This is a genomic window from Pseudomonas sp. OV226, from assembly GCF_003148705.1.
GTDB lineage: Bacteria > Pseudomonadota > Gammaproteobacteria > Pseudomonadales > Pseudomonadaceae > Aquipseudomonas.
In genome coordinates, this window is record NZ_QGGS01000010.1 from 1 (window position 1) to 57,671 (window position 57,671).

The 57,671-nt window shown below is 59.4% G+C and carries 40 protein-coding genes; 29 read left to right on the forward strand and 11 right to left on the reverse strand.

What is annotated here, in order from left to right; all coding sequences use genetic code 11:
* Nucleotides 1-102: 102 nt before the first annotated feature.
* Both speB and C7534_RS17215 read right to left on the reverse strand, forming a co-directional pair.
* Nucleotides 103-1,062 (reverse strand): agmatinase, encoded by a 960-nt coding sequence (speB, locus tag C7534_RS17210; protein WP_109786458.1) that lies wholly within the window; start codon nucleotides 1,060-1,062, stop codon nucleotides 103-105.
* A gap of 16 nt (nucleotides 1,063-1,078) precedes the next feature.
* On the reverse strand, nucleotides 1,079-2,170 hold the full coding sequence (locus tag C7534_RS17215; RefSeq protein WP_109786459.1) for a polyamine ABC transporter substrate-binding protein: 1,092 nt from the start codon (nucleotides 2,168-2,170) through the stop codon (nucleotides 1,079-1,081).
* Between the two features lie 101 nt (nucleotides 2,171-2,271).
* On the opposite strand from C7534_RS17215, the gene C7534_RS17220 reads away from it, so the two are divergent.
* Together C7534_RS17220 and C7534_RS17225 are read left to right on the forward strand one after the other, a co-directional pair.
* Nucleotides 2,272-3,165, forward strand: coding sequence for a LysR family transcriptional regulator (locus tag C7534_RS17220; protein WP_077432111.1), 894 nt, complete (start codon nucleotides 2,272-2,274; stop codon nucleotides 3,163-3,165).
* Between the two features lie 149 nt (nucleotides 3,166-3,314).
* Complete coding sequence (locus tag C7534_RS17225; RefSeq protein WP_109786460.1) at nucleotides 3,315-4,742, forward strand: nucleobase:cation symporter-2 family protein; 1,428 nt, start codon at nucleotides 3,315-3,317, stop codon at nucleotides 4,740-4,742.
* On the opposite strand, the gene C7534_RS17230 is transcribed toward C7534_RS17225, so the two are convergent.
* Nucleotides 4,732-5,655, reverse strand: a complete 924-nt coding sequence (locus tag C7534_RS17230; RefSeq protein ID WP_109786461.1) for a carbon-nitrogen hydrolase family protein — start codon at nucleotides 5,653-5,655, stop codon at nucleotides 4,732-4,734. The genes C7534_RS17225 and C7534_RS17230 overlap by 11 nt on opposite strands.
* 84 nt (nucleotides 5,656-5,739) lie before the next feature.
* Here C7534_RS17230 and C7534_RS17235 point away from each other — a divergent pair, with 84 nt between their 5' ends.
* Nucleotides 5,740-6,648: a LysR family transcriptional regulator gene (locus tag C7534_RS17235; RefSeq protein WP_109786462.1), complete on the forward strand. Its 909-nt coding sequence runs from the start codon at nucleotides 5,740-5,742 to the stop codon at nucleotides 6,646-6,648.
* Nucleotides 6,649-6,657: 9 nt separating this feature from the next.
* Here the strand turns inward: C7534_RS17235 and C7534_RS17240 are convergent, their stop codons facing one another.
* A complete protein-coding gene (locus tag C7534_RS17240; RefSeq protein WP_109786463.1) occupies nucleotides 6,658-6,912 on the reverse strand; it encodes a hypothetical protein in 255 nt (84 codons plus the stop codon).
* A gap of 164 nt (nucleotides 6,913-7,076) precedes the next feature.
* Between C7534_RS17240 and C7534_RS17245 the strand changes: the two genes are divergently transcribed.
* Nucleotides 7,077-7,394 carry a DUF883 family protein gene (locus tag C7534_RS17245; RefSeq protein WP_046033073.1) on the forward strand — a complete coding sequence of 106 codons (318 nt, stop codon included), beginning with the start codon at nucleotides 7,077-7,079 and terminating at the stop codon, nucleotides 7,392-7,394.
* 220 nt (nucleotides 7,395-7,614) lie between these two features.
* On the opposite strand, the gene C7534_RS17250 is transcribed toward C7534_RS17245, so the two are convergent.
* The gene (locus C7534_RS17250) at nucleotides 7,615-8,652 is read right to left on the reverse strand and encodes an Ldh family oxidoreductase (RefSeq protein WP_109786464.1); all 1,038 of its coding nucleotides are present in this window, start codon (nucleotides 8,650-8,652) and stop codon (nucleotides 7,615-7,617) included.
* 231 nt (nucleotides 8,653-8,883) lie between these two features.
* On the opposite strand from C7534_RS17250, the gene C7534_RS17255 reads away from it, so the two are divergent.
* The 3 genes from C7534_RS17255 to C7534_RS17265 all read left to right on the forward strand — a co-directional run bounded on the left by C7534_RS17255 (nucleotide 8,884) and on the right by C7534_RS17265 (nucleotide 15,468).
* Nucleotides 8,884-13,731 (forward strand): dermonecrotic toxin domain-containing protein, encoded by a 4,848-nt coding sequence (locus tag C7534_RS17255; RefSeq protein ID WP_109786465.1) that lies wholly within the window; start codon nucleotides 8,884-8,886, stop codon nucleotides 13,729-13,731.
* A 68-nt stretch (nucleotides 13,732-13,799) separates the two neighbouring features.
* Nucleotides 13,800-14,801, forward strand: a complete 1,002-nt coding sequence (locus C7534_RS17260; RefSeq protein ID WP_109786466.1) for a FecR family protein — start codon at nucleotides 13,800-13,802, stop codon at nucleotides 14,799-14,801.
* A gap of 265 nt (nucleotides 14,802-15,066) precedes the next feature.
* Complete coding sequence (locus tag C7534_RS17265; protein ID WP_046033069.1) at nucleotides 15,067-15,468, forward strand: fe2+ zn2+ uptake regulation protein; 402 nt, start codon at nucleotides 15,067-15,069, stop codon at nucleotides 15,466-15,468.
* Here C7534_RS17265 and C7534_RS17270 read toward each other — a convergent pair.
* Nucleotides 15,458-15,646, reverse strand: a complete 189-nt coding sequence (locus C7534_RS17270) for a hypothetical protein (protein ID WP_109786467.1) — start codon at nucleotides 15,644-15,646, stop codon at nucleotides 15,458-15,460. The two genes, C7534_RS17265 and C7534_RS17270, sit on opposite strands and share 11 nt — an antisense overlap.
* Nucleotides 15,647-16,202: 556 nt before the next feature.
* Here C7534_RS17270 and C7534_RS17275 point away from each other — a divergent pair.
* The 5 genes from C7534_RS17275 to C7534_RS17295 all read left to right on the forward strand — a co-directional run bounded on the left by C7534_RS17275 (nucleotide 16,203) and on the right by C7534_RS17295 (nucleotide 23,289).
* Complete coding sequence (locus C7534_RS17275; protein WP_109786468.1) at nucleotides 16,203-17,444, forward strand: MdfA family multidrug efflux MFS transporter; 1,242 nt, start codon at nucleotides 16,203-16,205, stop codon at nucleotides 17,442-17,444.
* A gap of 21 nt (nucleotides 17,445-17,465) precedes the next feature.
* Entirely contained in the window at nucleotides 17,466-18,596 is a 1,131-nt protein-coding gene (locus C7534_RS17280; RefSeq protein WP_109786469.1) for a LuxE/PaaK family acyltransferase, read from the forward strand.
* A gap of 1 nt (nucleotide 18,597) precedes the next feature.
* Entirely contained in the window at nucleotides 18,598-21,000 is a 2,403-nt protein-coding gene (locus tag C7534_RS17285; RefSeq protein ID WP_109786470.1) for an acyl-CoA reductase, read from the forward strand.
* A gap of 64 nt (nucleotides 21,001-21,064) precedes the next feature.
* A complete protein-coding gene (locus tag C7534_RS17290; protein ID WP_109786471.1) occupies nucleotides 21,065-22,354 on the forward strand; it encodes an AMP-binding protein in 1,290 nt (429 codons plus the stop codon).
* Complete coding sequence (locus tag C7534_RS17295) at nucleotides 22,354-23,289, forward strand: GNAT family N-acetyltransferase (RefSeq protein ID WP_109786472.1); 936 nt, start codon at nucleotides 22,354-22,356, stop codon at nucleotides 23,287-23,289. The genes C7534_RS17290 and C7534_RS17295 overlap by 1 nt, the downstream gene beginning before the upstream one ends.
* On the opposite strand, the gene C7534_RS17300 is transcribed toward C7534_RS17295, so the two are convergent.
* Nucleotides 23,278-24,204, reverse strand: a complete 927-nt coding sequence (locus C7534_RS17300) for a LysR family transcriptional regulator (protein ID WP_109786473.1) — start codon at nucleotides 24,202-24,204, stop codon at nucleotides 23,278-23,280. The genes C7534_RS17295 and C7534_RS17300 overlap by 12 nt on opposite strands.
* A 118-nt stretch (nucleotides 24,205-24,322) precedes the next feature.
* On the opposite strand from C7534_RS17300, the gene C7534_RS17305 reads away from it, so the two are divergent.
* Nucleotides 24,323-25,318 (forward strand): aldo/keto reductase, encoded by a 996-nt coding sequence (locus tag C7534_RS17305; protein ID WP_109786474.1) that lies wholly within the window; start codon nucleotides 24,323-24,325, stop codon nucleotides 25,316-25,318.
* 45 nt (nucleotides 25,319-25,363) lie between these two features.
* Here the strand turns inward: C7534_RS17305 and C7534_RS17310 are convergent, their stop codons facing one another.
* Entirely contained in the window at nucleotides 25,364-25,897 is a 534-nt protein-coding gene (locus C7534_RS17310) for a hypothetical protein (RefSeq protein WP_046033059.1), read from the reverse strand.
* 393 nt (nucleotides 25,898-26,290) lie between these two features.
* Here C7534_RS17310 and C7534_RS17315 point away from each other — a divergent pair, with 393 nt between their 5' ends.
* The 15 genes from C7534_RS17315 (at nucleotide 26,291) to C7534_RS17390 (ending at nucleotide 49,265) form a co-directional block, all read left to right on the forward strand.
* Nucleotides 26,291-28,282 (forward strand): methyl-accepting chemotaxis protein, encoded by a 1,992-nt coding sequence (locus C7534_RS17315; RefSeq protein ID WP_109786475.1) that lies wholly within the window; start codon nucleotides 26,291-26,293, stop codon nucleotides 28,280-28,282.
* A 319-nt stretch (nucleotides 28,283-28,601) separates the two neighbouring features.
* Nucleotides 28,602-29,048 carry a DUF411 domain-containing protein gene (locus C7534_RS17325; protein ID WP_046032207.1) on the forward strand — a complete coding sequence of 149 codons (447 nt, stop codon included), beginning with the start codon at nucleotides 28,602-28,604 and terminating at the stop codon, nucleotides 29,046-29,048.
* Complete coding sequence (locus C7534_RS17330; RefSeq protein WP_046032206.1) at nucleotides 29,048-29,482, forward strand: YqaA family protein; 435 nt, start codon at nucleotides 29,048-29,050, stop codon at nucleotides 29,480-29,482. The genes C7534_RS17325 and C7534_RS17330 overlap by 1 nt, the downstream gene beginning before the upstream one ends.
* 85 nt (nucleotides 29,483-29,567) lie before the next feature.
* Entirely contained in the window at nucleotides 29,568-30,593 is a 1,026-nt protein-coding gene (locus C7534_RS17335) for an alpha/beta fold hydrolase (protein ID WP_109786477.1), read from the forward strand.
* A 13-nt stretch (nucleotides 30,594-30,606) separates the two neighbouring features.
* Complete coding sequence (locus C7534_RS17340) at nucleotides 30,607-31,560, forward strand: D-2-hydroxyacid dehydrogenase family protein (RefSeq protein WP_109786478.1); 954 nt, start codon at nucleotides 30,607-30,609, stop codon at nucleotides 31,558-31,560.
* A 578-nt stretch (nucleotides 31,561-32,138) separates the two neighbouring features.
* The gene (glgA, locus tag C7534_RS17345) at nucleotides 32,139-33,725 is read left to right on the forward strand and encodes a glycogen synthase GlgA (RefSeq protein WP_109786479.1); all 1,587 of its coding nucleotides are present in this window, start codon (nucleotides 32,139-32,141) and stop codon (nucleotides 33,723-33,725) included.
* 18 nt (nucleotides 33,726-33,743) lie between these two features.
* Nucleotides 33,744-35,540: a malto-oligosyltrehalose trehalohydrolase gene (gene treZ / locus C7534_RS17350; RefSeq protein ID WP_109786480.1), complete on the forward strand. Its 1,797-nt coding sequence runs from the start codon at nucleotides 33,744-33,746 to the stop codon at nucleotides 35,538-35,540.
* A complete protein-coding gene (gene malQ / locus C7534_RS17355) occupies nucleotides 35,537-37,615 on the forward strand; it encodes a 4-alpha-glucanotransferase (protein ID WP_109786481.1) in 2,079 nt (692 codons plus the stop codon). The genes treZ and malQ overlap by 4 nt, the downstream gene beginning before the upstream one ends.
* Nucleotides 37,612-40,401, forward strand: a complete 2,790-nt coding sequence (locus C7534_RS17360) for a malto-oligosyltrehalose synthase (RefSeq protein ID WP_109786482.1) — start codon at nucleotides 37,612-37,614, stop codon at nucleotides 40,399-40,401. The genes malQ and C7534_RS17360 overlap by 4 nt, the downstream gene beginning before the upstream one ends.
* 21 nt (nucleotides 40,402-40,422) lie before the next feature.
* Nucleotides 40,423-40,758, forward strand: a complete 336-nt coding sequence (locus C7534_RS17365; RefSeq protein WP_109786483.1) for a DUF2934 domain-containing protein — start codon at nucleotides 40,423-40,425, stop codon at nucleotides 40,756-40,758.
* A gap of 103 nt (nucleotides 40,759-40,861) precedes the next feature.
* Nucleotides 40,862-43,021: a glycogen debranching protein GlgX gene (gene glgX / locus C7534_RS17370; protein WP_109786484.1), complete on the forward strand. Its 2,160-nt coding sequence runs from the start codon at nucleotides 40,862-40,864 to the stop codon at nucleotides 43,019-43,021.
* 179 nt (nucleotides 43,022-43,200) lie between these two features.
* The gene (locus C7534_RS17375) at nucleotides 43,201-43,959 is read left to right on the forward strand and encodes a PIG-L deacetylase family protein (protein WP_109786578.1); all 759 of its coding nucleotides are present in this window, start codon (nucleotides 43,201-43,203) and stop codon (nucleotides 43,957-43,959) included.
* A 283-nt stretch (nucleotides 43,960-44,242) separates the two neighbouring features.
* On the forward strand, nucleotides 44,243-45,031 hold the full coding sequence (locus C7534_RS17380; protein WP_109786485.1) for an endonuclease/exonuclease/phosphatase family protein: 789 nt from the start codon (nucleotides 44,243-44,245) through the stop codon (nucleotides 45,029-45,031).
* Between the two features lie 287 nt (nucleotides 45,032-45,318).
* Nucleotides 45,319-47,874, forward strand: coding sequence for an autotransporter family protein (locus C7534_RS17385; RefSeq protein WP_109786486.1), 2,556 nt, complete (start codon nucleotides 45,319-45,321; stop codon nucleotides 47,872-47,874).
* Between the two features lie 320 nt (nucleotides 47,875-48,194).
* Complete coding sequence (locus C7534_RS17390; RefSeq protein WP_109786487.1) at nucleotides 48,195-49,265, forward strand: autotransporter domain-containing protein; 1,071 nt, start codon at nucleotides 48,195-48,197, stop codon at nucleotides 49,263-49,265.
* A 147-nt stretch (nucleotides 49,266-49,412) separates the two neighbouring features.
* Here the strand turns inward: C7534_RS17390 and glgB are convergent, their stop codons facing one another.
* The 3 genes from glgB to C7534_RS17405 all read right to left on the reverse strand — a co-directional run bounded on the left by glgB (nucleotide 49,413) and on the right by C7534_RS17405 (nucleotide 57,135).
* Nucleotides 49,413-51,644, reverse strand: a complete 2,232-nt coding sequence (gene glgB / locus C7534_RS17395) for a 1,4-alpha-glucan branching protein GlgB (RefSeq protein WP_109786488.1) — start codon at nucleotides 51,642-51,644, stop codon at nucleotides 49,413-49,415.
* Nucleotides 51,645-51,646: 2 nt separating this feature from the next.
* Nucleotides 51,647-54,988: a maltose alpha-D-glucosyltransferase gene (gene treS, locus C7534_RS17400; protein ID WP_109786489.1), complete on the reverse strand. Its 3,342-nt coding sequence runs from the start codon at nucleotides 54,986-54,988 to the stop codon at nucleotides 51,647-51,649.
* 152 nt (nucleotides 54,989-55,140) lie between these two features.
* The gene (locus C7534_RS17405) at nucleotides 55,141-57,135 is read right to left on the reverse strand and encodes an alpha-1,4-glucan--maltose-1-phosphate maltosyltransferase (RefSeq protein ID WP_109786490.1); all 1,995 of its coding nucleotides are present in this window, start codon (nucleotides 57,133-57,135) and stop codon (nucleotides 55,141-55,143) included.
* Between the two features lie 212 nt (nucleotides 57,136-57,347).
* On the opposite strand from C7534_RS17405, the gene C7534_RS32605 reads away from it, so the two are divergent.
* Entirely contained in the window at nucleotides 57,348-57,518 is a 171-nt protein-coding gene (locus C7534_RS32605; protein ID WP_177412252.1) for a hypothetical protein, read from the forward strand.
* Nucleotides 57,519-57,671: the final 153 nt, after the last annotated feature.

Genomic DNA, 57,671 nt, shown 5'->3' on the forward strand with positions numbered 1-57,671 from the left:
GCTACGTTGTTCATGGCAATGATCTCCGATGAGCCCCCTGTGAAAGCTTAGTGGGCGATCACAGGGGGCAGCGGGGGTAGCCATTTCATTAGGGGACTGTGTTTACCGGTCGACTTTATGTCTGGCCGCGTACAAACACAGCATTTCCATCGCCAATGTCGCCGCCGCCAGTGAGGTAATGTCGGCGTGATCGTAGGCCGGTGCGACTTCCACCACGTCCATTCCTACCAGATTGATCCCGCGCAACCCGCCCAGAATCTCCAGCGCCTGCACCGTGCTCAAGCCACCGCACACCGGCGTCCCGGTGCCCGGGGCGAACGCCGGGTCGAGGCAATCGATATCGAACGTCAGGTACACCGGGTTATCCCCTACCCTCGACCGGATCGCCTCGACGATCGCTTCGCAGCCCTGGCGATGCACCTGACGCGCATCCAGCACCTGAAAACCCTGGTGATCGTCGTTGGTGGTGCGCAAACCGATCTGCACCGAGCGCGATGGATCCACCAGCCCTTCCCTGGCCGCATGCCAGAACATGGTGCCGTGGTCGACCCGCTTGCCGTCCTCGTCCGGCCAGGTGTCGCTGTGGGCGTCGAAATGGATCAGCGACAACGCACCATGCTTGCGCGCATGGGCCTTGAGCAGCGGATAGGTAATGAAGTGGTCCCCGCCAAAGGTCAGCATCGCGCTGCCGCTGTTCAATATGTGCTCCGCGTGGGTCTCGATGCTTTCCGGGATCGTGTGTGGTGAGCCGTAATCGAAGTCGCAATCGCCGTAGTCGATGACAGCCAAGTGATCGAACGGATCGAACGTCCAGGGCCAGTGACGTTCCCAGGCAATCCCGGTCGAGGCCGCCCGAATCCCGCGTGGCCCGAAGCGTGCGCCGGGACGGTTGCTGGTGGCGGTGTCGAACGGGACACCGCTGACCGCGACGTCGACACCGCGCAAGTCACGGCTGTAGCGACGGCGCATGAAACTGGTGATGCCGGCGTAGGTGCTTTCGGCGGCAGTCCCATAGAGGCTGTCGCGGGTCATGGCCTGGTCGTTTTGCATCGGGACGTCCATGGTGATCTCCTTTTTATTATTGATGGCTACGGAACGTGGTCCACAGACGCGTGCGCTGGCGCAGATCCTTGAGGCTCATGCTTTGGTCGGCGTACAAGCGTTCGCGCATCTCGGGCAACGGAAAGATGTCCGGGTCGGTGCGCACAGCTTCATCCACCAGCGGCGTTGCCGCCTGGTTGGCCGTGGCGAAAAACAGCGTGTTGGTCAGCGCCGCGACGGATTCGGGGCGCAACATGAACTCGATAAATGCCCGGGCAGCTTCAGGGTGCGGTGCGTCCTTGGGGATCGCCAGGTTGTCCTGCCAGACCAGCGTGCCCTCCTTCGGAATCCGGTAGACCACTTCGAACGGTTTGTTGGCCTTGTGCGCCTGATCGGCCGCCATGCTGGCATCACCGTTGTAGGTCAGCGCCAGGCAAACGCTGCCATTGGCCAGATCGCTGATCTGCCGGCCGGTGGCGACGTACAGCACATTCGGTTGCAATTGATGCAACAACGCCTCGGCGGCAGCCAGATCCGCCTTGTCGGTGCTGTAGGGATCTTTACCCAGATAATGCAGCGCCAGGCCGATCACCTCTTGCGGCGAATCGAGAATGGCGATGCCGCAGTCTTTCAGTTTGCTGGCGTATTGCGGATTGAACAGCAGGTCCAGGCTATTGAGCGGCACGTTTGGCAAACGCTGCTGAACCGCTTGCACGTTCATCCCCAAACCCAATGTGCCCCAGGTATAAGGCACGCCGTAGCGGTTACCGGGGTCGACGGCCGCGAGTTTCTCCAGCAAATCGGGGTCGAGGTTAGCGTAACCCTTCAGGCCTTCATGGAGGATTTCCTTCAGCGCCCCTGCCGCCAGCCCACGGGCCAACACGCTGGACGATGGCACCACCACGTCATAACCGCTGCCGCCGGTCAGCAGCTTGGTTTCCAGCACTTCGGAGGAGTCGAAGGTGTCGTAGCGCACGTGAATACCGGTTTCCTGCTCGAACCGCTGCAAGGTTTCGGGCGCCACGTAATCGGCCCAACTGTAGAGATTGAGGGTCTTTTCCTCGGCCTGTGCCGAGGCGGCCATGGCGAGGAACAGCGCGGGTAAACACAACTTGAAGACGGGAACCATGACGAGCACCTGACCAGGGGAAGTGGATGCAGCGTGCGCGCTCGGATACATTGGCGAAATACCAAGTTTGTTAACCTGACTTTATGGCGGAGTAATGTTTGATGCTCGGGCAACTTCACGACCTCGACCTGCAACTGCTGCGCCTGTTTGTCCGTGTGGTGGAGTGCGGCGGTTTCAGCGCGGCCCAAGGTGAGCTGGGTTTGAGCCAGTCGAGCATCAGCCAGCAAATGGCCAGGCTCGAAACCCGGCTCGGTTATCGCTTGTGCAGTCGTGGCAAGGGCGGGTTCAAGATCACGCCCAAGGGTGAGCAGCTGTTGACCGCGACGCGCGGGTTGTTTGAGTCCATCGAAGCGTTTCGTCATCAATCCAATGGCGTGGCGGGCCGATTGATCGGCGAAGTGCGCCTGGGCCTGTCCGAGGCCCTCGATCAATCGGTGCTGCAGCGGGTGGCCGATGCGATCCGACGCTTTCGTGAGCGAGACGAATCGGTGCGCATCGAGTTGATCAGCGCCATGCCCGGCGAAATGGAACGCCTGCTGCTACAACAACGACTTGACCTGGCCATCGGCTATTTTTCACAGGTGCAGGGCGCCTTTGACTACCGCGAACTGTTCACTGAAACCCAGCACTTGTATTGCGCCGCCGGCCATCCGTTGTTCACCGATGACGCGCCGAGCGACGACGCCCTGCACGCCTGTGACCGAGTCGATCACCCCTACCGTTTTTTGCGCAGTGACGAGCCGTTTCAAGGCAAATTGTGCTCGGCGCGCTCCGAGCAAGTCGAAGGCACCCTCGCCTTCATTCTGTCGGGCAAACACGTGGGCTACTTGCCTGATCACTTTGCCCGCAGCTGGGAAGACAAAGGTTTGCTTCGCGCCGTGCGAGAAGGTGATTTGAGCTTTGAGGTGGCGTTCCACCTGGCCCGTCACCGCGCCGTGGTACCGGGCGATGCGCAGAAGGCCTTTGAAGAAGACCTGCTCGCTGCATTTGAATGAATTCCCAGCGATGATCGTTCCCACGCGGAGCATGGGAACGAGAAAACCCGACCTTTCAGGCAGTTATTGTGCGTTGCCCTCGCTGTCCGCTGCTGGCATCCTGCGCCTCCATTTTCCGACCCGGCCCGCCTTTTGGCACGCAAACCATCATGACCGCCTCTGAAAAAGCCCCCGCCTCGCGCAACAACGACCTCATCTATGGCCTCAACGACCGCCCGCACCTGACCGCGACGGTATTCGCCGCCCTGCAACATGTGTTGGCGAGTTTTGTCGGCATCATCACCCCGACCCTGATCATGGGCGGTGCGCTCGGCCTGCAAAGTGAAGTGCCCTACCTGATCAGCATGGCGCTGTTCGTTTCCGGCCTGGGCACCTTTGTCCAAGCCCGGCGCTTCGGCCCGGTCGGCTCCGGCTTGCTGTGCCTGCAAGGCACCAGTTTCTCGTTCATCAGTGTGATTCTCAGTGCCGGGTTCATGGTCAAGGCACGGGGCGGCGGCACCGATGAAATCCTCTCGACGATCTTTGGCGTGTGCTTTTTTGCGGCGTTCATTGAAGTGGTGCTGAGCCAGTTCATCGGCAAACTGCGGATGCTCATCACCCCGGTGGTGACCGGCACCATCATCACGCTCATGGGCTTGTCGCTGATCAAAGTGGCCATGACCGACATCGCCGGCGGCTTCGGTGCACCGGACCTCGGCGCGGCCAGCCACTTGGCGCTGGCGGCCCTGGTGCTTGGCACAATTGTGCTGTTGAACCGGGTCGATGTGCCGTTCCTGCGCCTCGGTGCGATCGTCATCGGCCTGACGTTGGGCTATGTCGTGGCCTGGCTGATGGGCGACGTCAGTTTCGCCAGCCTGCCCGATGTTCCGCTGATGAGCGTGCCGGTGCCGTTCAAGTACGGTTTTAACTTCGATTGGGTCGCGTTTGTGCCGGTTGCGGTGATTTTCCTGGTGTCGCCCCTGGAAGCCGCCGGTGACCTGACCGCCAACTCGATGATTTCCCGGCAACCGGTCAAAGGCCCGGTTTACATTCGCCGGATCAAATCCGGCCTGCTCGCCGATGGCCTCAACTCGGCCATGGCGGCGGTATTCAACAGCATGCCGATGGTCACGTTTGCGCAGAACAACGGCGTGATCCAGCTCACCGGCGTCGCCAGTCGTTACGTGGCGTTTTTCATCGCCGGTTTGCTGGTGCTGCTGGGGTTGTTCCCGATGATCGGCGCGGTGCTGCAACTGATGCCAAAACCCGTGCTTGGCGGCGCCGAGCTGGTGATGTTCGGCACCGTGGCAGTGGCCGGGATCAAGATTCTCGCCGAAGCCGGCCTGCATCGACGCAACATGCTGATCGTGGCGATATCCCTCGGCATGGGCCTGGGTGTGGCGGCGGTGCCAGAGGTGTTGCGCGAGTTACCGATGGCGTTGCACAACATTTTTGAATCGCCGATTACCGTCGGGGCGTTGTGCGCCATCGTGTTGAATATCTTCCTGCCCGAGGAGTTCATCGAGCTGGAAGAAGACGATTTCGACCCGGAAGCCTCGATCCTTCAGGTCATGGAAAACCCCGATGTTACGAGGTGAAGCGCACGCCGGGCTTAGGTCGTTCATCGACGGTGAGCTCAAACACATCCGGGCGCGCATAGTGCCCGACCACGTCGTATTCATATCGCGCGCGGATCAAATCGTCGGTGTCGATATGCGCCGTGAGCAAACCGGCGCCGTCACGCAGCGGCCCGGCCAGGATATCGCCCATCGGGCCGACAATGACGCTGCCACCGGCAATCAGTGGCCGATCCGCCGGCCAGTTGGCGATGTCCACGCCCAAGGCTTGCGGTGAATCCTGGACCTGGCAAGCGCTGACCACAAAGCAGCGGCCTTCATGGGCGATGTGACGCATGCTGACTTGCCACATCTCGCGCTCGTCCACCGTCGGCGCACACCACACTTCGATGCCTTTGGCGTACATCGCCGTGCGCAGCAGCGGCATCATGTTTTCCCAGCACACCACAGCGCCGATGCGCCCGACCTGACTGTCGATCACCGGCAACGTCGAGCCATCGCCCTTGCCCCAGATCAGCCGTTCGGTGCCGGTGGGCATCAACTTGCGGTGTTTAGCCACGAGCCCGGCCTGCGGGTCGAAATACAGCGCCGTGCAATGCAGCGTACTGCCTGCGCGTTCAATGACGCCGACCACCAGATTGGCCCCGGTACGCGCCGACAAACCGGCCAGGGCTTCAGTCTCGTCGCCAGGTACATCGATGGCGTTGGCGAAATAGCGGGCAAACGCCTCACGACCTTCCGGCAACCGATAGCCCAATTGCGTACCAAACCCTTCGCCCTTGGGGTATCCACCCAGCAATGCTTCGGGCATCACCACCAATTGGGCGCCGGATTCGGCAATGGCGTTTTCCCAGGCAAGAATCTGCTCCAGGGTGTCGGCCTTGCCACCGGGCAAGGAGCCGATTTGCAGCGCGGCAACAATTGACTTGGGCATCGCAGTGACTCCATTGGCATCAGGTGTTGCTCATTCTCCGGCGCCACGGGATCATGAATAAAGCCCGATTCGCTGCTGAATGATATGAACCCTATGAATATCGCCACCGTCGATCTCAACTTGCTCAAAGTCTTCGAAGCGTTGCATGAGGAGTCCAGCGCCAGCCGCGCGGCCTTACGCCTGGGCGTGACGCAATCAGCGGTCAGTGCCGCGTTGCGTCGACTACGCGAGGTGTATGGCGATCAATTGTTTGTGCGCACCGGACGTGGACTGGCACCGACGCTCAAGGCCAACCAACTGAAACCGGTGGTCAGCGACGCCTTGAACAAATGCCGTCAGAGCCTGGCCATGGTCGATCCGGCGGCCAATCATTACGAAGGTCGCTCCGTAACGGTGGGGATGTCGGATGATTTTGAAATCGCCTATGGCCGGCGATTGATCGAAGAAGTTGCGCGTACAGCACCGAAGCTGCGGCTGATCTTCCGGCAAACCCACAGCCAGATCGTCGCCCACGCGTTGATGGATCGCAGCATCGATCTGGCGATCACCGCCGGTGGATTCGCCGAACGGTTGCTCAGTCGTCAGGTATTGGGTGAAGGCGGATACAGGTGCCTGGTGGATCGCGCCAGCCTGACCGAAGGGCAATCCATCATCAGTCTTGAGGAGTTTGTTGCCCGCGATCACATCCTGGTGTCGTCCGGTGGTTTTATCGGTATCACCGATGAAGGGCTGGCGGCACTGGGGCTCAGTCGGCGGGTGTGTGCGTCGACTACGCACTTTGCCGCGTTGCCCCATCTGCTCAAGGGCAGTCAGGCGGTGGCGACCATTCCGGCGCACGCCGCGCAAAGCATCGCGGCGCTCAGTGGCCTGGCGTTGCTGCCCTGCCCTTTGGCGTTGCCGCGTTACCCGATCGAACTGGGCTGGCGTACCAGCACTCAGCTCGACCCGGTGGTATTGAAAGTGCGTGAGGCGATTGTCGCGTGTTTTGCCTGAAAAACGGCCTTACTTGTTGGCGGCCATGAGGCGGTTGACTTCACTGCGCACCATGTTGGCGTATTCCGGTGGTGACATTGCGTCGAGTTCGGCCCGGACCCACTCAGCCCACTTGCCTTTACGCTTGGCGCGCTCACCGAACAACCGCGCGGCCTCACCCTTGGATTTGCCCAGGTTGCTTTGCCAGAGGTCGAACAGACGGGATTTTTCATCTTCCAGCGCCGCGCGCTCGGCGAGGGGTTTGTCGGCCAGATTGAAGCTCATGGGAATTTCCTGCTGCGTAAAATAGGCGACATCTTACACTGTAGGACGAAATGTCCGACTCGGGATTTTCCATCCTGTAGGCTCATCGGAAACATTCACTGCAACTTTTTCGTTGCCGCCAGACTCCATTGTTCACTGTCCACTTACCTGCAAGGAGTACCTCAATGGCTCGCAAAACCGCCGCACAATTGGCCGAAGAGCAAATCAAGGACCTGGCATTCAGCGAGCTGGCAACGCTGATCGAAGAGTCGGAAAAGCTGCTCAACAGCAGCGCCGCGCTGGTCGGCGATGACGCAGAGACCCTGCGTGAGCAAATCGCCTTGAAACTTCAGCAGGCACGGGACTCCGTCAGCCGTGCGCGCGACCGGGCCCAACCCGCCGTCGACGCCACCGAAACCTACATTGGTGGTCACCCATGGCAAACCGTCGCCATCTCTGCCGGGTTCGGGCTGGTGGTCGGATTGTTGTTGGGTCGACGTTAAACGGTGCTGGGTTAAACAGCAAAAAGGCGAGCATTGCGCTCGCCTTTTTCATGCCTGCCTTACACAGGTTTGTAGCAGCTGGCGCAGCCTGCGTCCGGCTGCGCAGCAGTCGTAAATCCTATACACGCGGATGTCCTGAAACACCGTATCGTTTGATTTTACGACTGCTGCGCAGCCGGACGCAGGCTTCGCCAGCTGCTACAGGATTGTAGTTTCCTTGTTACTGCGCGAGTGCTCGCAGGTTCGCCAGCGTCTCGGCGTCCAGCGAAATGCCTTGAGCAACGGACTTGGCCCGTTGCTGCTGGCGTCGATCACCCGGAAGGCGCTTGAGGCCCACGCCGTGCATCTGCCGCACCAGTTCCTGACTGCGTTCGGCAAAATTTTGCCCGGCCGACTTGCTTGGATCGATCACGATCAGCAATTGGCCAGTCCAGGGAGTCTTGGCGCCCGGGTGATTAGACCAATCGAACTCAAAGGAAAAATTGCCGCCAGTCAGCGCTGCCGCCAACAGTTCCACCATCATCGACAGTGCCGACCCTTTGTGCCCGCCAAAGGGCAGCAATGCGCCGCCTTCGAGAATCGCTTTCGGGTCCTGTGTTGGCTGGCCCAGACTGTCCACGCCCATGCCCGCCGGCAAGCGCTCCCCCTTGCGTGCTGCAATCTGCACATCGCCATGGGCAATGGCACTGGTGGCAAGGTCAAAGACAATCGGCTCGCCATCGGCCCGGGGGGCGGCGAACGCAATCGGGTTGGTGCCGAACAGCGGACGATCGGCGCCGTGCGGCACCACGCAGGTCATGCTGTTGACCACGCTCAGCGCCACCAGCCCTTCATAGGCAAAGGGCTCGACGTCCGGCCACAAGGCGGCGAAATGGTGCGAGTTGCGAATCGCCAGCACCGCAATGCCGGCGCGGCGGGCCTTTTCCACCAACAGTGCGCGTGCCGCCGCCAGCGCCGGTTGGGCAAAACCATTGCCGGCATCGACGCTGACGAACCCCGAGGCAACGTCTTCTACCACCGGCACGGCCTGGCCATTGACCCAACCGCTTTTCAGGGTCGAGACATAACCGGGAATACGAAACACACCGTGGCTGTGAGCACCATCACGCTCTGCGCCGGCGCAGTTGCGGGCCAGGGTACTGGCGACCTCGGCAGAGGTGCCGTGGCGTACAAAAATCTGTTCGAGCAATTGAACGAGCGCGTCGAAATCGAGCGTTTGGGTGTTCGAACTGACGGCCATTTCGGGCGATGCGGTCATCTGAAGCTCCAGTTTTATTATTGAGTACGGGCAACAGGGTGAAACAAGGTTGCAAGGCAACCCAAAAGAGTCACCGATTAAGCGCTGCTGTACCGGCGTCCTGTCAAGCCTCGGCCACCTGATTGGTTCAAGCAATATGTACCGCACGCAACCTGTCGACTGACCGTATCGTTTTTCCTCCAGCCAATAGTCAGCGATTGCCAACCGATCGCGGCAAATCGAGGAAGAACGATGATTGATCCCTCCGCCCCTTATTTTTTCGACGAGGCAGAACGCGCCTCCTCCGCCCGCCAGCCCGGTGACCGCGAAAAAGCACTGAACTTCACCCTTGACGACCTGAAGTGGTTGAAGAACGTGTATTTGGCGACCGAGGTCGCCCGTATCGCGCAAAAAGACCCTATGCACGTTTACCTGCTGCTACTGAACAGGCCGGGCACGCCGGATATTCCATTGGCTGGCACTTTTGCCATGAGTCGCCCGGATGATGGCGAAGTCACGCTTTACACGCCGTGGAAAGGGTTGGTCAAGTTCGCGGACATGGACGACCTCAAAAGCAAGCTCAAGGAATGGCTGGCGTCGAACCCTGGCAAACGTGAGTTGTTACGCTTTCTCACTATCGATCAACGCCGCGCGCTATCTGCCACCGCGGCAGCTGATATTTCCACGACAGAAATCCCGGGCGCGGTGTTTCAAGACCAACAGGTCCGGCTTGAACGCAACCAGGAACAGAACATCCAGACCATGATGGACCAGTTGCTCAACCTGCCAACGCTGCAATCAATGCTCGATGACACATTGAAAAACGTGTTGCACAAACCGTTTCCGGCCCTGGACCAGCGTCTGACGCGACTGAAGAGTTTTGTCAGTACCCCTTCGGCCTTCGACGAACGTGAACCCCGGCACACGATAACGTCGCTATCGCTCAATGACGCCCTCCTTCACTTTTACCTGACCAACCAGTGGCCTGCGGGCGACTCCAGGCTCTTTGCCCATCCCGGACACGGCCTGAGCAGCGATGCCGATAACCTGGCGTGGGAAAGCGCGGTAAAAGAAATCGCCCACAGTTTCACGCCTCACTTGCACAGCCAGCTCGATGTGTTCTGGAACACCGCCATGAGCAATGGTCTGTCGCGGCGGGCGTTTTTCAGCGAAGGCTTGCGCGATACGTTCCACCATAAGCTTCTACTCCAGCGCCAGGAGGGCACGTTGACGACGCAGGAGTACCTGCAACTGATGAACCTCAGCCTCGCGCCCACGGATGCTCTGAGCATTGAAAAAGTGCGGGTGACCGCCCCCTTCAAGCATTACGTGGAACTGGCCTCGGCCTTGATGATTGGAGGCGCCGACACATTGGCTTTTCTGTACACCCCGTCTCGTGGCATTGAAGCCGCTGACACACTGTCGGCAGTCAAAAAAATCGTGCTGAACATGCTCAAAAGCGAGGGATATGAAGACACCTTGCTCAACTTCATGTCGCTGGAGGAACGCACCACGTTTCTGGGCCTGCCGCCCGATGAACGCTTGATTGAAGGCGCCCCCGTCGTGCAGCCGGCATTTGAAGACATCATGACCACCATCATCGACAAGCAACGCGACAACCTCAGTCATGCCTTGAGCCGTTACCGCGAAAGCGAAGGCACGCTGTCGCCCTATGCCTTGCTCGATAGTGCACTGGATGTCCGTGGTCTGATCGACGACCGCCTGCTGGCCTTCGACGCTGCCGGCCGCTGGAGTACACGGGTCGATCAGCGCTGGAGTGCTCAACCGGTGACCGTACGAGCCGAGTCGGCCAAGGAAGGGCTGGTGCGGCTTGATTCGGTTGCGCAGGCGCTTGATCAACTCCTGGACAAGCATCCGGCCATTCCCCCAGGCCTGCGCACCCTCACCCAGGTACAGAGCCTTGTCAGTTCGTCCGTGGAGAACTTGCAATCAAGTTTTACCCAGACCCTGTCAACGGCGTTGCGCACTGAGTTGAACCTGCGCACGGTCGCAAGGACCTTGGGATCGGCGGAACAGGCCATCATCAAAACCGTGCTCGACAGCCCGGTGCATTTGCAGCGAGCCGCATTGAACGGTTTTTTGCCGCAGGTGTTTTCCCTGGCGTTGCAGGCAAGCGGCGTGGCCGCCCCTCTGAAACTGGCCAGTTGTTTTGTGCTGACCGAACGCGGTGGCCTGGACCCGAAGCATTCGGGCAAGGCCATCTTGTGGACGCCGGCATTGGGATTCGAAGCCTTCGAGGCACTGCCTCCATTACATGCCGAGCTCGATCATCGCCTAAATGACGACACGTTGCGCTTGACCCTTTTGGAGAACCTCAGCCGTAGCGAACGATTACCGGGCAGACGTTACACACGTGCGCCACTTCAGCAGATACACGGGCATTTTCTCGATCACCTTCAAAAGCCCCATGTCCATCTCGACCAGACGTGTATCACTCGCGCATTGGCCACGCCACTTCCCTCCGCGCCACTGACCGACCTGCTGAACCTGGTGGCGTTACGACAGCCGCTGACGGGATTGCGCCGTGCGACGGAGATTGCCCTGTCACTGACGACTCAACAAAAACTGCCGGCATGGCTGGCCAAGGCGTCCCTTAAAGATCTGGTGCTGCACGGGGAACTGCTGCAGCAATACCTCGATTGCGTCAAGGACGACCAGGATTACCTCACGGGCCTACAGTCACTGCAGCGCACGGCTCACGCTGAACTGGAAAAACAACTCAAGACAGACGATTTCAATATCGACCCGGACAAGGTCCTGATCCGGATCAGCGCACGCCCCACTTCGTCGCCCCGTACTCAAACCCTCACCGACTTTGCATTGACGCCTTTCAAGGAACTGGACCAGGCCCGATTCAATCTGGAATCGCTTGAGAACACCGTGATTCCCAAGGAGATGGACGAGCGCTACATCAACGAACTGATACGAAACCTGAAATCGGGTGAGCAACAGCAGAAAATACTGAACGAAGCCCTTGCAGACACCCCGGCCAATGCCGATCGCAGAAAACGCTTTTACCGACAACTGCCCTGGCAACTGATGCATTACGCCCACACGGAAAAACTGCAGGAACGCCTGAGTGAATCGGGATTTGATCTGGTCCGGCAAATCATGGACATGCCCGACGCCATCGCCCGCGCGGCAGTCGACGGTGCCCATGCAATCATTCGTCCGCTTGAATTCCTGGGGATCAAGCCGGCACAGACGATCAAGGTTGCGGGTGTCTACTTGATCGGTTCGGCAACAGATAGCGCAATGCCCCAAGTCCTTGTCGCGCCACACAGCCCACTTCACGGGATCAAGGAATATGAAAACGAAGGGCAACTGCTGGCGGAGTTGAAAGCGCGGGGACCGCTGCTCGACTGGCTACTCACACACCTGCCGCAACCCGACCGGACACTGCTGGAATACCGGATGGCAATCACTCACAACCGTGGCACTCGAGCAGCAACGTCTTCCGAACCCCGCACCAGCGAGGTAACACTGGCGTCCAATCCGATCAATGGGCACCTGTTCAGCCAGTTGTTCAATGACAATGCGGCGCTGTTGGGTCGATTGCTCGGTTGTCAGGCCGACGACAAAAAACACGGTGAATGGGCGACCATCAAGCACGTGCTGAGCGAAGACCTGCACGAGACCGTCTCGTTTTTCATGGGAAAACTCACTTACCCCATCACCGTGTGGCGAAGTTACCGCGACATCAAGCAATCCGCTGAAGACCTTCAGACGCATAAGTGGGGCGCGGCGATAAGAGCGTTCATCAGCGGCATTGCTCAACTGGCATCGTTACGGCAATCGCAGGCGTTTCAAAGCAAGATACCTTCGACGCCGGACTCCACTGTGCCGCAGGCGCCCGCCCCCGAATTCAAATGGCATGACGTCGACATCACCGGCCCTGAACGCACGCACTTGAAGCGCCATGAAAGCATCGAAGTCGACCTGGGTTCACTGACCCTGGACGCATCGCGTGGACTGTATACCCATCCAAAAACCGCAAAACATTACGCCCCCGTTGAAGGAAAGGTGTTTGCGGTCGCCAGGCATGGCACTCGCTGGCGCATTGCAGGTAACCAGATCCGTGGCCCTCTATTACTCCAAAACACAGCGAAACAATGGGGCCTTGACCGAAAAACGTCACAGCCCCACTTCAGCCTTCTCGACCGATTGGATACGGCCATGGCGGTGTGGGGCGGCATGAACATCGACGCCAGTGGAATGGTGCAAATCCGACAAAGGTTTCCGTACAAGGCGCGTCAGATCGAAGAGGCACTGGACCAGGCCACTACCTATGCCTGGACCTGCTTTCGCAATCTGCACTTGCTGAAGAATTCCGAAGAGACCCAGACCCCGGTTCATCAGATCGTCACCGACTTTATCGGCATAGAACATGTATTGCCCGCGCACGTGGAACAGTTGGAAAAAACCGTGACCGAGGTGTTTGCAGCCTTGCTCGACCCCACGCTCAGGAAGCCCGACTCCGATCGTTTTGTGGTCGGCCGGATGGTCGCCGGCGCGGCGGATGCGTTTGCCTTCATCGCGCCGAAGGATGCGAAGCGAAAGCTACACCTGGTTGAAAAGTTCTTCAGTCCCGGCTTCGAACACTACCGCCAGCACCTGCGCGACAGGCAATTCCCTATCGGTGCCCATAGCCGTGCGATGACGATTATTCATGAGCTGTCACACATCGTCTGCAAGGCTGAAGACATTGCCTACCTCGATGTCAGCCGCCCATTCGCGGATCTGATAGGGACGTCCACCACGATTGCCAAGATGCTCAAAACCGCGTTGTCCGAGGCTCAAAGCACCGGGCTTTCAATCAAGACACCCTATACCCAGCTATTCATGACCCCAGACCCTGATACCGGCGAGTGGGAGGAACTGGGTGATACGTCTCATGAAGATACTCAGCGGGTCAAAGATCATGTTTTAAAGTTGACCGGCGCAGAAAACCTCAGCGGCGCCCGTCATACCTTCAAGAAAGATCCCCTGGTCCGGCTTAAGGTACAGCTGAGCAACGCCGACAGCATCGCCTGGTTGATCGGTCATTTGGGACGACAACTTCACGTCAATGCCCCCTGACCTGAAAAACTCAAATGATAGTTAATTGCCATGACGGCAGTTAGAATGCCGGAAATCAGGACGAGTCAATGACCGACAATTCTCCATTGCCAGCCAAATATGACGCGATCACCGATGCCGCAGCGCACTGGTGCTTGCGTCTGCACGCTATCGACTGCACGGCCCAGGAGCGGGTCGCCTTCGAACAATGGCGTGACGCTCATCCGCTGCATGCGATTGAGTACGAGGCCATGCTGGAGATCTGGGAGGTCGCAGGGGAGTTACCGCGCGCCAAAGCGGACGACCCCGCTGCTCGCTCCAGACCCGCCATGCCGTGGCGCCGTGTCGGCATCGCCGTCGCGTTTTGCGCAGTGGTGCTGCCGCTCGTGGCTTTCAGCGGCTGGAACTTGGGGTGGTTCCCTGATTCGTACCAGCACTTTGAAGCCAGCGACACGGTCCGTCAGGTCACCCTGAGCGACGGCACCCAGGTTGAACTGAACCTTGGCAGTGAGTTGACGTTCAGCCACTACAAGGATCAACGTCGGGTGACGTTGAAAAAAGGCGAAGCCTTCTTCAGCGTCCACCCTGACACGGTGCACCCGTTTGTCGTCAAGGCCGCCAGCGGCAGGATTCGGGTGACCGGCACCCGATTCAATGTCTGGATGTACGAAGATCAGGTCCGTGTGAACCTGATCGAAGGTTCGTTGCTGGTCACCAGTAACGATGACCTTCCCGGCAATGGTTTATCTCTGGGGCCCGCCATGCAAGCGCGCTACAGCGAGGGCGACTACACACCGCAAATCAGTCAAACCTCTTCCGGCGATAATGCCCTGGCCTGGCGCAGTGGCAAACTCATCGTCGATGATCTGGCGCTCATCGATGTCTTGCCGCTGATCAATCGTTACCTGAGCAAACCCGTCACGGTGGCCGATCACCGCACCGGCCAGATCCGCCTTGGCGGTATCTACAACATCAAGGACCTGAACAACCTGGTGGCATCTCTGCCCAAGGTGCTACCGGTTTACCTGACCCGAAACCAGGACGGTAACCCGGTCATCAATTCCATTCCGCAACAAGCCCCCAAAAGCTGAAGGCCGCAATCCTGTGGCGGGTGTGGTCGCGCCGGGTTGACCCTCCAGGCGCACTTTTTGGAGTGCGGCACAGAATCCTCGTGCGAAAACAAAAGACAAAAAAGTGACCCGGCAACGGCATTCCAGATGACCGTCATCACATGCCACTCACATACTGCCGACAAATTTTCTACATTCCGGCCCTCATTATTTGTCGTGCTCGTTCAACTCAATGAATGAAAGCACCCATCACATTTCCTGGCCGGTTCGGAAAAGGAGTTTTTGCATGTACAACTCGCATCTGCCAACGGACGGTAGCAACGCGCCCACAAGCCCAGCCATGGGCACCGCAATTTTCGAGCAACGCGGTGAGCACCATGTCAATGAACGGATCAGATTGCTGCTTAAAAGCTTTGGCCTGCGAACCAGCCTGATTCGCCTGAAAGTGATCGACGCCTTGCTGGTCGCCGCCGAAAACGAACGCAGCCTTGGCGTGCGCGGTGTACATAGCCAGTTGATGGACCTGGATATTCCCCTGTCCTTCCTCAGTGTGCGAGAAGTGTTGAAACGATTGTGCAGCGAAGGCGTGATCATGCTCAATCCGGACAAAAGCTACAGCCTGCATCCGCACGCCATAGCCATGCTCCATCGCGAGCCCTCAGCTCAAGATGCATCGCTCAAGGCTTGACCTTGCGACGCATCACGCCATTGATCACCACCACGATCACCGCCACACCGATGGCGATGTACTGAAACACCTTCTCAGTGATGACACCTTCATTTTGCAAATACGAAAGGCCGAACATGATCCCCAGCACGACCAGAGAGATCAAAATCGAGTATTTCAAACGTTGCGATTGAGTCATTGCCAGTTCCTGAACCTGTAAAAGTATCCACTTTGTATCCGAATGCATGCCAACCCCCTACCTTTCTGCGGGGATGATGCGCTGCAAACGGAGTCTCATGTTACAGCCGATGACGAGTTTTGGCTCCATAGCGGCGTAACCATGAGGATTTTGAAATGTTTCGTCGAATCACACAGCTGATTCCCCTGCTTGCACTCCTGGCCTTGAGTGGCTGCATCGTTTTCCCCCATGGTGGCTGGCACGGCGACCACCACTATGACCGTGGCGGACCCGGTTATTATGAACATCGCTAACTTCCGAATGACTCAAAGGGCCAACCTTATTCACTTTTATTTGTAGGAAACTTCCAAAAAACACTTAACTAGTGCCCGCCCCTGCTGCGGGCATTTTCATTAGTTTTGCACCCCCTTCAAACACTTGTACCAGCATCGAAATATAGTGAATACCTTTGAAACACCGGGTCTCATTCATTGATTAGAACCGCCCCTACTCAATGACTACTCTTGTCGTGCAAAACGATAGTCCGTTAATCAACTTACAGCGAAACAGGAAAACCATGCACAGGCCTTTGATAAACATAAGCCCGTATCATTTGCTTGGCTTTTGCTTCGCAATAACATTATTCGAACTACTCACTTATATGGCCAGTGACATGATCATGCCCGCCATGTTGACCGTCACCCATGAACTGAACGCCAGTGCCCGACATGTTCCTTTTGCCTTCAATCTGTATTTGGCGGGAGGCATACTTTTGCAATGGCTTATCGGGCCTCTCTCCGACCACTTCGGTCGCCGAAAAATGTTACTCATCGGCTGTGCGGTATTCGCTCTGGCGTGTAGCGCTGCCTTCGGTGTGCAAAGCATTTATGCGTTCAACGGATTACGCCTGATCCAGGGCATGGGCCTGGGGTTTGTCATTGCTGTCAGCTATCCCGCCTTGCAAGAAGTGTTCTGCGAAGCCGACGCGGTAAAAATCATGGCGTTGCTGGGCAACGTGGCACTGCTTTCTCCCCTTCTTGGGCCGTTGCTTGGCAGCCTGCTATTAGAGTGGCTGACGTGGCGGGAGCTGTTTTTACTGTTGGGAATCGGTGGCGTAATGGTCTGGTCGGGGCTTTACCTGTTCATGCCGGAAACCGTGGGCACATTGCGCCATGACGGTGTGCGCCTGGTGGCTGTGCCGTTTGAATGGCGCGGCACTGTTCGTCGCTATGCGGCGTTGCTCACCAACCGGCGATTCCTGAACGCCACTGTCGCGCTGGGTATCATGAGCCTGCCCTTGATTGCCTGGATAGGGCTGGCACCGGTGTTGCTGATGCAGAACCTGAAGTTATCACCGCTTGAATACGGACTGTGGCAGATCCCGGTATTTGCTGCCGTCATTGTCGGCAACCTGATACTCAACCGATTGATCGCCAAGACTGACATCCCACAGTTGATTCGATACGCGCTCTGGCCGTTGTGCGCAGGGCTCATCGCATTGGTCATCCTCAGCGCCTTCGGTGCGTCGACTCCCTGGTTGATCGCGTGCCTGGCGCTATACGCCGTCGGCCTGGGCATGAGCAATGCCGCACTGTATCGCCTGGCGTTATTTACCAGCGACGACAGCAAAGGCCTGGTCTCGGCCATGGTGGGCATGCTCTCGATCATGGTCATGGGCAGCGGCGGGTCAATCCTCGCAGCCGCCGGCGCCGGCAACAGCCATGAATCCTTCTCCCTGATGGCGGGTATCGCGGGGCTCCTGTGCCTATGGCCCCTGCGATTTCTTTTCCGGCGCAACGCTGTCGCGATTGCCGCCTGATCCCTGAGCAAAGGTCTTTTGATGATCCATTTACCTCACACCGATGCGCTGTGCGCGCTAACGAAACCCTATTGTCTGGATTCGGTGCCAGACGGCCTGTTCGATCGGGCGATGAGCGAAATCAGTCTGTTCCATTGCCAGTACACACCTGGCTATGAACGCTGGCTGCACGCCAATGGACTGGATGCCAAGGCGTTAATGTCGATGGATGACTGGTCAAGATTGCCGCCGGTTTTCGCCAACTTTTTCAAACGCCATTTACTATTGGGACCGTCGGGAGAAGGCGCGCTGGAGCTGACATCGTCAGGCACCAGCGGCCAAAAAAGCCGGATGCGCTATGACACGCGAAGCATGGCCGCAGCCCAAGGCATGGTGAACCACATTTTCCGACATTACGGCTGGGACACCCCCGACAGCCCCTGCAACTACTTGCTTTTGAGCTATGAACCCGAAGCGACCATCAGTCTGGGAACCGCCTACACCGATCAGTTTTTATGCAGTTATGCGCCCGTCAACCGGGTCGTTTACGGATTGCGCCTGACTGGCAGTGGCCACGCGTTTGATCTGTTTGGCATCGTCCGCGCCTTGCAGGAATTCGCCGAAGAAGGTTTGCCCGTGCGCATTCTCGGATTTCCGGCGTTCCTGTCCCACGCGCTGCAACACATGATCGACACCGGCATCGCGGACCTCAAACTGCCAGCCGAGTCATTGGTGTTTCTCGGTGGCGGCTGGAAAACCCAGGCCGCACAGCAGATTCCTCTGTCACAGCTGTATGAGCGAATCAATCGCCAACTGGGTATCGAGTTGTCCCGCTGCCGGGATGGCTTTGGTGCCGTCGAACACGCCGTGCCCTACGTCCAGTGTGCTCACCAGCACTTCCATGTGCCGGTGTATTCAAAAGTCTTCGTACGCAACCCCACTGATTTCAGCGTCCAGCCTTATGGCCAGCGCGGCTTGCTTGGGTTTGTGTCGCCGTACATTTCTTCAAGCCCGGCGCATGCCGTAGTGATGAGCGATCTGGCAACGCTACACCCCGGCGCAACCTGCGGGTGCGGCCTGGCGACCGACTGGTTTGAACTGCATGGACGCGCCGGAACCTCTGCCAGCCGAAGCTGCGCGATGGCCGCGTCCGAACTTATTGGAGGGATGTGACATGTATTTGATCAATGGCCAACTGCGTGACGATGTCCCTCTTGAGTCAACGCTTGAGCGTCTACACCAACAACTGCCACGCCTGCTGAGTGGGCCGATCGACAGTGACACCGTGATCGAAACCGCCGCTCGTTTTGCGTTGCGATTACAGACCAATCGGCTTGATCTACCCCTCGATGAAGAACAACACCAAGGGCTAATCGACTTCTGCCAACGCGAAAATCTCAGTACAAAGCTTGAGCGAGAACTGGGCGTTCAACCACGCTCGCTACGCCGAATCGACTACCGGCAAACGAGTTTTGAAAGCTGGCACCCACTGGGACTGGTGGTTCATGTGACACCGGGCAATGCCCCGATGCTGGCGTTCTGCGCGGTCGTCGAAAGCCTGCTGGCCGGCAACATCAACTGGCTGCGCCCCAGCGCCAGTGATGAAGGATTGACTGCGCGGCTGCTCGCCGCCCTGGTGCAGTGCGACAACAGTGGCAAACTGGCCGATTTCATTGCGGTCTTGCCTGTCAGCACGGCGCAGATCCCTCAACTTTGCGCTCACGCTGATGGTGTGTCGGCCTGGGGGGGTGAAATGGCCCTTCACGCCATTCGCCAGCACCTGCGCGCCGGCTGTCGCTGGATCGATTGGGGGCACAGAATCAGTTTCGCCTACCTGTCGCCAGACGCGGCCACTGTTCCAATGCTGGATGCTTTGGTGGACGAGGTTTGCAGTCTGGATCAACAGGCCTGCTCCAGCCCGCAATGGTTGCTCGTCGACAGCTGCGACCCGGGTGTCTTGCAGGGCCTGGGTGAACGACTGGTCGAAGCGTTCAATCGTCGCGCCCCGCAGTGGCCGGCGCTGGTACCGACAGATCAGGAAGCTTCGGAAATCATCACCCGAACTGCCATGGCCCGGCTGGAGCAGTGCTTTGCTGACAAGGTCGGTCAGGTCTGGACCGGCGCCGGATGGCGAATCATCTGGGAGCACGATCAAACGTTGGCGCCGTCGCCGTTGTTTCGCACGCTGCTACTTAAACCGGTGCCGCAACACTTGATCGCCGAGACGTTATTGCCGTGGCGCACCGTGCTGCAGAGCTGTGCATTGATATGTTCTCCCACACAAACTCCCCTTCTGGTGCGCACGTTGGTCAGCGCCGGGGTCACGCGCATTGCGCCTTGCGGGTTTATTCACGATGGCTACACCGGTGAGCCGCATGACGGCGTCTACGCCCTGTCTCGCCTGAGTCGTCGCCTCTCGGTGAGCTTGTCACCGGGTGCGGCGATCGGCCGGGCGACACTCGACGCGCGACCTGTGCAGCCCGACACACGCCAAGCCCCGATCATGGATAAAAACGGGTTCATGACTCAGCCAGTCAGTGCCGCGGCACAGCTTTATTTTCGTTCGGGAGGAAGCAGCGGTACACCGGCGTTGGCGGGATTCAGTTATCGCGACTTCCAGCGACAGATGCGCGCAGCCGCCGATGGCATGTTTGCCGCAGGCCTAAATCCTGCTACGGACCGGGTGATGAACCTGTTTTACGGCGGAAACTTGTACGGCGGTTTTTTCAGTTTTTCCACGATTCTTGAACAAATGGGTGTGACCCACTTCCCGATGGGGGCACCGCCGAATGACGACCTCAGCGAAATAGCCCGGATGATCGTGGACCACCGCGTCACCGTGCTGATCGGCATGCCGAGCACCTTGCACCGCTTGTTCTTCAATGAACAGGAGCTTCTTCGGGCTTATGGCGGCATCGACAAAGTGTTCCTCGGCGGCGAACACCCGGCTGAGGCCAGCCTGCGGCTGATGGAAAGTTGTGGGGTGGAAGAGACTCGCTCGGCGATCTATGGCTCGGTCGACGCAGGCCCTCTTGGACATGCCTGCGCCGCGACGGCCAATGGGGTGTTTCATTTGATGTGCGATACCCAGCACCTGGAGATCGTACACATCGAACAGGATGTGCCGGTTCGGGCCGATGAGGTCGGTCGTTTACTGTTCACTTCCCGGGCGCGGGAAGGTCAGGATGTGCACCGGTATGACGTGGGCGACACCGGTCGCTGGGTACCCGGAGCTTGCCCTTGCGGGCTCGACTCGCCGCGATTCGAGTTGCTTCAGCGCCACGGCAAGTTGCTGCGGATCGGCACACAATTCATTTCACCGCAGGCGTTGCAAGACAGCGTCGGCCGACCGATTCAAATCCTCCTGGACCATGCGCCGGACGGTATGGAACGGCTGCGTGTTCTGGTGAATTCAGACGCCGATGAAGTTCTACACAATCTATTGACTGATGAATCACTGGCTAACGCGGTGAATGATTCATTTTTATCGGTGGACGTTCAAGAGTGTGTTGAATCAGCGTTCACTAGAAACACACACAGCGGTAAAACTCCGTTGGTCATTGATAAACGAACATAAATAGATCGCTATTTTACAGCGACATGTCTTTTAACCCTGAAACACCTGATAGATAGAGAACCCAGTGAATTCAATTTATTCGCTTGAACAACTCGTGCCTTATATACGGCAGCATTCAAACTTCTACCGTAAACATCTGCAACACTTGCCGGCGCAAGACGTGACGCTAAATGACCTGCCCTTGACCAATACGGCTGACTATTGGGCAGACAGTGATGATTTGAATCTTTGGGGCGTGCTGACCGGCAAAATCGAGGACGGGCTGGTATTCAAAACCGGTGGATCGACCAGCCATGGCAAACTGAGTGTTTATACCAACAGCGAATGGCAGACGCTGGTGGGCACCTTCGGTGCCAGTGTTTCTGCCCAACTGGAGAACGGTGACCGCGTCGCCAATCTGTTCTTTTCCGGCGATCTCTACGCGAGCTTTGTGTTCTTCCACGACTCACTCGCGCAGGTCAAAAAATCCATCTGCGAGTTTCCCTTCACGGGTAACGTCGATATGGCTGTACTGGCCGATGCGGTAGATAAACACAGGATCAACGTATTGGCCGGCATACCCGCTCAATTGTTGCAATTTGCCGCCTACCTGCACCAACACCATCGGGCGCTGCTGGGAGTTGAAACCTTGCTGTACGGCGGCGAAAGTCTGTTTCCCTCGCAAATCGCCGTCCTTAAAACAGTGTTCCCCAATGTGCGGATTGCCTCCGCCGGCTACGCCAGCGTCGATGCTGGCCTGATCGGGGCCAGCGCTCGTGATTGCGCCTTGGGTGAGCATCGGACGTTTGAACCGCACACGTTGCTGGAAATCGTCGATGAACTCACCGGAGAAGTCATTGAAGAGTGTGATCGCACCGGTTTGCTGGTGGTCACCAACCTGACCCGCCAACTCATGCCAATGCTGCGTTATCCGGTAGGCGACCGTGCTTGTTGGCGTGAGCCGGCCACGACGCCGATGCGCAAATTCGCACTCAAGGGACGTAGCGCCCACAGTCAGCGAGTTCGGGTGGGTTCGGTGACCTTTCTGGTCGACGAAATCCTGCAGATCCTGCAGCGTGTCGCTTCCAGTGAGCAATGGCAGTTGGTGATCGAGCAAGAAGAATGCAGGGATATCGTAACGGTGAGGTGGGTACCTGACACGCATTCAACCGCCTCCGTCCCCACCTGCGACGCGCTGCATAAAGCACTGGTCGACCACTATCCCGGCATTGAGGAACTGAATCGCGCGGGGTTGCTGACCTTGCGCGTATTGTCCTGCGCGGTCACTGATTTGAAACTTCACCCGCGCTCCGGCAAACAGATGCGGGTCCTGGACCTGCGGGTATACGACACCCCCGTTACGGAGCGCATGTGATGTTCAAGCTTGTTTATCGCCGCTACCAACCCGGTGATGGGAGCGCCGTAAGCCAGTTGTTTCGCGAGGTCTACGGGGATCATTACGCTCGACCGGATGTTTATCTGCCAAACATGATCAGCCAGCACAACGCCGACGGCCACTGGACATCCATGCTGGCGGTGGACGGCGAACGTGTTCTGGGACACGCCGCGTTATGCCATGACACGCTCTCAGATACCACTGAACTGGCCCTCAGCGTGGTCCATCCGGCCGCGCAAGGGCGAGGAATCTCGTCACATCTGAGTCGGGAATTGCTGTTCCTGTCGCAAGCACAGGGGGTCAAGCGCATCCTGATCAAACAAGTCACCCACCATCCCTACACGCAGCGCATGGCGTTCGGCATTGGCTTTCACAGCACGGGACTGCTTCCCGACTACGCGCCGTCACCACTCACCGCGCCTCTGCCGGAAACCATCGTGATCGGTTGCTACTCGGTGGAAGAACACGCTCGCCCCCTTCCCGACCTCGCATGGCCGGAGAGTTGCCGCAGGTTGATGCAGCGTTTGAGCGCGGTGTTCGGGACGTGCCAGCTCATGGCATCGCCACCTTCGATGCCGTTGCAAATCCGCCAACACTATCAACGCTACGTCATCGTCATTCACCGCTTGAACGAGCGCCTGCTGGACCAACTCTGGCGGCTGCCCGGCCATTGGCTGATTTGCGCCAAACTCCAGTTGTCACAGCACTTCACCGAGGACCTGCAGCGAATGACGATGCTCGGTTTCACCTTCACCGGGTTGATGCCCGCTCCCGGCGACCATGGATGGTTCGCCCTGTTTCATCGAGGGGCGAGGCCACGCCACCTCAGCCTGCATTGCCCGGACATGCAACAGTTGCACGACGACTTGCAGCGCAACGTCGGGGCACTGGACACCGCGTGTTCAGCCGCTTGAGTCCTTCTTGTAAACGTTAAGACCCGGCTGTGCGCAAAGCTCCACCAGCCAGTCGACAAACACCCTCACCCGCCGAGACAACTGGCGGTGAGGCGGATACAGCGCCGTCAGCGGCATCACCGGTGGCGGCACGTTCGCGAGTACTTCACACAGTCGCCCTTCCTCGAGTTGGCGGGCGACGTGGTAATACGGCGTCTGAATCAGCCCATACCCGGCCTCACAGGAGGCCAGATAGCCGTCGGCACTGTTCACCAACACCTGTTTGGGTAAATCCATGTGCTGTACTTGATCGCCGAGCTGGAATTCGAGCCCGAAACGCTTGCCGGTGCTCGCGGAGAAGTACTCCACCATCCGATGCCCTTCGAGGTCTTCCAGACACTGAGGCGTTCCGTGGCGTTGCAAATAGTCCGGGCTGGCACACGTGACCTGATCCAGCATGACCAATGGCCGTGCCACCAATGAATCGTCCAGTGCCTGGCCACCGCGCAACACGCAATCGACACCTTCGCGAATCAGATCGACGGGACGGTCGTTCAACCCGAGCTCCAGTTCGATCAACGGATAACGGCGGGTGAATTCGGGCAGCTTCGGAATCACCATCAAGCGCCCTATCCCCGCCGGCATGTCCACACGCAGCAGCCCTTTGGGGTTGTTCCGTGCGGCGGAAAATACCGCTTCGGTTTCCTCCAGGTCTGCCAGCAATCGCACACAACGGGGGTAATACGCCGCGCCGTCGAGGGTCAGGCTGATCTGTCGCGTAGTACGTTGCAGCAGTTGCACCCCGAGATGCGCTTCAAGTTGCTTGATCAAAACAGTGACCGATGCCCGGGGTAATTGCAGGCTGTCCGCCGCTTTGGCAAACCCGCCGAGCTCGACGATTCGGGTAAATACGCGCATGGCGTTGAAACGGTCCATTGCTGTGGTGCTCTTGCTGATTATTTAGATTTTACGAACAGTGATAGCAGTTTTAGCCGGTTTATCTTGTTTCTGTCGAGGTCGACACTGTGCGCTCACACCACAGGGAGTTGATTTCATGCAAACACGTCAATTGGGCAAAAACGGCCCGCAAGTCTCCGCCATTGGCCTCGGCTGCATGGGCATGACCGATTTCTACACCACGGGCGTGGACATCCGCGAGGCCACTGCCACCCTGCATCGTGCGCTCGAATTGGGGATCAACCTGCTCGACACCGCCGACATGTACGGCCCTCACACCAACGAAGCATTGATTGGCAAAGCCATTGTCGGCAAACGCGAGCAGGTGTTTCTGGCGAGCAAATTCGGGATCGTCCGCGACCCGTCCAACCCCACGGCACGGGGCGTCAATGGACGGCCGGAATACATTCGCACGTCTATCGACGGCACCCTCAAACGCCTCGGCGTGGAAACCCTGGATTTGTATTACCAGCATCGGATCGATCCGCAGGTGGCCATCGAAGAAACCGTCGGCGCCATGGCCGAGTTGGTCAAGACCGGCAAGGTGCGTTACCTCGGTTTGAGCGAAGCCTCGGCCGCCACGCTGGAACGGGCGCACAAGGTGCATCCCATCAGTGCGCTGCAAAGTGAGTATTCGTTGTGGAGTCGCGATCAGGAAGAGAACGGTTGCCTGGCCGCGTGCCAGCGATTGGGCGTCGCGTTTGTGCCCTACAGTCCATTGGGGCGCGGCTTTCTGACGGGTGCGTTAAAAAGCCCGGATGACTTCGCGGCAGACGACTACCGGCGTTTCAGTCCGCGTTTCCAAGGCGAAAACTTTGCGAAGAATCTGTTGCTGGTGCAGCAGGTACAGGCATTGGCGACAGACAAAGGCGTGACAGCCGGTCAGTTGGCGTTGGCCTGGGTACTGGCGCAAGGTGACTACCTGATTCCGATTCCAGGGACCAAGCAGCGTAAATACCTTGAAGAAAACGTCGCCGCCCTGGAGGTAAAACTCAGCCGCGACGAGCTGCAAGCGCTGGAAGGAATCTTTCCGGCAAATGCGACGGCAGGCTTGCGCTACCCGGAGGAAGTCATGAAGTTGCTTGACCGCTGACAACATTGCCGGCCCGTTCGTTGTCCGGAACGGGCCGGCAACCGATCATGCCTTGGCGTTGACGCCCTTGTCCAAAGGGACCGTGGTTCCGTTGCCTTTGCCATAAGTGTGCAAGTTCTGCAGCACGTAAATAGCCGTCTTGTATTCCGGGATCAGGCCAACGGCGTACTTGTCACCTTTGATGCTGTTGTTCTGGATGGTGTCCAGTTGGGTGGCAAAGTATTCCAGCGCATTAAACTTCGCATCCGGGTCGTTCTGTACCCCGAACCGGTCAAACTTGTCACCGGCGTTCATCAATGTCATCGAGGTGATATCAGAAATAAGCCCTCTGCCTCGTAAGAAGGCGGCGAGATTGCCCAGTTGTTTCGACGAAACATTGGCCGGGTCGAAGCCTTTAACGTTTCTATGCAGTTTTTGTTCATCCATTTTCGCCGTATTCAGCGCGTTGGGATTGGTGCCCACCAATGCCAGCATCTGCTTGACTCTGGCGTTTTGCGTCACAGGCTTGCCGTTGCTACCTGTGTTCTGAATCAGCAGACCGGCCTTGGCCGTCCAGCCCCCGGTATAGCCGATAGTCATGACTGAATTCCCGACTGCGTCACCATAAACAACTCCTTGTCCGACCGAGTTTAAAGTCGGCGAGTATCGGCGTGGCAACTGGCCACACCAACAACTTATTCCATATTTTTACAATTTCCGTACATTTCAAATACAAACGATCAAGTGTTTAGTTTTATTGCTCTAAACACACTGTCCATAAAACGTATGAACAACTGAACAGGCTCTTTGTACGTCTTGTTTAGTTCGTTTATTTCAGACTCGATACGCTCAGTGCCTGACACCTCGCTATCACACCTCCCAACCTTGGACGGTCGTACCTAAAGCTATCCCTGCGCAGGCCGATAGCCCGACGAAGCACCGCCGCTTAATCCAAGCCCAATAATAAAAGTGCTGCACACAAGGACCGGTCCCATGCCCCCATTCCGTACCATTCAGGGTCGCTACACACTATTTCTGGTGCTGTTTATCCTGCTGCTGTTTGGCCTGACGGTGGCCGGCATCAGCCAGTTGGTTGCGCCTAAACTGCGCCATACCGAGGAACAGGTCGCCCTCAATCGCATCGCCGAAGTCGCCCAACAAATTCAGGGTGAACTGAACAAGGTTCAGGCCCAGCAGCGCAGCATTACCCAAACCATTCCTTTGCTCGACAGCGCCGCCATTGACACGGTGTTGCCAGGCCTGGTGGATCAGTACGGTGAATTGAAAGTGTTCGGTGGCGGGATCTGGCCATTGCCCGGCCAGCGCGAAGCCGGGCGAAACAAGTTCAGCACTTTCTGGCACCGCGACGCCTCGGGCAAGCTGGCGGCCAATGCCTTCTGGAACAGCGACGCCGCGCCGAACTATTACGACCAGGCCTGGTACAAGGGCGGCATGCAAACACCACGAGGCCAATGCGCCTGGGCGGCAGCCTACAAAGATGACGCCAGCGCCGAGCCACGCACCAACTGCGCCATGGCCATTCAGAAAAATGGCGTGGCGTACGGTGTCTCGACCATCGACGTGACGCTGGGCTTCTTCAACGACCTGATCGCACGCAAGGAGAAAGACCTCGGCGCTGAAATGCTGATCGTCGAAGCCGATGGCAAGATCATCAGCAACAGTTCGCGCATCAGCGGCCCGATTGTCCTGAAAAACATCAGTGAACTGGCAGGCAACTCGCCGTTCGCCAACCTAGTGAAAGCCGGCCTGCAAAACCGCGACCCGTCGCAGCGCGTCGAATTTGATAACAACGGTGAAGACAGCACCTTCTTCATGCGCCCGATCGAAGGCTCGCCGTGGTTTCTCGCCACGGCCTTGCCGACCAAACTGATCACCGCCCAGCGCGATGACGTCCTGAGCACATTGAGCCTGTTGCAAATTCCGATGGTGATCCTGCTGGCAATGCTGCAGATCTACGCGATCCGCCAACTGGTCCAGCGCTTGAAAATCCTCAAGGGCAATATCGATGCGCTGTCGACCGGAGACGCCGACCTGACCAAGCGCATCATCATTCGCGCCGAAGACGAACTGGGCGCCATCGGTCATTCGGTCAACGCGTTTCTTGTCTACTTGCAGAACATGATCGGTGAAGTGACCGAGGCCACCGGCGCAATGGCGTCCAGCCTCGACAATCTGCAACGTACCTCGGCGCATACCAGTCAGATTCTGGTGCGTCATGCCTCGGAAACCGATCAGACCGTCACCGCCATCACCGAAATGAGTTCGACCGCTGAAAGCGTCGCGCAAAACGCTGCCGAGACGGCCGCTTTCACCAAGCGCGCCAACGAAAACGCCGACCGTTCGCGGGTAGTGGTCGGCGAAGCGTCCAGCAGCGTGATTGCATTGATCGAAGAGGTGGCGAGCGCCACCCACAAGGTTGAAAGCATGCAGCAGGACGCCCAACGCATCACCGAGATTCTCGGGGTCATTGGTGCCATCGCCGGGCAAACCAACCTGCTGGCGCTCAACGCGGCCATCGAAGCCGCGCGGGCCGGTGAGCAAGGACGAGGCTTTGCGGTGGTTGCCGATGAAGTCCGCGCCCTCGCCGGCCGCACGCAGGACAGCACCTCGCAGATCAATGAAATGCTGACGCGCCTGACCCAAGGTGTCAGCTCATCGGTCAGTGCGATGGAAAACACCCAGGCCAGTTGCCAGTCCGCCGCCGATGCGACAGCACGGGTCAACTCCGGCCTGGATGAAATGGCCGGTTCCGTCAGCCACATCAACAGCCTGAGCACCCAGATCGCCACCGCCGCCTCGCAACAAAGTGCGGTCACCGAAGAGATCAACCGCAGCATGGTGCAGATCCGCCACATGGTGGAAGAACTGGTGAAGAGTGGTCAGGCCAGCGAGCTCAATACCCGGCAATTGCTGGAAGCCAATGCGCGGGTGAGCTCGATCATGGGGCGGTTCAAGGTTCGGTGATTGCCTGAACCTTGAATTGAACCCGAATCCGAATCCGAATCTGAACCCGAACCTGTACCTGTACCTGTACCTGTACCTGTACCTGTACCTGTACCTGTACCAGTACCAGTAGGAGCCGAGCTTGCTCGCGATAGCGGTGTGTCAGTCAACAATTATGCTGGCTGACACATTGCTATCGCGAGCAAGCTCGGCTCCTACTGGTTTTGCATTGTCTGTGCGGTTATTTCTGCATTACTTAGAAACACTCTCCTCCCTCATCCGTGGCTAAACTGGTCAAAATGCGTCTTTTTTGACCGTCACCCGAGTCGAGATCCCTCCCATGCGAACCCACCTGCGTCTGGCCGCCCTGAGCGCCCTTCTCATCTCCTCCCTGGCCCAGGCCGCCGACCTGATCCCCATCGAAGTTCACCGCGACGCCAACTGCGGCTGTTGCAAAAAATGGATCAGCCACCTTGAAGCCAACGGGTTCAAGGTTGAAGACCATGTCGAAACCAACATGAGCGAATTCAAACAACAGCACGGTGTGCCGCCGCGTCTGGCGTCGTGTCATACCGCATTGATCAACGGCAAGTTCGTCGAAGGCCATGTCCCGGCGGATCAGGTGCTGGCGTTGAGCAAGCGTGACGATCTGCTCGGTGTTGCAGCCCCTGGCATGCCCATGGGTTCGCCCGGGATGGAAATGGACGGCATGAGCGATGCCTACCAAGTGATCGGCCTGAAAAAGGACGGCACGGATGTCGTGGTGGCGGACTACCCCGCCCATTGATGTCCGGTGCTTACCTCGGGCTGTTCTTCGCGGCGTTCGGTGCCGCGACGCTGCTGCCGTTGCAGTCCGAGGCCGTGCTGGTGGGGTTGTTGCTCAGCGACCGCTATTGGCTCTGGTCGCTGTTGGCCGTCGCCACACTGGGCAATGTGCTCGGTTCGCTGGTGAACTGGTGGCTGGGGCGCGGCATCGAACGCTTTCGCGACCGGCGCTGGTTTCCGGTCAGCCCTGGTCATCTGGAACAGGCGCGAAAGCACTATCAGCGTTACGGCCATTGGTCCTTGTTGCTGAGTTGGGTCCCGATCATCGGTGACCCGCTGACGCTGGTGGCTGGCGTCATGCGTGAGCCCCTGGGGCGATTCCTGGTGATCGTGACCCTGGCCAAAGGCGCCCGCTATGGCGTGCTGGCCCTGGCCACGTTGGGCTGGGTGGGTTGAACGATCAGGCGCGGCGATTGCCTGTGTTTAATGTCGCGCTAATCATGTCGATTCAGCATCGGCGGATTTTCTACGGAGTTCACCCATGCCCCTCGCCCTCTCCCGCTGGCTGCCCAGCCTGCTGTTGACCGCCGCACTGCCCCTTGCCGCCCATGCCGAAGGACCGGAATACGGCCCTGAATTGCAAGGCTTCGAATACCCCTACACCGTCAAGCATTTCGCCTTTGAGTCCCAAGGCAAATCCTTGCAAATGGGTTACATGGACGTCGCCGTCCATGGCAAGGCCAACGGGCGCAGCGTCGTCCTGATGCACGGTAAGAACTTCTGCGGCGCAACCTGGGACCGTTCGATCAAAGCCCTCAGCGAGGCCGGCTATCGCGTCATCGCACCGGACCAGATCGGTTTCTGCACCTCCAGCAAGCCCGATCACTATCAGTACAGCTTCCAGCAACTGGCAACCAACACCCAACAACTGCTCAAGGCCCTGGGCATTCAGAAGGCCAGTCTCCTCGGCCATTCCACCGGTGGCATGCTCGCCACCCGCTATGCGTTGCAATATCCCGATCAAGTCGAACAACTGGCGCTGGTCAATCCCATAGGCCTGGAAGACTGGAAAGCCCTTGGCGTGCCCCACCGCACGGTCGATCAATGGTACGCGCGCGAACTGAAGCTCAATGCCGACGGTATCCGCACCTATGAGCGCAACACCTACTACGGTGGCCGCTGGAAGCCGGAGTTCGATCGCTGGGTCGACATGCTCGCCGGCCTGAACAAAGGCCCGGGGCATACACAGGTCGCGTGGAACTCGGCGCTGATCTACGACATGATCTTCACCCAACCGGTGTATTACGAATTCAAAGACCTGAAGATGCCCACGCTGTTGCTGATCGGGACGTCCGACACTACCGCCATCGGCAGTGACATTGCCTCGCCAGAGGTCAAGGCCAGACTCGGTCACTACGACGTACTGGGCAAGGAAGTGGCGAAACTGATTCCGCAGTCGACCCTGATTGAATTTCCCGGCATGGGCCACGCGCCGCAGATGGAAGAACCGGCTCAATTTCACAAGGCCTTGCTCGACTGGCTGAACAAAACCAACCCTGTTCATTGATGAGGTAAGGCGGATGGCGGTGCAGATTGCGGTGATCGATGACTGGCAGGATGTCGCTCGCGACGTGGTGGACTGGTCGGTGCTGGAAAACGTCGGCGAGGTGAGTTTTGTCCATGACTACCCGGCCGACAATGAAACCCTGGCCGAGCGTCTGGGCGCCTATGAAGTGATCTGCGTGATGCGCGAACGCACCCGGTTCGATGAAGACCTGCTGCGGCGGCTACCGAAACTCAAACTGCTGGTGACCGGCGGCATGCGCAACGCGGCACTGGATTTCAAAGCGGCGGCGGCGCTGGGGATTCAGGTCTGCGGCACGGACAGCTACAAACATGCCGCGCCAGAACTGACCTGGGCGCTGATCATGGCCGCCACTCGCAACCTCGTGGTCGAAGCCAACGCGTTGCGCGCCGGTCAATGGCAACAAGGGCTCGGCGGTGATTTATACGGCAAGACCTTGGCGATCCTCGGGCTGGGCAGCATCGGCAAGCGCGTCGCGCAGTTCGGGCAAGTGTTCGGCATGCGGGTGATTGCCTGGAGCGAGAACCTGACCAGTGACGCGGCAGCCGAAGTCGGCGTGACCTATGTCAGCAAGCAGGAACTGTTCGAACAAGCGGATGTGTTGTCGGTGCATCTGGTGCTCAGTGAGCGCAGCCGGGGCCTGGTCGACGCACAGGCGCTGGACTGGATGAAGCCCACGGCACTGCTGGTCAACACCGCGCGCGGGCCGATTGTCGACGAGGCGGCGCTGATCAAGGCGTTGCAGAAGAATCGGTTGGCGGGGGCGGCACTGGATGTGTTCGAAGTGGAGCCACTGCCTGAACATCATCCGTTCAGGACCCTGGAGAACGTGCTGGCGACGCCGCATGTCGGGTATGTGAGCCGACAGAACTACCATTTGTTCTTTTCGCAGATGATCGAGGATATTCAGGCATGGTCGGTGGGGAATCCAATCCGGCAGCTCACCTGAGACCGAGTGATCGTTCATCGCGGGCAAGCCCGCTCCCACAATTGATTTGTAGCGTTCACAAAATCGTGTGGGAGCGGGTTTGCCCGCGAAAGGGCCATAAAAACCGACATAAAAAATACAAACTGAACGCACCGCAACAGTGCACCACCTCTCCCCCCACGCCCATTTCCGTGACTCGCCAGTCCCGTTTTGACCCGCCCCCAAAAATAAACCTGCACTTCGTCGGTGCGTTTGCCCCTTCCGGACGTTGTTCTTTTACCCTCTAGAAACCGATTGTCGAACAATTTCACCACTTGACCCGCCCCGCTCTAGGATCTGGCCTAGACTCATTTTCGCGAGGTAAAACCGGTCGGTCATCTGGCTGTAAAAAACTCGAAACTTTCGGTCCTGGCCATGGGTCAGGTTAAAGGTAGGGCTACAGCGACTGGTGCATTCCTTGCAACGGCCCCTCCACCCATCTGCTTCAACGCATTGGGCAGCATTTGCCACGATGCGTGCGCGTTTGCGCCCGGCCACAGGATAGGGCCACCCCCTTTGTGCCAGACCTAAGCATTAGATCAACACCACGGGAGATTCATATGATTAGTGCGGCTTTAGATATTCAGGGAGAACGTGCTCATCAGCAGGTCGGCGAATCGAGCGCCGTCAATGCACCGAGCGCGCAATCGATCAGCGTCCCCGGGACCAAGACGCTGACACCAGCTGCCAGTCAGAATCCAAACAGAAAAAAAGTGTTGTTCGTCACCTCCGAAATTGCCGATCTGGTGAAAACCGGTGGCCTGGGCGACGTTTCCGCCGCGCTGCCTCGCGCCATGTCGCACCTGCACGATGTGCGGGTACTCATTCCCGGTTACCCGCAAGTGCTGCACAGCGAAAACCCGATTCATATCATTGGTGAACTGGGCGGGCACGCCGCACTGCCGCCCTGCAAGATCGGGCGCATGGACATGCCGGACGGTCTGGTCATTTATGTGCTGATCTGCCCTGAGCTCTACGAGCGCGAAGGTTCGCCTTACGGCGCCAACAATGGCCGTGACTGGCCAGATAACCACATTCGCTTCGCCCGCCTGGGCCTCGCCGCCGCCGATATCGCTGCCAATCTCGCGCAAATTCACTGGTGCCCGGATCTGGTGCATGCCCATGACTGGCCTGCGGGCCTGGCGCCGGCCTACATGCACTGGCGCGGGCAGCGTACGCCAACGCTGTTCACCATCCATAACCTGGCCTACCAGGGCGTGACCAGTCTGGGTTCGTGCCCTGAACTCGGCATACCCGCACACGCCCTGCAACAGGAAGGCATGGAGTTCTACGGCAAGATGTCGTTCCTCAAGGCCGGCATGGCGTATTCGAGCCACATCACCACCGTCAGCGCCACTTACGCCCAGGAAATCACCACGCCGGCCTTCGGCTGCGGTCTCGATGGCTTTCTTGCCGCCAAGACCCAGCAAGGCCTGCTCAGTGGCATTCCCAACGGCATCGATGAGAGTTGGGACGCGGCCACTGACGCCCACCTGTTCTGCCCGTTCAGCATTGGCGACTGGGACGGCAAAGCGGTCAACGCCGCGCATGTCCGCGAACTGTTTGGCCTGGAAGACTCCAAGGGTCCGCTGTTTGCGGTGGTCTCGCGGCTGGTCTATCAGAAAGGCCTGGACCTGACCGAAGCGGTCTCCGAATACATCGTCAAATCCGGCGGCCAGATTGCAATCATCGGCCGTGGCGAGCCGGAAGAAGAACAAGCCATGCGTGAGCTGGCCTTGCGTTTTCCGGGGCAGATCGGCGTGCGCATCGGCTTCAACGAAACTGACGCCCGTCGCATGTTCGCCGGCAGCGATTTCCTGCTGATGCCTTCGCGTTATGAACCCTGCGGCTTGAGCCAGATGTACGCCCAGCGTTTCGGCTCGTTGCCGGTGGCGCGCAATACTGGCGGCCTGGCCGACACCATTGAAAACGGCGTCACCGGATTCCTGTTCGACGAATCCTCCGTCGAGAGTTACCAGGAAGCCCTGAGCCGTGCATTCAAGGTGTTCGCCTTCCCCGACCTGCTGCATGCGATGCGTTGCCGGGCGATGGCAGCCCCCTTCAACTGGTGCAAGGCAGTGGAACCCTACGCCGAACTCTACGAACAGCTTGTGGCGAAGGCCTTGGGTAAATCGGGCCGACAATAAGAGAAGAGGTTTTCAACGATGCCGTTACGGACCCTTGAGACCTGGCCCCACGGCGCAATCATGCTGGACGCAGAGCACACGCGTTTTGCCTTGTGGGCGCCTGATGCGTTTTACGTCAGTGTCGAACTGGAAAATGGACAATCCTTGCCGCTGCTGCCTCAGGCGGATGGTTGGTTCGTGATCAAGACCCGCTGCCTCGCGGGCACCCGTTACCGCTACAACATCGATGGCGAGCTCGAGGTGCCGGACCCGGCCTCCCGCGCGCAGGCCGGCGATATCGACAGCCACAGCGTGGTGGTCGATCCGCTGGCCTATCAATGGCAACACAACACCTGGCAAGGTCGGCCATGGAACGAAGCGATCATCTACGAGCTGCACGTCGGTGTACTCGGCGGTTACAGCGCCGTCGAGCAGCACCTGTCGCGCCTCGCTGAACTCGGCATCACGGCTATTGAACTGATGCCATTGGCGCAGTTTCCCGGCGAGCGCAATTGGGGATACGACGGTGTTTTCCCTTACGCCCCCCAGGCGTCCTATGGCTCGCCCGAGCAACTCAAACACTTGATCGACACCGCCCACGGCCTCGGCCTGGCGGTGATTCTCGACGTGGTTTACAACCACTTCGGCCCGGACGGCAATTACCTGCATCATTACGCCAAGGGCTTTTTCCGCGACGACAAGCACACACCGTGGGGCGCGGCGATCGACTTTCGGCAGCGCGAGGTGCGGGATTTTTTCATCGATAACGCGTTGATGTGGCTGCTCGAATATCGCTTTGACGGTTTGCGCCTGGACGCGGTGCACGCCATTGAAAGCCCGGACTTCCTTGAAGAACTGGCGCGACGGGTGCGCCAGCAAACCGAACCCACACGCCATGTGTGGCTGATGGTGGAAAACGAACACAATCAGGCCAGCCTGTTGGAAAAAGGCTTCGATGCACAGTGGAACGATGACGGCCACAACGCCCTGCATGTGTTGCTGACCGGCGAAACCGACGCCTATTACGCCGATTACGCTGAACAACCCACCGAACAACTCGCTCGCTGCCTGAGCCAGGGCTTCGTGTTTCAGGGCCATATCAACCGCCACGGCACGCCACGTGGCGAGCCCAGCAGTCACTTGCCGCCGACAGCCTTTGTGCTGTTTCTGCAAAACCATGACCAGATCGGCAACCGCGCGTTAGGCGAACGGTTGCACCAATTGACCCACCCCGATGCACTTTATGCGGCCACCGTGTTGCTGCTGCTGTCGCCGATGATCCCGCTGATGTTCATGGGCGACGAATTCGCGGCACAGTCACCGTTCCTGTTTTTCACCAGCCACCACGGCGAGCTTGCAGAACAGGTGCGCGAAGGTCGGCGCAATGAATTCGCAGCGTTCAGTGCCTTTGCCGATCCGCAGCAGCGCGAACAGATTCCCGACCCCAATGCGCCGCAGACCTTCCAAGCCTCGCAACCGCAGCGAAGCGCCAGCGCACTGCCGGCAATACACGAGCTGTACCGGCGCCTGCTGCAACTGCGCCACCAGCACCTCATCCCGCGCCTGCCCGGCACCCAGGCATTGGGCACCGACGTATTGGGCTACGCGGCGGTGAGCGCCCGCTGGCGACTGGGCGATGGCAGTGAGCTGCGCATTGACCTGAACCTCAGCGACGCGCCGGTGGTCCACACCCCACAGGCCGACACGATCTTGCTGTTCGAACACCCGCCCCACTCGGCCGGCCTGTTGCACCAGGGCAAACTTGCCCCGTATTGCGCGCTCGTCAGCCTCACGGCCGCAGCCCCTTTGCCAGATTCGAATGGAGAGCGCCCATGAGCGACGCGCAACTAGAAATACTGGCCAGCCGCGCAGGCCTGGCCGTCGACTGGATCGACGCCAATGGTCGCCCACAGAAAGTAGCGCCGTCGGTGTTGCGCGCGGTCCTCACTGGCCTCGGCCATCCGGCGGGCAGCGCCCAGGAAATCGATGCGAGCCTGCTAGAGCTGCAAACCGTCCAGCAGACCCACCACCTGCCGCCGCTGATGACGGTCGACGTCGGTGGCGGCCTCGATCTGGCGCGGTACTTCGAGCCCGAAACGCCCTGCGACATTCATCTCGAAGACGGCTCGCGGATCTACCTGAAACTCGACGCTCAGGCCGTGCTGCCGGGGCTGATTCCGGTCGGCTACCAGCACGTCAGCATCGACGGGCAATCCTTCACCCTCGCGGTGGCGCCCGACCGTTGCTACAGCGTCGGCGACGCGGTCGACAATCCGATCCCACGTACCTGGGGCCTGAGTGTGCAGCTGTACTCATTGCGCCGTGTCGGCGATGGCGGTTTCGGTGATACCCAGGCGCTGGAGGACCTCGCCCGGGTGGCGGGTGAACGCGGTGCCGAGGCGTTGGCGATCAGTCCGTTGCACGCCATGTTCAGCAGCGACACCCAGCGCTACAGCCCGTATTCGCCGTCCAGCCGCTTGTTTCTCAACAGTCTGTACGCCGCACCCGGAGCCGTCCTCGGTGAACGTGCGATGCGCGCGGCGATTGACGCCACCGGGCTGACCACCGAACTGCAACAGCTCGAACAACAGCCACTGATTAACTGGCCCGTGGCCGCGCAAGCCAAGCATCGTGTATTGCTGGCGTTATACGAAGGTTTTGTCCACGGCGAACACCCGCTGCATGAAGACTTCAGCAGCTTTCGCCATGCCTCGGGTGAAGCGCTGGAAAACCACTGTCGCTTCGAAGCCCTTCAAGAGCACCGCGCCGCCTTGGGTGAAAGCCTCGACTGGCGCGAGTGGCCCGAGCAATGGCGCGACCCGCGCAGCGCCACCCTCGCCGAATTCGCTGAAGAGAACGCGGCACGCATCGGCTTCTTCGCCTTCTGCCAGTGGCTGATTACCCGGTGCCTGGAGCGCGCGCAAACCGCCGCCCGGAGCGCCGGCATGAGCATTGGCCTGATCGCCGACCTGGCGGTGGGGGCCGACGGCGGCGGCAGTCAGGCCTGGAGCCGGCAAGACGAGTTGCTCGCCTCGCTGACCGTGGGTGCGCCGCCGGACATCCTCAACCGTACCGGCCAGGGCTGGGGCATCTCCGCGTTTTCGCCCGAGGGCTTGGTGCGCAACGGGTTTCGCGCCTTCATCGAAATGCTCCGCGCCAATTTCGCCCACGCCGGCGGCTTGCGCATCGACCACATCATGGGCCTGCAACGGCTCTGGGTGATCCCCAACGGCGCGCCCCCCAGCGACGGCGCGTACCTGTATTACCCGGTCGACGATTTACTGCGGCTCCTGACGCTGGAATCCCATCGGCATCAAGCCATTGTGCTGGGCGAAGACCTCGGCACCGTGCCCGATGGCCTGCGGGAAAAACTCATTGCGCGCTCTATCCTCGGCATGCGCGTGTTGCTGTTCGAACAGGACAACGCCCACTTCAAGCCGATCCTCGACTGGCCGGACAACGCGCTGGCGACCACCAGCACCCATGACTTGCCGACGCTCAATGGCTGGTGGCATGGTCGTGACATTGACTGGAACGCCCGGCTCAGCCTGATCGACGCCAACGGCGAAATCGAGTGGCGCCAACATCGCGAGCGCGAACGTGAAGGCTTGCGTCGGGTGTTGAGCCAAGATCCGCAGAATTTTCGCGAAGAATCCTACGAAACCGATCAGGTGCTCGACGCCAGCATCCGGTTTCTCGGGCATACCCGCGCACCACTGGTGTTGCTGCCACTGGAAGATGCCCTCGGTATCGAACAGCAGGCCAACCTGCCCGGCACTATCGACACTCACCCGAACTGGTCACGGCGCCTGCCCGGCGACAGCGAGGCCCTGCTCGATGATCCAGACGCGGCCCGGCGCCTGGAACTGCTCGCCTGTGCGCGGCTTCAGGCAGGTGAGCGTGACCAATGACGCCTGTGTTTATCCAACCGCCGCGGGCGACCCTGCGGCTGCAATTTCATAAAGGCTTCACCCTGGATCAAGCGGTGCCGCTGGTGCCGTATTTCGCCAGTCTGGGCATCAGCCACGTGTATGCCTCGCCCCTGCTTTCCGCCCGCACAGGCTCCCTGCATGGCTACGACGTGGTGGACCCGACGACGGTCAATCCCGAGCTGGGTGGCGAGGCGGCGCTGCGGCGTCTGGTCGATGCCCTGCGCGCACAGCGGATGGGGCTGATCCTCGACATCGTGTCCAACCACATGGCCGTGGGTGGCGCGGATAATCCCTGGTGGCTGGATTTGCTGGAATGGGGGCGCTTGAGTCCCTTCGGCGAGTTCTTCGACATTCAGTGGCACTCGCCGGACCCATTGATGGAAGGCCAGTTATTGCTGCCCTTCCTTGGCAGCGACTACGGCATCGCGTTACAGGACGGCGCCCTGCCCCTGCGTTTCGATGCGCAAGGCGGCAGTTTTTACGTGCAGCATTACGATCACCGCTTTCCGATCTGCCCGATGCACTTCGGCGAACTGCTGACAACCGGTGCCGAACCGCTTAAATCGTTGGCAGAACGCTTCACCACTCTGAGTTACCAAACCGACGCTCATCGCCTGGCGGCGCCACTCAAAACCGAGTTGCGCGAACTGGCCAGCGCCCCGCTGATGCGCCAGTCGATCGAGCAGCACCTCGGCGCCTACGACTCGCTCACACCCGAAGGCTTCCAGCGCTTGCACGCCTTGCTTGAGCGCCAGAGCTATCGCCTGGCAAGCTGGCGCACAGCGGCGGATGACATCAACTGGCGGCGCTTTTTCGATGTCAACGAACTGGGCGGCCTGCGCGTCGAGCGCCCGGCGGTATTCGAGGCCACCCACGCGAAAATCTTCGAACTGGTGGCGCAAGGCCTGATTGACGGCCTGCGCATCGACCATATCGATGGCCTCGCCGATCCCCGTGGTTACTGCCGCAAACTGCGACGTCGGGTCAATCGCCTGTCACCGGCTCGACACCTGCCGATCTACGTCGAGAAAATCCTCGGCCAGGGTGAAACCCTGCACCGCGACTGGGCGGTGGATGGCACCACCGGGTATGAGTTCATGAACCAGGTGTCGCTGCTGCAACATGATCCGCAAGGCGCCCTCACCCTCGGCAAACTCTGGCAGCGCTACAGCGAACGACCCGCCGACTTTGGCCAGGAAGCCCAACTGGCACGGCAGCAAATCCTCAATGGTTCGTTGGCCGGTGATTTCGAAAGCGTTGCCCAGGCCTTGCTGCAAGTCGCCCGCGACGACCTGATGACCCGCGACCTGACCCTCGGTGCGATCCGCCGGGCGTTGCAGGAATTGATCGTGCACTTCCCGGTGTACCGCACGTATATCAGCCCCCGTGGCCGCTCTCCTGAAGACGAGATATTTTTCCAGCAGGCGCTGAACGGCGCTCGGCTGACCCTGAACGAAGCCGATTGGCCGGTGCTCGATTGCCTGGCCCGCTGGCTCGGCGGAGAGCCCTGGCGCAAGCGTCCGGTGGGCCGTCAGCGCAAGATCCTCAAACACGCTTGCGTGCGCTTTCAGCAACTGACGTCACCAGCCGCCGCCAAAGCGGTCGAAGACACCGCGTTCTATCGTTCGGCGGTGCTGCTGTCGCGCAACGACGTGGGGTTCAGCACCGAACAGTTCAGCGCCCCCGTGTCGGACTTTCACGCGGCCTGCACCCAGCGCCTGTCCGAGTTCCCGGACAACTTGCTGGCCACCGCCACCCACGACCACAAACGCGGCGAAGACACCCGCGCTCGCCTGGCCGTATTGAGCGAACTCAGCACCTGGTATGCCGAGCAAGTCCCCCTGTGGCGCACGCTCGCCCGGCCACTGCGCGACGACGACCAGATGCCGACGGCGGGCGACGAATTAATCCTCTATCAGGCGATCCTCGGCAGTTGGCCGCTGACCCTGCGCGGCGACGATCAGCCGGCGCTGGAGGACTACGCGAAACGTCTCTGGCAGTGGCAACAAAAAGCCCTGCGCGAAGCCAAATTGCAAAGCAGCTGGAGCGCGCCGAACGAACCCTATGAACACGCCATGCAGGTGTTTATCCAGCGTCTGTTTTCGGCGCCCGAAGGTGAACTGCTGCGCGCGGCTCTCGATAAAGCGGTTCACGCGATTGCAACATCCGGCGCACTCAATGGATTGGCGCAAACCTTGCTGCGAATGACGGTGCCGGGGGTACCGGACCTCTATCAGGGCAACGACTTCTGGGACTTCACCCTGGTCGACCCGGACAACCGCCGGCCGGTGGATTACGGCAGCCGTCAACGGGCACTTCAGGGAGCACTTCAGCGAACTGCGGACCTGCCAGAACTATTGGCGAACTGGCGTGACGGGCGCATCAAGCAATCGCTGATCGCCCACGTGTTGAACCTGCGGGCCGAGCATGCCGAGCTGTTTTCGCGAGGGACCTATCAAGCCCTTGAAGTGGTCGGCAGCCAGGCTCATCGCGTGTTGGCCTTTGCCCGCACGCGGGGAGGAAAACACGCCATCGTGATCGTGCCGATACGCTGCGCCGAACTGCTGAAAAACAGTGCCCAACCCAGGATTGATGCGCCGCAGTGGGGCGATACACGGGTCAAATTGCCGTTCGCCTGCTCCGACGAAAATCTGAAGGGACTTTTTTCCAGCGTCGCAGTCACAAAAAACAGGGAGCTGAACATCGGCGCCGCGCTGGGGGATGTCCCGGTCAATCTCTTTATCCAACTCTTTACCCAAGCTTGAGTTCAGTTCAGGAGCATTGCGATGAGTACCGACGATAAACGCGTTCGCGAATTTGCCTATCAGATCTGGGAATCGGAGGGCAAACCCGAGGGCCAGGAAGCCCGACACTGGGAGATGGCACGCAAGCTGGCCGAAGCGGAAGCCCTGGCGCCGAAAAAACCACCGAAAGCCACCGCTAGCAAAACCGCCGCGGCGAAACCTGCGGCCGGCAAGGCCAATGGCGCGCTGGACGGTAAAGCCAGCGAAGCCAAACCCAAAGCCAAGGCCAAACCCGCTGCAGCGTCGAAAGTAATTCCGCCGGGAGAAAAAGCGCTGGAGAAGAAGCCTCGCGCGTCGAAGAAGCCACCGGTCACCTGACGTTCCAAGCGCTTTGCCTTGATCGATGACGTGGCGAGTTCGCTCGCCACTTTGGGCATGCTCGTCCTCGAAAAAAACTTGATCCCCGTTTGCAGGAGCACCTATGACCACGCCAAAGAAAGCCGCGCCAGAACCTCGCGCCGAGGCCTCGCGAATTCGTGAAGGCCTGCCCTTCCCGCTGGGCGCAACCTGGGATGGTCTGGGGGTCAACTTCGCGTTGTTTTCCGCCAACGCCACAAGGGTCGAACTGTGCATTTTCGATGACTCGGGCGAGGTGGAACTTGAACGCATCGAGCTGCCTGAATACACCGATGAGATCTACCATGGCTACTTGCCCGACGCCCATCCGGGGCTGATCTATGGCTATCGCGTCTATGGCCCGTACGACCCGGCCAATGGGCATCGTTTCAACCCCAATAAATTGCTGATCGACCCGTATGCCAAGCAACTGGTCGGTCAATTGAAATGGTCCGAAGCATTGTTCGGCTACACCATCGGCCACCCCGACGCCGACCTCAGTTTCGATGAGCGTGACAGCGCGCCCTTCGTGCCCAAATGCAAGGTCATCGACCCCGCACACACCTGGGGCCACGACCATCGCGTGAGCGTGCCGTGGGATAAAACGATCATCTACGAAACCCACGTGCGCGGCATCAGCATGCGCCACCCCTCGGTTCCCGAAAATGTGCGCGGTACCTTTGCCGGGTTGATGGTCGATGATGTGCTGGAGCACATCCGCAAGCTCGGCGTGTCGTCCGTTGAATTGCTGCCGATCCACGCCTTCGTCAACGATCAACACTTGCTGCACAAAGGCATGACCAATTACTGGGGCTACAACAGCATTGCCTTCTTCGCCCCGGACCCACGCTACCTGGCCAGCGGCAAGATTGCCGAGTTCAAGGAAATGGTCGCGCACCTGCACGAAGCCAATCTGGAAGTGATCCTCGACGTGGTCTACAACCACACCGCCGAGGGCAATGAACAAGGGCCGACCCTGTCGATGCGCGGCATCGACAACATCTCCTACTACCGCTTGCAGCCCGACGACAAACGCTTCTACATCAACGATTCCGGCACCGGTAACACGCTGGACCTGAGCCATCCGTGCGTCTTGCAAATGGTCACGGATTCCTTGCGCTACTGGGCCTCGGAAATGCACGTCGACGGCTTTCGCTTCGACCTGGCGACTATTCTCGGTCGCTACCACGACGGTTTCGATGAGCGCCACAGTTTCCTCGTGGCCTGCCGCCAGGACCCGGTGCTGCGCCAGGTGAAAATGATCGCCGAACCCTGGGACTGCGGCCCCGGTGGCTATCAGGTGGGCAACTTTCCGCCGGGCTGGGTGGAATGGAACGACAAGTTTCGCGACACCGTGCGCGCGTTCTGGAAAGGTGACGATGGCCAACTCGCCGATTTCGCCAGCCGCATGACCGCCTCGGGCGAGATGTTCAACCAGCGGGGGCGGCGCCCTTACGTTTCGTTGAACTTCATCACCGCCCACGACGGTTTCACCCTCAACGACCTGGTGTCGTACAACGACAAACACAACGAAGCCAACGACGAGAATAACCAGGACGGCAGCAACAACAACCTGTCCTGGAATCACGGCGTTGAAGGCCCGACCGACGACCCCGAGATCAACGAGCTGCGCCAGCGGCAGATGCGCAATTTCTTCGCCACGCTGTTGTTGTCCCAAGGCACGCCGATGCTGGTCGCCGGCGACGAATTCGCCCGGACCCAGGAAGGCAACAACAATGCCTATTGCCAGGACAGCGAGATCGGCTGGGTCAACTGGGACCTCAGCGAAGACGGCAAGGCCTTGCTCAAATTCGTCAAACGCCTGATCAAGCTGCGTCTGACTTACCCGATCCTGCGTCGCGGGCGCTTCCTGGTGGGCAATTACAACGAGGACATTGGCGTCAAGGACGTGACCTGGCTCTCGCCGCACGGTGGTGAAATGTCCCAGGAACAATGGGGAGAGGCCCACGGTCGGTGCCTGGGGATCTTGTTCGACGGCCGCGCCCAGGAAACCGGCATCCGCCGAAAAGGCGCGGACGCGACCCTGTTGCTGGTGGTCAACGCGCACCACGACATCGTCAACTTCACGTTACCGGAAGTGCCGGATGGTGGCTTCTGGACTTGCATGATCGATACCAATCAACCGTCGATTCGTGGGCAGGAACGTTTCGAGTTCGGTCACGAGTACTCAGTGACCGCCCGCTCACTGCTGCTGTTCGAATTGCAGCATGAGGACGAAGAGTGACGCACGCGCAGGTTTGGGCGGCGCTTTACGCAATCGGCTACAAGTCGACTAAAAATAAACGGACTTAGATGAAACCGTCACGCGACGAACAGCGTGACTTGAGCAATACTCTGTTGCCGACAATCCAGGGTACGGAGCGTTGCACAATTGTCATCAAACAGAACAAGGACGTAGGCCCGATGAAACCCGTCTGCATCATCGACAGCAGCCAGCCAGCACAAATCTGGAACAGTGCGCTGCAGCTGGACAATATCCCGGTCATCAACACCCAGACCCTGGTCCCCACCGGCGCCCGCGCCGTGGTGATCGCGCCGCATCCCGGCGATGAAGTGGTCTTCTGTGGCGGCCTGTTGCAACTGCTCTCTACCCTCGAACATCCCCTGCAATTGATTTCGATCACCGATGGCAGCGCTCCCCATCCGGGTTCGCAACAATGGTCGGAGAAGCGCCTGAGCGTGTTTCGTGGCCAGGAAAGCGTCGAAGCCTTGCGCCGGCTTGGCTTGCCGTTGCACAGCCTGAAATGGATTCGTGGCGGCTTCACCGACAACGCCCTGGCCGAACACGAGACGCAACTGACCCAATTCATTGCCCGTTATTTGCGCGCTGGCGACGTCGTGTTCAGTACCTGGCGCGAAGACGGCATGTCTGATCACAACGCCGTCGGTCGTGCCTGTGCCCTCGCGGCGAGCCAGGTCGGCGCGACGTTCCATGAAATGCCTGTCTGGGCGTGGCACTGGCCGGCTCGCGACCATGGCCTGATGCCCTGGCACCGAGCGCGCAAAGTGCGCCTCGACACCTGGACCGTCGCGCGCAAAAGCCACGCCACCCACGCCTATGCCAGCCAGCTCGACGGCGAGCCGGCCCTGGGCATTGCCCCCCTGCTGCCCCGAGTGATCCTGGACCGCATACGCATGCCTTACGAAATCGTGTTCATCTGAAAAACCCGTAGCAGCTGTAGCAGCTGTAGCAGCTGTAGCAGCTGTCGAGCCTGCGAGGCTGCGTCCGGCTGCGAAGCAGTCGTGAAATCAGACGGCGCGGTGTTTCATAAAGATCGCATGTGCAGGTTTTACGACCGCTACGCAGCCGAACGCAGCCGAACGCAGGCTCGACAGCTGCTACACCTGCTACACCTGCTACAAGCGCTACAAAATTGCAGTGGCACTGAACTGCTCGCAGCGACATCAGTCGCATGCATAAGCAGTCCTGATTCGAGGAGCAAACGTGACCAGCGATCCCGAGCAGCGGGCCGCCCTGCACCCGTCCCCGACGATTCATCGCCTGAGGGTGCTGACGGTCAACACTCACAAGGGGTTCACCGCCCTCAACCGGCGTTTCATCCTCCCGGAACTGCGCGAGGCGGTGCGCAGTACAGGCGCCGACCTTGTGTTCCTGCAGGAGGTGGTGGGTGAACACGATCGGCATTCATCCCGTTACTACAACTGGCCGCAGACCTCGCAATACGAATTCCTCGCCGACAGCATGTGGAGTGATTTCGCCTATGGGCGCAATGCGGTCTACCCCAATGGCCACCATGGCAATGCCTTGCTGTCGAAATACCCGATCCGTGAATTTCGTAACCTTGACGTATCGATCACCGGCCCCGAACGACGCGGGTTGTTGCACTGCGTGCTGGAGGTGCCGGGGCACGCAGAAGTGCATGCGATTTGCGTGCACCTGAGCCTGCTCGAAAGCCATCGCCAGTTGCAGTTGCAGCTCCTGTGTCAATTGCTCGAGTCCCTGCCCGACCAGGCCCCGGTGATCATCGCCGGCGACTTCAACGACTGGCAGCTGCAAGGCAATGTCTCCCTCGCCCGTCGCGACTATTTGCATGAGGCCTTCGAACGCGCCCATGGGCGCCCGGCCAAAACCTACCCCGCCCGCTTTCCCTTGCTGCGCCTGGACCGGATTTACCTGCGCAATGCCAGCAGCCATGATCCACGAATTCTCGGCAACAAACCCTGGACGCATTTGTCGGATCATCTGCCGTTAGCGGTGGAAGTGCACCTTTGAATGACCGGTGGGCTCCATTCAAGTCCTTGCTTCGAACGAAAATACGCGCCCCTACCTGTTATTTCTGACAGTAGCGGCGTTCAACATCTGTTGTTACGGTGCAACTATCCGTATCCGTTGCACGTTCGGATATACAACCCGTAGCAGCCACTGTTGCCAAAGACTTTTCAGTTCGGACCCTGCATTACCGATGTCGTCTCGCAATTCGCGCTGCCAAGTGCGCCTGACACGCTGTCACTCACCACGAGTGACGGTGTCGTGGCGCCGATCGATGCGTGGAGACGAACATGGAAGCGACCCACTACCGTTATTCGGCCTGCGCCTTGACGTTCTGGCTATGTGTGGGCTGGTCGCAAATCGCCGATGCGGCCTGTTCGCTCATATCTACCGCCGGCAACGACAACTATGTGTGCGACAGTGGCATTAGCGGGCCACTCACCGATTTGTCGGGTAATAACGTCCTGACCTTCCCCGCCAATGGCACTGGAACCATTAATGGCAATGTGACCTTTGGTGCAGGTAGTGACCAGGTATTGATGCGCTCGGGCACCCTTGCTGGCGTGCTCGATCAAGGTACTGGCGCCAATACACTGCAAATCGACAACGGGATAATTACCGGCGAAGTCCATCAACAGAGTGGCATTGACACGTTCATCATGAACGGCGGCAGGATTAAGTCCCTGGCGCAAGGCGACGGGTTCGACCGATTCCTGATGACCGGCGGCACCATTGTCGACGTGTTCGAAGACGGTGACTTTGCAGAAATGACCGGGGGAGTCATCGGCCGGGTCGACATGAAGCTCGACGACAATACCTATGTCATGTCGGGTGGGCAGATCCTGGGCAATCTGGTGACCGGTTTTGGCAAGGACACCATCATCCTTTCCGGTGGGCGGATTGGTGGCAACCTCAGCGTCAGCGGCGGCAATGACAGCATTACCGTGACAGGCGGGGAAATCGTCGGCCAGGTTCGCGCCAGTTTCGGCAATGACAAACTGCTCTGGGACGGCGGCGGTATCCTCCGTTCCGCCATCCTGATGGGTGACGGCAATGACAGCGTGACCCTGCGCAACCTGACCGAAAGCACCCTCGCCCTGACCCCGGCAATCGATGGCGGCAACGACAACGATGTACTGACTTTCGACCACGTCACCACCGCCGGCCCTGCGCGCTACTCCAACTGGGAGTCGGTCAACCTGAGCAACGGTTCGAAAATGGACCTTGCCGGCATTTTTGTCCTGGGCGACAGCGCCAGCGGCACCGGCGTGTTCAACATTGATAGCAGCAGTACGCTGACGTCCGCTCAGGGCAGCATGATGCCCTTTATCGCGGGAAAGCTTGCCACGTTGAATAACGCAGGGACCCTCGATCTGAGCAGCGGCAATAACCGCACCAATGACACGCTGACCGTGCAAGGCAGCTACGCGGGTAACGGCGGTCAGTTGCTGCTGCAAAGCCTGGTGGGTGACGACAGCTCACCCAGCGACAAACTGGTGGTCATCAATGGGTCGATAACGGGCAGCACGTTGATCACTGTCAGCAACCTGGGCGGGACCGGTGGGCTGACGCAACAGAACGGCATTCAACTGGTGCAGGCCCAAGGCACGGCCGTCAGCAACGCCAATGCTTTTGCGCTCAAGACTTCGGTGTCGGCCGGTGCCTTCGATTACCGACTGTTCAAGGGCGGCGTCACACCGGGCACAGAAAACAGTTGGTATTTGCGCTCGGCAGTCGTGGCCCCGGCCACCATGGCCGTTCCCAACCCCGATCCGACATTGCCGCAACTCATCGTTCCGGTTGTCGCAACGCCCGTGCCCGCCGAGGCACCGGCGGGCAGTCCTCCATTACCGGTTTTACCAGCCGCTGTATCGGGTGCGGCACCAATCCCGCTTTATCGCCAGGAAGTTCCCGTCTGGTCGATACTGCCGCCCGCCGCCGCACAACTGACCCTGAGCGCACTCGGCACCTTCCATGATCGCCAAGGTGATCAGCGGCTGCTCACTGAAACCGGGGCATCGGGCGCTGGCTGGGGCCGAGCCTATGGCAAGAACCTTGATCAGACCCGGGCCGGTACCGTGACGCCACGCCTGAACGGGTCGCTCAGTGGTTTCCAGGTGGGTAACGACCTGTACAGTTCGCAGACCTCCGGAGGTCAGTCCCAACGCACCGGTTTTTTTGTCGGTCACACGCGTTTGCAGGGGGATGTCGACGGTTTCAACGAAGGGTTCGAAGGCAAACGTGCTGGCAACGTAGAAGTTGAAGGCGACAGTTATGGCCTGTATTGGACATTGACCAACCCTGGGGGCTGGTACGTCGACACCGTCATCATGGGCACCCGGCTGGACGGCGATGCACACTCCGAACGGGGTCTTAAGTTGGATAACCGCGGTCATGTGCTGACGTTATCAGCAGAAACCGGTTACCCCTTTCCAATCGGGGGTAATTGGGTGATTGAACCCCAGGCACAAGTCATCCACCAAAAAGTTTCGCTGGACAGCCAGGATGACGGTGTCTCCCACGTCTCATTCAATTCCGACAACGCCTGGACCGGTCGCCTCGGTGCAAGATTCAAGGGGCGCTATGAAGTCAGTGGCCGGCCGCTGGAGCCTTATGTGCGCGCCAATCTATGGCACACCTTTTCCGGCACCGACTCGGTGACCTTCGCCGGTGCTGAACGGATCGATACTGAACAGCGTTCGTCTTCGGCCGACCTGGGAGTCGGCTTGGTGCTAAGCTTCGCCAAAGCAGTGAGCGTTTATGGCGGCATAGACTACAGCAGTAACATCGACAGCAATCAGCTGCGCGCGATGGCCGTAAACGTAGGTGCGAGGGTCAGTTGGTAACTGGCAGAGTGTCTCAAAAAAGTGCCAACACGAGAGTTTTTTGACGGTTTATCGAACAAACAAGCGCTTAGATACGCGCCGTAAATCAGTCACTTGTAACACACAAAATACCCATACCATTTATCGGCCATTTTCTTGACGCACTGTCAACGGTCTTCTTAGCTACACCTTACTACCCCCGAAGTACCATCAGGGGCATCCCCAAGACACCCGCCAAACCGGGCGCCCAAAGGCGTGCCCCAATCCACTCGGTCGCCCCTCATTCGGGGTAGGAGAGACGCCACAGCGAGATACCGCATGCGATTGCAAGGTAGACCCCCATGAAAACTTCATTCACCCAACAAGAGATTAAAGTCACTTTTTGCACTGTCTCGAGCTCTATCCTGCTGTGCTCTACCCTGGAGGTCCAGGCGGGACCGACAGAGCAAGAAACCGCCCCGTGGTATCGCCAGGAAGTTCCGGTACTTGCCTTGCCCTCCAGCATCATCGCGCTCTATCCCGGCCACTTCGGCGCCGCATCCGATACAACAAGCTCAAGCCTGACCATCGAAGACGAAGCCCCTTCAACCTGGGATCAGGTGTACGGCAAACCGTCGCGGCAGGCGCAGACCGACTACCTGTCGCAGGGATTCTCGATCCCTGGCAGCACTGAACTCAAAGGCCCGGCGATCCTCACCTTGCAAAGCAGCAGCGGCCATACCCAGAAGGTCGGCCTGATCGGCGGCACAACCCGCTTGCAAGGCAACAGCAACGGCTTGCTGACCAGCCCGGCCCTGGCCGACCCCAACAGCGACACCCTTAACCTGCAAGGCCAGAGCCTCGGCGCTTACTGGAGCCTGATCGGCCCTCAAGGCTGGCATGTGGATTTGACGGCCAGCGGCGGCCGCGTCAGCGGCTTCAGCCGCAACGAACAGGGTGAACGACTAGCTACAGAAGGCAGTGCGATGACCTTGTCGGTGGAAGGCGGCTTCCCGATTGGCCTGACCGATAACTGGGTGGTCGAACCCCAGGCGCAATTGATCAATCAGCGCATTACCCTGGATACGCCGTACGCCGGCTCGGGCAATGCGTCATCGATCGAGCTGTCGTCCTGGAGCGGACGGGTCGGCGCCCGATTGAAAGGTAGTTACGACATCAACGGCCTGGGGGTCGAACCCTACGTGCGAACCAACTTGTGGCACACCGTGTACACCGGCAATACCGTGACGCTCGACCAGGTCGACAAGATCAGTAGCAGCCGTAATTCATCAACGGTTGAAGTTGGGTTGGGACTGGTGGCCAGAGTCACGCCAGCGGTCAGCTTGTATGTCAGCGCCGATTACAGCAGTGATGTAGATGACAATGATTTGAACGGGTTGATTGGGAGTCTGGGTGTGCGGATGCGGTGGTAAAAGTTTGTGTCGTTTTGGCTGTCACCACACCTGTAGGAGCCGAGCTTGCTCGCGATAGCGGTATGTCAGTCACCTTTGATCTCGACTGAAGTACCGCTATCGCGAGCAAGCTCGCCACCTACAGGCGTGGCTTGCCGCGATGATAGATCAACCCTCCGGGCGCAAGATCAATACCGCCAGCGGTGGCAGGTTCAACACCAACGACAGTGCTTGCCCATGGCTCGGTGTTTCCTCGCTGAACGCCCCGCCACTGTTGCCGTAGTTGGAACCGGCATACAACGCCGCATCGCTGTTGATGACTTCGGTCCAGCGCCCGGCGAACGGCACGCCCACGCGATACCCCTCACGCGGCACCGGGGTGAAGTTGGCCACGACCAACACCGGCCTGCCCTCCTTGCTCCAGCGCAACCACGCGTAGACGCTGTTGATCGCATCGTCGCCAATCAGCCACTGGAAGCCTTGCGGGGCATCGTCCTGCTCATGCAGCGCCGGTTCTTCGCGGTACAGCCGATTGAGGTCGCCGACCAGTTTCTGCACCCCTTTGTGCTCGGGGTACTGCAACAGGTACCAGTCGAGTTGCTGATCGTGGTTCCACTCGCGCCACTGGCCGAACTCACAGCCCATGAACAACAGCTTCTTGCCTGGGTGCGTCCACATGAAGCTCAAGTAGGCGCGCAAATTGGCGAACTTTTGCCAGCGGTCACCGGGCATCTTGTCGATCAGCGAATGCTTGCCATGGACCACTTCATCGTGGGAAATCGGCAGGATGAATCGCTCGGACCAGGCGTACACCAGGCCAAAACTCAGTTCGTTGTGGTGATGCGCGCGGTACACCGGATCCTGCTGGATGTAATGCAGCGAATCGTGCATCCAGCCCATGTTCCACTTGTAGGCAAAGCCCAAACCGCCCTGTTGCGTGCTCTGGCTGACACCCGGCCACGCCGTGGATTCTTCGGCGATGACCAGCGCCCCAGGCGCCTCCAGTGCCACCACGTCGTTGAGATGGCGCAAAAAGTCGATGGCTTCGAGGTTCTCCCGACCGCCATGGCGGTTCGGCACCCATTCGCCGGCCTTGCGCGAGTAGTCGCGATAGAGCATCGAGGCCACCGCATCGACACGCAGGCCATCGACGTGGAAATGCTTGAGCCAGTGCAACCCCGAGGCCAGCATGTAACCGTGCACTTCGGTGCGGCCCAGGTTGTAGATCAGCGTGTCCCAGTCCTGATGAAAACCTTCCAGCGGGTTGCCGTATTCGTACAGCGCCGTGCCGTCGAACTGCGCCAGGCCATGGACATCGGTGGGGAAATGCGCCGGCACCCAATCGAGAATCACGCCGATTTCCGCCTGATGGCAGGCGTTGACGAACGCGGCAAAGTCATCGGGTGAACCGTACCGCGCGCTCGGGGCGAATTGCGAAAGCAGTTGATAGCCCCACGAGCCGCCGAACGGGTGCTCCATGATCGGCATCAGCTCGATGTGGGTGAACCCCAGATCTTTCACATAAGGAATCAGCCGCTCACCCAACTCGTGCCAGGTGTACTGGCGAGCGACTTCGCCCAAGTCATCCAGTTCACATTGCCAGGAACCGGCGTGCAATTCGTAGATCGACAGCGGCGCAGTCGGACGCTGACGTTCGCCCCGCGATTGCATCCACGCGTGATCCTGCCAGTCGATGGTCAGTGGTGACGCGACCTTCGAAGCGGTGTCTGGCGGCAAGGTGGTGGCCAGCGCCATCGGGTCAGCCTTGAGTGGCAAGATACCGTGGGTGCCGAGAATTTCGTATTTGTAGGCTTCGCCTGCTCGCAGACGCGGAATGAACAGCTCCCAGACCCCGGTGGGATGACGCAGGCGCATCGGGTGGCGGCGACCGTCCCAGTTGTTGAAATCACCCACCACCGAAACGCGCTTGGCATTGGGCGCCCACACGGCGAAACGTACGCCGTCGACACCATCGACCGTCTTCAATTGCGCACCGAGGCAGCTGCTCAGGTCACGGTGATTGCCTTCGGCGAACAGGTACAAATCCATTTCGCCGAGCAGTGGGCCAAAGCTGTAAGGGTCTTCGCACACCTGTTCGCCACCGGCCCAGCGAGTGCGCAACAGGTACGCCTGCGCCCGATCGAAGTGGCCGACAAACAGCCCCGGTGTCTGGGTGGCTTCAAGGTTGCCCAGTTCCTCTCCGGTGTCCCTGGCCAACACTTGCACGCTCAACGCGTCCGGCAAATAGGCTCGAATGAATTGCCCGCCGGCACCGTCGCCATGGGGACCGAGAATTGCAAAAGGGTCGTGATGTTCGGCGCGCACCAACGCATCGATATCCCGAGACCTGGGCAGTAGCGCCTCTTTGGCGTGACCCTGTTCCTTGTTCGAGAAACTCATGACTACTCTCCACCAAGATCGGAAAAGGGTTTAAGCCCACTCAATAATCCATACAAGCCGTGCAGCGGCACCGGCAGCCAAGTGGGTCGATTTTCGGCCTCATACGCCACTTCATAGGCCGCCTTCTCCAGACCGAACAACGCCAGCGCGGCGTCCTCGCCTTCCGGATCTTGCCATGCATGAGCAAGACTAGCTGCCGCCAGCCGATAAGCGTCGACAAATGCCTGTTTTGCTTCAATCAAGTAGCGCTCGGCCACCCGTTGACGAGCAGCCTGTGCCTGCGCAGTGTTGTCGACGTTGTGCACATTGATCGTCATCGCAGCGGCGTAATCGAAAGAGCGCAACACACCACTGACATCCTTGTATGGGCTGTGCTTACCCCGACGTTCATGCAACGTCCGCGCCGGCTCGCCCTCGAAATCGATCAGGTAGGCGTCACCCTTGATCACCAGCACCTGCCCCAGGTGCAAATCACCGTGGACACGCAGGCGCAAACCACCGGCGGCTTTTTTACCGAGTTCCAGCACATGGCCAAGGATGGTTTTTTTGTTGTCCAGCAAACGACTGACCAAGGCGTTGTCCGCCGGGCTCAGTTCATTTTGATGGTGTTTGAGCAACTTCAGTGCATGTTCCATTTGCGCTGCCACATCCTTGGCCGAGGCCAGCGCTTCTTTCTGTGTGGTGACCTGCGGGGCGAAGTCCGGGTCTTTCGTCGGGGTCGCGAGTACCTGATGCATTTCCCCGAGGCGCTGGCCGAGCATGCCGGCAAAATCCTTCAGCTCGCCGAGTGCGTTGTAGTGCTGCTCCTGCTCGGACACGGCGTCGGCCAACTCGTCACGCAAGGCGCGTTCAAGGTTGTTCTGAGTCCATTCCCAGGCATCGCCCTGATTGCTCAAATAGCCCTGAGCGATCATCAACAACGTGTCCTCGCCTTGTTCATCGCGGCGAACCACCGAGCCCAGCAACGGCGAAATATTGGCAAACCCGGCCTGGGTCAGGTATGCGCTCATTTCCAGTTCCGGGTGCACACCCGAGGCGAGTTTGCGGATCAGTTTGAGCACCAGGCTGTTGCCGATCACCACCGAACTGTTGGATTGCTCGGCGGACAGATAACGCACAGGGGATTCGTCGGTCAGGCCGAGTTTCGCCAGCTCTGCGGTCGGTTCGAACCGGATGTCACCCGCGCTTGAAGGCAGCACTGTGTCGTTGTGCATGCCTTGCAACACTGCACGGACAAAGTGTTCAAGACTAAAGGCGTCGGTGATCAACCCCACCTGGCGCCCGCGTCGCACCCGCGACAAGGCCAATTGCTGGGGCAGCGCGGCCCCCACCTGGTCTTCGGGGATAAAGCCGAACGGCAACTGATAGCGATGGGTCTGGCCGGCACTCGTCACTTCGATTTCGCTCAGCAGCACCGGGTGCAGCGGATCACCGAAACGCACGCCGTAGGCCAGGCTGACCTGTTCGATGGCCGCGTCCTTGCCGGCAAACCAGCGACGGTTTTGCAGCCAGCTTGGCAGGATGCCTTGCTCCAGCGTGCCACGGGACGGCGCCTCGAGCAGTTCTTCCATGCGTTTCTTCAGCACCAGCGTGGTGAAGTCCGGCAGGCTCTGCGCCGGTTCAACGTGCCAGCTCGGCATCTGGTTTTCGGCTGCAAGCCCGAACCAATAGAAGCCGTAAGGCGCCAGCGTCAGCAAGAAATTCAACTGACCAATCGGTGGAAAGGCGTTACCGCCGAGCATCTCCACCGGCACCATGCCGACGTAGGCCGACAGGTCGAGTTCTGCCGCTTGCGCGCTGCGCGAGACGTTGGCCACACACAGGATGATTTCGTGTTTGCCATCGGCCCCGGTGAATTCACGGGTGTAGGCCAGAATCCTGCGATTGCTCGGCGACAGCATTTTCAGCGTACCGCGCCCGAACGCCTTGGATTGTTTGCGCACGGCGAGCATGCGCCGGGTCCAGTTGAGCAACGAATGCGGATCGCCCGCCTGGGTTTCGACGTTGACCGACAGGTAGCCGTATTGCGGGTCCATGATCGGCGGCAGCACCAGGCTGGCCGGGTCGGCGCGCGAAAACCCGCCGTTACGGTCGATCGACCATTGCATCGGGGTGCGCACGCCGTCACGGTCACCGAGGTAGATGTTGTCGCCCATGCCGATTTCATCGCCGTAATACAGGGTCGGCGTACCCGGCATCGACAGCAGCAAACTGTTGAGCAGTTCCACGCGACGACGATCGCGCTCCACCAAGGGCGCGAGGCGCCGGCGAATCCCCAGGTTGATCCGCGCCCGACGGTCGGCCGCGTAGTAATTCCACAGGTAATCGCGCTCCTTGTCGGTGACCATTTCCAGGGTCAGCTCATCGTGATTGCGCAGGAAAATCGCCCACTGACAGTTGGCCGGGATCTCCGGCGTCTGGCGCAGGATGTCGGTGATCGGGAAGCGATCCTCCTGAGCCAGCGCCATGTACATGCGCGGCATCAACGGAAAATGAAAGGCCATGTGGCACTCGTCGCCGTTCAAACCCTTGGCGTCGGTGTCGCCGAAATACAACTGGGTGTCTTCCGGCCATTGATTGGCTTCGGCCAACAGCATGCGGTCCGGGTAATTGGCGTCGATCTCGGCACGAATCTGCTTTAAGACATCATGGGTTTCGGGGAGGTTTTCGTTATTGGTGCCGTCACGTTCGATCAGGTACGGGATGGCATCCAGGCGCAGACCGTCGATGCCCATGTCGAGCCAGTAACGCATGACCGAGAGCACGGCTTTCATGACTTGCGGGTTATCGAAGTTCAGGTCGGGCTGGTGGGAGTAGAAACGGTGCCAGAAGTACTGGCCGGCGACCGGGTCCCAGGTCCAGTTGGATTTCTCGGTGTCGAGAAAGATGATGCGCGTGCCGTCGTATTTTTGATCGTCATCGGACCAGACGTAGAAGTCTCGCGCCGCCGAACCGGGTTTGGCCTTGCGTGCGCGCTGGAACCAGGCGTGCTGATCCGAGGTGTGGTTGATGACCAGTTCGGTAATCACCCGCAGGCCACGCTTGTGCGCCTCGGCAATGAAGCGTTTGGCGTCGGCCATGGTGCCGTAATCGGCGTGCACGCCACGGTACTCGGCGATGTCGTAGCCATCGTCGCGGCGCGGCGAGGGGTAGAACGGCAACAGCCAGATGGTATTGACGCCAAGGTCGGCGATGTAATCGAGTTTGGCGATCAAGCCCGGAAAGTCGCCGATCCCGTCATTGTTGGAGTCGAAAAACGATTTGACGTGAACCTGATAGATCACCGCGTCCTTGTACCAGAGCGGGTCTTTGATGAACGTGGCTGCCTTGGGTTTCTTCGCCATTTGAAACTCCTGTTAAAAACAGAAAACGCCACACCCCAGATCATTCCCACGCTCTGCGTGGGAATGCCTCAACGGACGCTCCGCGTTCGGCTCCGGGTGGGACGCGGAGCGTCCCGGGCTTCATTCCCACGCAGAGCGTGGGAATGATCGTGCTAGACGGTAATCCGCCAGATCCCGAACGGCTGGTAGGCCGGGTCGATGCGCATGAACTGGTACTTGCCATACCAGGTCCAGCGGTGGCCGTTCATCAAGTCCTCGCCCTGGGTGCTGGCGTCATCGGGCAGGCCCATTTCCCACAGCGGCAATTCGAAAGTGGCTTCTTGAACGTTGTGTGGGTCCAGGCTGACCGCCACCAGAATGAAGTTGCCGCCGTCCGCGCTGCGTTTGCCGAAATACAGAATGTTGTCGTTCCAGGCGTTATAGACCTTTAAGCCCAGGTGCGTGTGCAGCGCCGGGTTTTGCCGACGAATCCGGTTGAGCTGGGCAATTTCGGCAATGATGTTGCCCGGCGCATTGAAGTCCCGCGGGCGGATTTCGTACTTCTCGGAGTCGAGGTATTCCTCTTTGCCCGGTATCGGCGCCGCCTCACACAACTCGAAGCCCGAGTACATGCCCCACAAACCCGAACCCATGGTCGCCAGCGCCGCGCGGATCAGAAAGCCCGCGCGCCCCGACTCATGCAGGAAAAAGGGGTTGATGTCCGGGGTATTGACGAAAAAATTCGGCCGGTAGCATTCGCGCCACGGTGACTCGTTGAGCTCGGTGAAATACGTCGCCAGCTCATGCTTGGTATTGCGCCAGGTGAAGTAGGTGTAGCTCTGCGAATAGCCGACCTTGCCCAGCCGCGCCATCATCGCCGGCGTGGTAAAGGCTTCCGCGAGGAAAATCACCTCGGGGTACAGCGCCCGCACATCGGCGATCAGCCACTGCCAGAACGGCAGCGGTTTGGTGTGAGGGTTGTCGACGCGAAAGATCTTCACACCCTCTTCAACCCAACCGACCACGATGTCGCGCAGTTCGACCCAAAGGCTCGGGATGGCATCGTTAGCGTAGAAGTCGACGTTGACGATGTCCTGGTATTTCTTCGGCGGGTTTTCGGCGTATTTGATCGTGCCGTCCGGCCGCCAGTTGAACCAGCCCGGGTGCTGCTGCAACCACGGGTGGTCCTGGGAACACTGAATCGCAAAATCGAGGGCGATTTCAATCCCGTAGTCCGCCGCCGTGGCGACCAGGTGGCGGAAGTCTTCGCGGGTGCCCAGTTGCGAGTGAATCGCCTCATGCCCGCCCTCTTCGCTGCCGATGGCATAGGGACTGCCGGGATCGTCGGGACCGGCGGTCAGGGAATTATTCGGGCCTTTTCGGTAGCTGCGTCCGATGGGATGAATCGGCGGGAAGTACAGGACGTCGAATCCCATGTCCTGAATCATCGGCAACCGCGAGTGCACGTCATTGAACGTGCCGTGACGGGCCGGATCATCGGTGATCGAGCGCGGGAACAGCTCATACCAACTGGCGAACTGTGCCAGCTCCCGCTCGACATCCAGCGGGTACTCCGGGCTCAGGCTCACGTAGGCGCGATGATCGGCCTGAGCCATCAGCTCGGCGCTACGTTGGTGCACAAACAGCGCGACCTGCTCGTTTTCGAGCAGGCCGGACAACTCATGGTGCAACGCCGCCAATTGTTCGCTTAACGGACCTTCGCTGCGCCCGGCGGCCTGCTGGACCAGCGTGCGTCCTTCCTGCAACTCAAGACTGACGGGGATTCGCGCTGCGTGCTTCTTTTCCAGTTCGTAGCAGAAACTGGCGAACTGATCGATCCAGGCCTCGATGCAGAACAGATAGCGCCCCTGACGCTCGACGCGGAACTGGCCCTGCCAGCCATTGTTGCCCTGGTCGGCCATGACTTCACTTTGCCAGATGTCATCGCCATCGGCGCGCCAGCGCAGCCGCACCGCCAGTTTGTCGTGACCGTCGGCAAACACTTTGCTGGACACCACCACGTCCTGCCCCACCACGGCTTTGACGGCGAACTGTCCGCCATCAAGGGTCGGCTGGGTGTTTTCAATCGCGATTCGCGGCAGCAGTAACGCCTGCGACAGCGGCATGTGAGGGTTGTAGTTCAGCTCTGTCGGTTTTTGCGCAGTCATCGAGCATCGCTCCTTCACGCCCCATGGACGCTCTTGTACCGGGTTTCCCTGAATGGATTCGCTTAGGTTGGGAGCCACCGGATTCGATAAAAGTTCAGAGTGATTTGCCCAGGCTGATTGCCGGGGAATCAATTCGCGCGTCAGCAGGTCAATCCACTTAAGCACGAGTTACGCCATGTGCCACCGCAGACTGACACTCGGAGATTTCAACAATGAGTATTCCAATCCCCGCCGAAACGCCTGATCCGAACATCGACAGCCCGGTCATTCCACCCACCGAACCGGAGCCAGTACCCGAGGAAGATCCGCCCGGCACCCAGCCACCACCGCGGGAAGAACCACCGAGCACAATGCCGCCGGTGATTGTGAAACCGTGCTCATGACAATGACGGCGATGATCGTTCCCACGCTCTGCGTGGGAATGCCTCAACGGACGCTCCGCGTCCAGCTCCAAATGGGACGCAGAGCGTCCCGGGCTCTCATGCCACCAGGCGTTCATGCTGGGGTCCTTGTGCGTGTTGTTAGCGGGTGGACCG

Coding starts and splice junctions, on each gene's coding strand:
- glgX (WP_109786484.1), top strand. CDS start 40,862: ATGACCACGCCAAAGAAAGCCGCGCCAGAACCTCGCGCCGAGGCCTCG.
- C7534_RS17255 (WP_109786465.1), top strand. CDS start 8,884: ATGATTGATCCCTCCGCCCCTTATTTTTTCGACGAGGCAGAACGCGCC.
- C7534_RS17385 (WP_109786486.1), top strand. CDS start 45,319: ATGGAAGCGACCCACTACCGTTATTCGGCCTGCGCCTTGACGTTCTGG.
- C7534_RS17360 (WP_109786482.1), top strand. CDS start 37,612: ATGACGCCTGTGTTTATCCAACCGCCGCGGGCGACCCTGCGGCTGCAA.
- C7534_RS17390 (WP_109786487.1), top strand. CDS start 48,195: ATGAAAACTTCATTCACCCAACAAGAGATTAAAGTCACTTTTTGCACT.
- speB (WP_109786458.1), bottom strand. CDS start 1,062: ATGGACGTCCCGATGCAAAACGACCAGGCCATGACCCGCGACAGCCTC.
- glgB (WP_109786488.1), bottom strand. CDS start 51,644: ATGAGTTTCTCGAACAAGGAACAGGGTCACGCCAAAGAGGCGCTACTG.
- C7534_RS17300 (WP_109786473.1), bottom strand. CDS start 24,204: ATGGACCGTTTCAACGCCATGCGCGTATTTACCCGAATCGTCGAGCTC.
- C7534_RS17270 (WP_109786467.1), bottom strand. CDS start 15,646: ATGACTCAATCGCAACGTTTGAAATACTCGATTTTGATCTCTCTGGTC.
- C7534_RS17280 (WP_109786469.1), top strand. CDS start 17,466: ATGATCCATTTACCTCACACCGATGCGCTGTGCGCGCTAACGAAACCC.
- C7534_RS17265 (WP_046033069.1), top strand. CDS start 15,067: ATGTACAACTCGCATCTGCCAACGGACGGTAGCAACGCGCCCACAAGC.
- C7534_RS17315 (WP_109786475.1), top strand. CDS start 26,291: ATGCCCCCATTCCGTACCATTCAGGGTCGCTACACACTATTTCTGGTG.
- C7534_RS17260 (WP_109786466.1), top strand. CDS start 13,800: ATGACCGACAATTCTCCATTGCCAGCCAAATATGACGCGATCACCGAT.
- C7534_RS17245 (WP_046033073.1), top strand. CDS start 7,077: ATGGCTCGCAAAACCGCCGCACAATTGGCCGAAGAGCAAATCAAGGAC.
- C7534_RS17220 (WP_077432111.1), top strand. CDS start 2,272: ATGCTCGGGCAACTTCACGACCTCGACCTGCAACTGCTGCGCCTGTTT.
- C7534_RS17235 (WP_109786462.1), top strand. CDS start 5,740: ATGAACCCTATGAATATCGCCACCGTCGATCTCAACTTGCTCAAAGTC.
- C7534_RS17340 (WP_109786478.1), top strand. CDS start 30,607: ATGGCGGTGCAGATTGCGGTGATCGATGACTGGCAGGATGTCGCTCGC.
- C7534_RS17250 (WP_109786464.1), bottom strand. CDS start 8,652: ATGACCGCATCGCCCGAAATGGCCGTCAGTTCGAACACCCAAACGCTC.
- glgA (WP_109786479.1), top strand. CDS start 32,139: ATGATTAGTGCGGCTTTAGATATTCAGGGAGAACGTGCTCATCAGCAG.
- C7534_RS17230 (WP_109786461.1), bottom strand. CDS start 5,655: ATGCCCAAGTCAATTGTTGCCGCGCTGCAAATCGGCTCCTTGCCCGGT.
- malQ (WP_109786481.1), top strand. CDS start 35,537: ATGAGCGACGCGCAACTAGAAATACTGGCCAGCCGCGCAGGCCTGGCC.
- C7534_RS17325 (WP_046032207.1), top strand. CDS start 28,602: ATGCGAACCCACCTGCGTCTGGCCGCCCTGAGCGCCCTTCTCATCTCC.
- C7534_RS32605 (WP_177412252.1), top strand. CDS start 57,348: ATGAGTATTCCAATCCCCGCCGAAACGCCTGATCCGAACATCGACAGC.
- treZ (WP_109786480.1), top strand. CDS start 33,744: ATGCCGTTACGGACCCTTGAGACCTGGCCCCACGGCGCAATCATGCTG.
- C7534_RS17305 (WP_109786474.1), top strand. CDS start 24,323: ATGCAAACACGTCAATTGGGCAAAAACGGCCCGCAAGTCTCCGCCATT.
- C7534_RS17275 (WP_109786468.1), top strand. CDS start 16,203: ATGCACAGGCCTTTGATAAACATAAGCCCGTATCATTTGCTTGGCTTT.
- C7534_RS17285 (WP_109786470.1), top strand. CDS start 18,598: ATGTATTTGATCAATGGCCAACTGCGTGACGATGTCCCTCTTGAGTCA.
- C7534_RS17375 (WP_109786578.1), top strand. CDS start 43,201: ATGAAACCCGTCTGCATCATCGACAGCAGCCAGCCAGCACAAATCTGG.
- C7534_RS17335 (WP_109786477.1), top strand. CDS start 29,568: ATGCCCCTCGCCCTCTCCCGCTGGCTGCCCAGCCTGCTGTTGACCGCC.
- treS (WP_109786489.1), bottom strand. CDS start 54,988: ATGGCGAAGAAACCCAAGGCAGCCACGTTCATCAAAGACCCGCTCTGG.
- C7534_RS17225 (WP_109786460.1), top strand. CDS start 3,315: ATGACCGCCTCTGAAAAAGCCCCCGCCTCGCGCAACAACGACCTCATC.
- C7534_RS17240 (WP_109786463.1), bottom strand. CDS start 6,912: ATGAGCTTCAATCTGGCCGACAAACCCCTCGCCGAGCGCGCGGCGCTG.
- C7534_RS17215 (WP_109786459.1), bottom strand. CDS start 2,170: ATGGTTCCCGTCTTCAAGTTGTGTTTACCCGCGCTGTTCCTCGCCATG.
- C7534_RS17405 (WP_109786490.1), bottom strand. CDS start 57,135: ATGACTGCGCAAAAACCGACAGAGCTGAACTACAACCCTCACATGCCG.
- C7534_RS17365 (WP_109786483.1), top strand. CDS start 40,423: ATGAGTACCGACGATAAACGCGTTCGCGAATTTGCCTATCAGATCTGG.
- C7534_RS17295 (WP_109786472.1), top strand. CDS start 22,354: ATGTTCAAGCTTGTTTATCGCCGCTACCAACCCGGTGATGGGAGCGCC.
- C7534_RS17330 (WP_046032206.1), top strand. CDS start 29,048: ATGTCCGGTGCTTACCTCGGGCTGTTCTTCGCGGCGTTCGGTGCCGCG.
- C7534_RS17310 (WP_046033059.1), bottom strand. CDS start 25,897: ATGACTATCGGCTATACCGGGGGCTGGACGGCCAAGGCCGGTCTGCTG.